We start from the raw sequence: 56,736 nt of genomic DNA on the forward strand, positions 1-56,736 counted from the left end.
GGCATGGAGGTGCGCCAGCAGGACCGCGGCGGCTGCAGTTTCGTCAACCTGCTGCGCGCCAGCCCGGCCGACTGCCAGGACTTCATTGAAGACACGCTGTCGACCATCGAACGCGAGGCGCGCCCGGGTGACATCGTGCTGCTGGCGGCCTTGCGCATGCCGGAGCTGCGCGGCTTCGACTGGCAGCGGCAGGATGCACAGCAGATCTATCAACAGCTGCTGGCCGAGCGCACGCCGGCGCATGCACAGGCTGCACGCGACGAAGCCGATCGCGTGCTGGGGCGCTTGCAGAAGCTGAGCGTACACGTGGTGATCGACGCGCCGCTGCCGCTGTTCAAGGCCGGTGCGTACCGCTGTTCGGACTGGTTCAACCGCCGCAATCCGGCGTGTGCCGGCGGTCTGAGCATGCCGCGTGCGGATCTGGAAATGCTGCGCGTGCCGCAGATGGAGCTGCTGGATGACCTGGCGGCACGTTACCCGTCACTGACCGTGTGAGATCCGCTGCCGCTGCTGTGCGGGCCGCAGACCTGTTCGGCGGTGGAAGAGGGCGAACCGCTGTTCTTCGACAACGATCACCTGAGCGGGCATGGCAACCGCGTGCTGCTGCCCAGTTTCCGGCAGACCCTGATCGATATTGCAGGCGACAAGCCCTTGTAGAGCCGAACCCACGCTCGGCTTTCGCGCGCAGCGCGGGCTTCATCGCGGTCTGGACGAGGAGCAGCCGAGCACCGGCTCGGCTCTACGGGAGCGCGGAGGTGAACGACACGCCGTTGTAGAGCCGAGCCCGCGCTCGGCTTTCGCGCGCAGCGCGGGCTTCATCGCGGTCTGGACCAAGAGCAGCCGAGCACCGGCTCGGCTATACGGGAGCGCGGAGGTGAACGACGCGCCGTTGTAGAGCCGAGCCCACGCTCGGCTTGCGCGCGCAGCGCGGGCTTCATCGCGGTCTGGACGAAGAGCAGCCGAGCACCGGCTCGGCTCTACGGGAGCGCGGAGGTGAACGACACGCCGTTGTAGAGCCGAGCCCACGCTCGGCTTTCGCGCGCAGCGCGGGAGTTTCGCGAACGGAATGGAGAGCAGCCGAGCATGGGCTCGGCTCTACAGGAGTGTGCGCGGTCTATGCCGGCGGCAGTACCTTGCCCGGGTTGAGGATACCGTCCGGGTCAAGCGCGGCTTTGATCGCGCGCATCGTCGCCAGCGTAGCCGGTGTAAACGCCTGCGGCATGAAATCGCGCTTGGCCAGGCCGATGCCGTGTTCGCCCGACAACGTGCCGCCCAGTGCCAGTGTCAGCTCGAAGATCTTCGGCAGCGCGGCATGCGCGCGCGCGTTTTCGTCGGCATCCTCCGGGTGATAGAGGATGTTGACGTGCAGGTTGCCGTTGCCGGCGTGGCCGAAGGTGACGATGGTGAGCGCGTAGTCACGTGCCAGGGCCTGCACGCCGGCCACCAGTTCCGGAATGCGCGACACCGGAACCACCACGTCTTCATTGATCTTGCCCGGCGCGACGCTGCGCAGCGCAGGCGACAGCGCCCTGCGCGCCGCCCACAGCTGGTCGCGTGCACGGCCTTCCATCGCCACGTCCAGCTCGATCATGCCGTCGCCTTCGGCGGCGCTGGCCAATGCCTGCAACAGATAGGGCAGCGTGTCGTGGTCACCATCGGCCTCGACCAGCAGCATCGCGCCTGCCTCCGGCACATCGGCACCATTCATCCGCAGCAGCTCCAGGCTGCGCGCATCCATGAATTCCAGGCGGGTGGGTACCACCGGCTGCGACATCAACCGCGACACGCCGGCCGCCGCAGCATCGGCATCGCGGTACAGCACGCGCAGGCCGGCCTGGCTGACCGGCAGCGGGGTCAGTTTCAGCGTGGCTTCCACGATCAGTGCCAGCGTGCCTTCGCTGCCCACCAGCAGATGGGTGAGGTCGTAGCCGGTGGCGTCCTTGGTGTAGGCACCACCGCAGCGGATCACCTCACCGGTGCCGGTCACCGCCACCAGGCCCAGTACGTTGTCGCGGCTGGTGCCGTACTTCACCGCGCGCGGGCCGCCCGCATTGCAGGCCAGGTTGCCGCCGATGCTGCAGATCTCGGCGCTGGACGGGTCCGGCGCCCAGAACAGGCCGTGCGGCGCCAGCGCCTGCTGCAGCGTGCCGTTCAACACGCCCGGCTGCACGACCGCGCAGCGATCACCGGCGCGGATCTCGACGATGCGGTCCATGCGGGTGAACGAGAGTACGATGCTGCCCGGCTGCGGGACCGCTGCACCGGTAGTGCCGGTGCCGGCGCCGCGCGCGACCAGCGCCACGCCATGCGCGCGACAGGCACGCACCAGCGCCTGCACCTGCTCGATGTCCGCCGGAAACGCCACTGCAGCCGGCCGCTGATGGCGCCATGAGTTGTCCTGCGCATTCGCCTCCAGCGCGCCGTCATCCATGCGCCAGCCCTCCGCGCCCAGCAGGGTGGACAGTTCGGTAACCAAATCGGTGGGTAGGAAAGGACTCATGACAGGTCTCGTGGGGCCGCAGGAGCGGGTTGGATCAGTTTCCAGGCGACAACGGCGCCAGCCAGCGGCAGCCACACCCAACGCAGTTCGGAGAGCAGGGTAGCCAGGCCGCGCGCGCTGAAGAACTGTGGCGCGAACGGTGACACCCGGATCGGTCGCCACGGCGCGAAGAAGCGGTGTTCATTCCACGGCCAGGCCAGCGCGACGCCGAGGCCACCGGAGGTCATCGCATCGAGCAGTGGATGGCTGGCGGCACAGACGAAGACGAACACAGCGGCTTGTACGGTAGATGCCAACCTTGGTTGGCACACACCCGGCGACCAAGGTCGGCGACTACCCAAGAACGCCAACGCCGCGGCCAATGCTGCCAGCACGCCGGCAAACAGCAGTGAGTGGCTGGCGCCGCGATGGCCGAAGGCATCGGCATAGGGAATGTGCAGCGCAAAGGCCAGTACATCGGCATCGGGCAACATCGCTGCGATCACGCCTGCCGCCAGCAGGCGCGGTGGGATGCGGCCACGATCAGCGGCGCACCACAGCGCCAGCGGCACAGCGGCATGGGTGATGATCGACGGCATCAGTCACGCACCATGGTCGTACCGGCCGCTGGCCGGCTGCAGGCCCGACGGGTAGTGCCGGCCGCTGGCCGGCAAAGAGTAGCCATCAGCAGTCATCCAATCGGAACGCATCCCGCAGCCAGTGCAGCTGCGGCGGTTCGCCGGTGGCTTCCACCACATCGAAGCGGCAGGGTGCATTGGCCAGCGCCGGGTGGTCCTGCAGGTACAGCTGCGCGGCATGGGCCAGGCGCCGGCATTTGCGCGCATCGACTGAAGCGGCGCCGCCACCGAAATCGGATCGCGCGCGGTAGCGCACTTCCACGAACACCACGGTGCCGGCATCGTCCATCACCAGGTCCAATTCACCGCCGCGATAGCGCACATTGCGCGCACGCGGCTGCAGTCCGGCCTGTTGCAGGTGCTGCTCGGCGGCGGCTTCCACCGCCGAGCCACGTTGGCTGCGCTCAGCGACCACCGACGATCGGCATCGGCCGGCCGCCATTGAAGGTCGACCAGGCCGGCTGGCGCAGGATGTTGCCGTTGCTGTCCAGGAACAGGGTGCCGGTGGCACCGTCCAGGCCGCCTTCGTTGGACAGTTTGTCCAGGTAGGCGGTGATCTTCCAGGCGTCGGCACCGAAGGCGAACAGGCGGCCGGCCGCACCGCGTGCGCTCGGCAGGGTGCTGGCCACCTGGCTGGCCGACGGCAGGCCGGACACGCTGCGCACGTTCCAGGCTTCGTTCGGATAGACGATGCCGTCCAGCGCCACGTCTTCTTCCACCTTGCCGCTGCCAACGGTCAGCTGCGAGGTGCCGACGCGGGTCGCGCCGCCTGCACCGGCCAGCGCCAGCTGCGGCGCCAGCAGGCGCGCCTGCGGCGCGCGCACGGCGAGGAACACGGCATCGACCTGGCCGGCGTTACGCACCTGCGCGCCGACATCGCCGACGGCATCGGTGACGCCGATCGTGGCCACCACCTGGCCACCGCGCTGCGCGAAGCGCTGGGCGAAGGCGGCGGCGGCACGGCGGCCGGTGTCGTCAGCGCTGTTGATCACCAGCGCCTTGCTGCGCTCGCGGCCACGCAGGTACTCGGCGGCGACGATGCCGTCGTCTTCCGGTGCCAGCGAAAAGCCCGCACTGCCGGCCGGCGGTGCGTCCTTGCCGCGGTTCAGGGCCAGCACCGGCACCTGCAGCTGCTGGCGGCCGTACACGGCGTCCACTTCGTCGCGGCCCAGCGGACCGACCACGAAGTCGGCACCGGAGGCGACGGCCTTGTCATAGGCGGCCAGGGCACCGGCCGGGGTGCCGGCGGTGTCGAAGAAGTTGATGTCCGGGCGGCGGCGGCTTTCACCGTAATAAGCGCTCAACAGGCCATCGCGCACCGGCTGTGCGGCGGTGGCCAGGCGGCCGCTGAGCGGCAGCAGCACGGCCAGCTTGGCCGGCGGGCGGTAACCGTCGCTCATTGCCGGCGGCCGCTTGCTGGTGTCGAACTGGGCCGCGCCATCGCGGTCGAACGGGCGCGGCAGCGGCAGGCCGCGCGCGATCAGTGCACGGCCGGCGAAGTTGTAGAGCGGGTCGTTGGCCGGCAGGGCGGCGGCACGGCTGCGCAGGGTGGCATCGTCGAGGGTACCGAGCAGGCCGGCAATGGCGGCCTGGTTCTCGCTGCGCGCGCTGCCGGTCAGGCTGGAATGGGCGCGGGCGCGCTCGGTGGCGGCACCGAAGGCATCGCCGGTGCCCTGCAGCGCACTGGCACGGGCCAGGTACCAGCGCGTGCGCAGGGCCGGCAGCACGTTGTCGCCGTGGTCCTTCAGCAGGGCCAGCGCCTGCGCCGGCTGCTTGTCGGCCAGGGCCAGCTCGGCACTGGTCAGCTGGTAGCGCTGCAGGCTGGCGCCGGACAGCTGGCGTGCGGTGAGCTGGCCGAGCAGGCTGCGCGCGCGGGCACTGTCACCGGCGAGGTGCCAGGCCCAGGCCGCATCGGCCAGTGCGTTGCTGCGGGCACCGCCGCGCAGGGTGGAGGCCAGGCCTTCCAGCTGCAGCGCGGCATCGCGCGGCTTGCCCTGTTCGATCAGCGCCAGCGCCTGGCTCTGGGCCGGCGAATCGGGCGTGCTGGTCAGGCTGGTGGTGGCACAACCGGCCAACAGCATCAGCGACAACGACAGGGCGGAGATCCGTGCGGCGGGCTTGTTCATGATCGGGTCCATGCGATGAGGGCAGCGGCCTTGGCCGGGTACACGCTACGATTCTACCCTTGCCCCGTGAGTACCGCTGAAATGAGTGTCCCAACCCTGTACGTCGTCGCCACCCCGATCGGCAACCTGGCCGATCTGAGCCCGCGCGCGCAGGAGGTGCTGCGTTCGGTGGCGGCCATCTGTGCCGAGGACACCCGCCGCAGCGGCCAGCTGCTGTCCCATTTTGGCATCCAGCAACCGCTGGTGGCCCTGCACGAACACAATGAAGAGGCCCTGGCGCAGCGCCTGGTCTCGCGTCTGCAGGCCGGCGAGTCGCTGGCGCTGGTCAGCGATGCGGGTACCCCGCTGGTCAGTGACCCCGGTTTCCGCCTGGTGCGTGCCGCGCGCGCGGCGGGTATCAAGGTCAGCCCGGTGCCCGGCGCCTGCGCCGCCATCGCTGCCCTGAGCGTGGCCGGCCTGCCCAGCGACCGTTTCAGCTTCGAGGGCTTCCTGCCGGCCAAGGCCAGCGGCCGCCGCGACCGCCTGCAGGCGCTGGCTGGCGAAGTGCGCACGATGGTGTTCTACGAATCCTCGCACCGCATCGCCGAGTCGCTGGCCGACATGGCGGCGATCTTCGGCGGCGAGCGCCCGGCGGTGCTGGCCCGCGAGCTGACCAAGCTGTTCGAGACCGTGCTCGATGGTGACCTGGCGGGGCTGCTGGCCCAGGTCGAGGCGGACGACAACCAGCGCAAGGGGGAGTTCGTGGTGATGGTGCAGGGTGCTGGTGACGACGAGGAAGCGCAGCTGGCGCATGGTCGCCGTGTCTACGCGAAGCTGAGCGAGCACCTGCCGCCGTCGACCGCTGCCAAGCTGGCTGCTGAGTTGACCGGCGCACCGCGCAAGGCGCTGTACGGGAGTTGATGGATCGTGCGGACCAAGGTCCGCACCCACCAGAGCGGAATCCGCACCACCAGAGCGGTGCGGGTTTCGTCGGCCCTGTCCAGTGAATCGGTAGAGCCACGCCACGCGTGGATGAACCGGATGCCGCGATCGGCACGGCAGGACGGGCGTGCGTAGGCTAGAATGTGCGCTGGCGGAGCCGGCCAGACAGTCGCGTCATCCCTTCGGGGGTGCCGAGGAAAGTCCGGGCTCCATAGGGCAAGGTGCCAGGTAACGCCTGGGCGGCGCAAGCCGACGGAAAGTGCAACAGAAAGATACCGCCTACGTCTTCTTCGGAAGGCCGGTAAGGGTGAAATGGTGCGGTAAGAGCGCACCGCGAGTCTGGCAACAGACCGGCACGGCAAACCCCACCTGGAGCAAGACCAAATAGGGATCCTTTGGCGCGGCCCGCGTTGGATCCGGGTAGGTTGCTTGAGCGTTGCGGTGACGTAACGCCTAGAGGAATGACTGTCCACGACAGAACCCGGCTTATCGGCCGGCTCCGCCTCTTTCTTCCATAGGCATGGACCGCGCATCGGTAGTGCCGGCCTCTGGCCGGCAGCTTCACGATGCCCGCAGCGGCGGACAGAGTGCCGCCGGCCAGCGGCACTACCTCGACGTCGCGCGGTCCTCAGCCCGGCGTACGGTACTGCCCGGCGGAAATGAACTGCGAGAAGCGCTCGCACCACACCACGACGGTGGTGTAGTCGTCCACGTCCACGTTCGCGGGCACCTCGACCAGGAAGCGGTTGAAGGTCTTCACTTCGCCGATGCGCTGGGCCTGCGCCTTGATCTTCAGGAAGTCGGCCTTGTTGTCGACGAAGTCGCGCACAAGGTACACCTTGTAATCCGGGCCCGGTCCCATCTTCCCGTCGAAGGCGACCTGGGTGGCGCTGACGCTGACCTTGCCTTCGGCCCAGTGAACCGCATCGCTGCCTTTGAGGTCGCGGCGGAAGGTGGTGCGGTAGGTGGCGTCCTTCATCGCGGCCTGTACCTGGGTGGTCGGCGGGTCATCGGGGGCGATCAGGATCGGCAGGAAGTAGACGCCCAGGCCGAAGCCCAGGCCGAGGGTGAGCAGGTGGGTGGCGAGCAGGATGAGGATGCGGCGCATGGGGCCTCCTTGTGGTTGCGGTCGATCGCGCGGCGTGCTGCCGGGCGCGACCACCCTGGGAGGTTGCGGGCGGCATTTATAGACACAGTGGCAGACGCAAAAAGGGCACAGTGGGATGGCCGCGGTGGCGCAGGCCCTGTGGTGCGGGCGAGAAGGCGCTGCGCCGGGAAGCTGAATGACGCCGTTGGCAGTCCTGGAGCGGGTAGTGCCGGCCGCTGGCCCGCAGCTGTGTGGCCTGCCTGAAGATCCGGAGGTTGCCGGCCAGCGGCCGGCACTACCCTGCTGGAAAGAGATGCCGGCCAGGGGCCGTCATGACCGGGTCAGAAAATGACGTGGCTTTGTCCGCTGGGGACGCCCTGCGGGCCGAAGCGGCGTTCGTGGATCTCGCCGTGGCCGTCGGCGTCGATCAGCAGCACGGTGCTGGCGCGGGTGCCGTAGTCGTCGCCGCGGATGAAGGCCGGGCTCAGCCAGCGCTCGCGTTCCAGGCCGATGCCGGTGTCGGGCAGGTCGCTGTCGGCGGGGCGGTGTTCATCGGCCAGGGCATTCCAGAGCGGGGTCAGGTCCGGGGTCAGATCCCTCTCGCGTTGCGAAAGGGATCTGCCCCCGTCTTTCTGCAGCCAGGCTTCAAGGGCCGCCATCAGCCGCCGGGTCTTCGGCCAGGGGGCGTCCAGCGCGCCGTTGGACATGCCGTGTACGCCCGGGCCAAGCGTCTGCCGTTCGGCGGGATGGTTGCCCAGGTACTCCAGGCTGTCGCTATCGGCCAGCAGGAGATTGAACGGGGCGTAGGCGCCAGCCACGGTCGCCAAGCGGTCGATATGCACGGCCGCCGGGTCGCGGCCGCGCAGGAAGTCGGCCACCAGCGCGCCCCGCGATGGGCCGGTCTGGGCCGCCAGCGGGTCGCGGACGTTGGTGACCACCGCCATCCGGCCCGAGGCGCCAACCCCGGCCCAGCCTCCGCCGGAGCGCAGATCGCGACCGCCGATGACAGACGTCTCATCCTGCCAGGGGGCCAGCGCCGCCGTCGGGCGGGCGTGGAACTCATCACGGTTGCCGGCCATCACCAGCCGCCAGCGCGGGTGGTGCATCCAGCCAAGAGCGAGCAGGCACATGGCTTCATTGTGCACGGTTTGCGCAGTCTGGCGCCGTTTCCGGCCCGCTCCGGATGAATGCGCGGCTGATGTTTCACGCCCTGTCCACGCCCCTGAACTTCCGTTCAATCTCAAAAATTGAGACGGATCAGCAACTTGTGGATAAGCCTTGAACAATTCTCTAAAGGTTGTTGCAAGCCATTGATGCGGCTGGCGATTTCCCTGCTGAAAAGTTGTTGACAACCCTCCGCCCGCTGCTAAGGTGGGCATCAGAGGGAAATCCGGGTGTTTTGTGGGTTTTCGTGGTTCAATGTTTCACCGGGCGAAGGACAAGGTGCAGGCGTCGTGTTCCAGGGCGAGACGGCCATCACAGTTGACGACAAGGGGCGCATGGCGGTTCCCACCGCTTACCGCGACCTCGTCGCGCGCGCCAGCAACAACCGTCTCGTGCTGACCTACAACCCGTTCGAAGCCGGCTGCCTGTGGCTGTACGCAGAGTCGGAATGGGAGCGGGTCCGCGACGATGTGATGTCCAAGCCCAACACCCAGCGCGTCGTGCGCCTGTTGCAGCAGAAGCTGGTCGGCTCGGCCGCCCATCTGGAACTGGACGGCAACGGTCGCATCAGCATCCCCGCCAGCCACCGCGGTGCGGTGGGCATTGAGAAGAAGGCGGTATTGCTCGGCATGGGCGACAAGTTCGAATTGTGGAGCGAGCAGGCGCATCGGGCCCTGATCCAGCAGACGTTGTCTGACGAGGATCTGGGTGATGGGTTGCTCGACCTGAAGTTGTGAGCCGGGGTGCCCGGATGCGCCCAGAAGCGCAGGCCGGTCACCTTCCGGTGTCGCAGTCGCCGGCGGTGCACCTGCCGGTCCTGTACACCCAGGTCCTTGAAGGCCTGAGGGTGATCGAAAACGGACGTTATCTGGATGGCACGTTCGGTCGTGGCGGTCATGCACGTGGCGTGCTCACCCAGCTCGGTCCCGAGGGGCGCCTGCTGGTCATGGACAAGGATCCGGAAGCCATCGCCGTTGCCGAGCGCGATTTCGCGCCGGACCCGCGCGTGTCCATCTTCCGTGGCAGCTTCGCCCAGCTGCTGCAGTGGGATGCGACGGCCGAAGGCCTGGACGGCGTGCTGTTCGACCTGGGCGTGTCGTCGCCGCAGCTGGACGTGGCCGAACGTGGCTTCAGCTTCGGCAAGGACGGCCCGCTGGACATGCGCATGGACCCGGACAGCGGTGAAAGCGCCGCGCAGTGGATCAACCGCGTGGAAGAGCGCGAGATCGCTGATGTGCTGTGGACCTACGGCGAAGAGCGGCAGAGCCGGCGCATCGCCCGCGCCATCGTGGCCCGCCGCGAGAAGCAGCCGTTCACCCGCACCGCCGAACTGGCCGAGCTGATCGCCTCGGTGATGCCGCGTGGGAAAGACAAGATCCACCCGGCCACGCGCACCTTCCAGGCCATCCGCATCCACATCAACCGCGAGCTGGCCGATCTGGAAGCCGGTCTCGATGCGGCCGTGGAACGGCTCAAGCCCGGCGGCCGCCTGGCGGTGATCAGCTTCCACTCGCTGGAAGACCGCATCGTCAAGCAGTACATGAACCGCCTGGCCAAGGCGCCGCCGGCCAACCGCCGCCTGCCCGAGGCCGTTGCATTCGTGCCGACGCTGGACCTGATCGGCGGCGCCATCAAGGCCACCGACGAAGAGCTGGCCGCCAACCCGCGCGCCCGCAGCGCTGTGCTGCGCGTGGCCCAGAAGCGGGAGGCCGACGCATGAGCCGGCTGCTGCTGATCATCCTGCTGGCCTGCACCGTGGCCTCGGCGATCGGCGTCGTGTTCGTGCGTCACCGTCATCGGCAGACGTTCATCGAGCTGTCGCGCGCCGAGCGCAAGCGCGATGACATCAACCTGGAATTCGGTCGCCTGCAGCTGGAGCAGGCCACGCTGGCCGAAGCCAACCGTGTCGATCGCATCGCCCGCGAAAAGCTCGGCATGAAGTTCCCCGAGGCCGCCGACATCGTGGTGGTGCGCCCATGAGCAAGGCCGGTCGCAACCGTCCACGTAATGCCTTCAACCTGCGCCAGCGCCTGCGCTGGGTCGCGTTGGCGCTTGGCCTGTGCTCGGTGTCGCTGGTCGGCCGCGCGGCCTACGTGCAGATCATCAACAGCGACTTCTACCAGCGCCAGGGCGAGGCCCGCTACCTGCGCGAGCTGCCGATCAAGACCTCGCGCGGCATGATCACCGACCGCAACGGCGAGCCGCTGGCGGTGTCCACGCCGGTTGCCTCGATCTGGGTCAACCCGCAGGACCTGCTGCGTTCGCCCGAGCGCATCCCCGAGCTGGCCCAGGCGGTCGGCATGTCGGTGGATGAGCTGAGCAGCCGCCTGTCGCAGAAGTCGGACAAGGAATTCATGTACCTGCGCCGCCGGATCAACCCGGACGAGGCAGAGAAGGTGGTGGCGCTGAAGATTCCGGGCGTGGCCGCACAGCGCGAGTTCCGCCGCTTCTACCCGCAGGGTGAGGCGATGGCGCACGTGCTGGGCTTCACCAACATCGACGACCGCGGCCAGGAAGGCCTGGAGCTGGCGTTCGACGAATGGCTGCGCGGCAAGCCGGGTGCCAAGCGGGTGATCCGCAACCGCAAGGGCGAGACCGTCGAAAGCGATCTGCTGCGCGCCGCCGAGCCGGGCAAGGACCTGACCCTCAGCATCGACCGCCGCATCCAGTACCTGGCCTTCAAGGAACTGCGCAACGCGCTGGTGGCCAACAAGGCGGCCGGCGGTTCGATGGTGATCATGGACGTGACCACCGGCGAGATCCTGGCCATGGTCAATCTGCCGACCTACAACCCGAATTCGTTGACCGGCGCGATCCCTGATACGCGCCGCAACCGCGCGGTGACCGACCTGGTCGAGCCGGGTTCGACGATGAAGCCGCTGACCATCGCCACCGCGCTGCAGGCCGGTGCGGTGACCAAGGACACCATCATCGACACCAACCCGGGCTACATGACGCTGGGTCGCTTCACCATCCGCGACGTGCCACGCAACAACGGCGTGCTGAACGTGACCGGCGTGATCACCCGCAGTTCGAACGTGGGTGCAGCCAAGGTTGCGGCGAAGATGCCGGACCAGACCTTCTATGACGGCGTGCGCCGCTTCGGCTATGGTTCGGCGCCGCACAGCGGTTTCCCGGGTGAATCGGCCGGTGTGGTGATGCGTCCGGCGCGCTGGTCGGGGACCACCAAGACCACCATGTCCTACGGCTACGGCCTGTCGGTCACGCCACTGCAGATTGCCACCGCGTACTCGGCGCTGGCCAACGGCGGGCGCCTGATCGCGCCGACTTTCGTCAAGGGCCAGCGCAACGAAGGCCAGCAGATCATCGACGAGAACGTCGCCAGGCAGGTGGTGGCGATGATGGAAACGGTGGTCACCCAGGGCGGCGCCAAGCAGGCGGCGGTGCTGGGCTACCGCGTGGCCGGCAAGACCGGCACCGCACGCAAGGCCGGTCCGGGCGGTTACGAGCGCGGCCATTACAACGCGCTGTTTGCCGGCGTGGTGCCGGCCACCAACCCGCGCTTCGCCACCGTCATCGTCATCAACGATCCGCAGGCCGGCAAGTTCTACGGTGGCCTGGTGTCGGCGCCGGTCTATCACAACGTGATGGAAGGCACCCTGCGCTTGATGGACGTGCCGCTGGATGACCTGCAGTCGTGGCTGGCCGCACAGCAGTCGGGCAAGGTCGGCCATTCGGCCTCGATCCTGCCCGCACCGCCGGCCGAGACCGCGCTGCCGGTCGATGCCGCCGCTGAATTCGATGCCGCGCTGCCGAGCGCGCAAGCCCAGACGCCGCCCGCTACGGGAGGCACGCAATGAGTCCTTCGATGTTGCTTTCGCAGTTGCTTCCGGACGTGGCCCTGGCGGGCCATGATCCCGTTCTGACCGGCCTGGTGCTGGACAGCCGCGCCGTGCGCCCCGGCAATGCCTTCGTCGCCATCGCCGGTTTCGGCGCGCATGGCCTGGGCTTTGTCGAGCAGGCCCGTGCGGCCGGTGCCAGCGCCATCCTGTTCGAGCCACCGGCACCGGCCGATCTGCCGGCGCCGGCCGATGCGATCGCCGTGCCGGGCCTGCGGGCGCGCATGGGGGCGATGGCCGACCAGTTCCACGGCGCGCCGTCGCGGGCAATGGCGATGGTCGGGGTGACCGGCACCAACGGCAAGACCTCCACCGTGCAGCTGCTGGCCCAGGCCTGGCACCTGCTCGGAACGCCCAGTGGCAGTATCGGCACGCTGGGCGCCGGACTTTATGGTGCGGTCGAGCCGACCGGCTTCACCACGCCGCTGGTGCTGCAGATGCATGCGTTGCTGGCCCAGCTGCGCGACGCCGGTGCGCGCGCAGTGGCGATGGAAGTCAGTTCGCACGCGCTGGACCAGGGGCGCGTGGACGCCGTGCACTACGACGTGGCGGTGTTCACCAACCTCACCCGCGACCATCTGGACTACCACGGTGACATGGCCAGCTACGGCGCGGCCAAGGCGCGGCTGTTCCATCGCCCGGGCCTGAAGGCGGCGGTGGTGAACCTGGACGACGCCTTCGGTCGCCAGCTGTTCGCCGGCCTGCCTGCCGGCGTGCAACCGATCGGCCTGAGCTCGCGCGGTGCCACTGACGCCAGCGTGCGCGCCGAAGCGCTGCAGCTGGATGGGCGCGGTATTGCCTTCGAGCTGGTCATCGACGGCCAGCGTGCCGCGGTGCAGTCGCCGCTGCTGGGCCGCTTCAACGTGGACAACCTGCTGGCCGTGGCCGGCACCCTGCACGCGCAGGGCCAGCCGCTGCCGCGCATCGCCGAGGTGCTGTCGGCGCTGCAGCCGATCCGTGGCCGCATGAACCGCCTCGGCGGCGAAGACGGCCTGCCGACCGTGGTGGTCGACTACGCGCATACCCCGGACGCGCTGGAACAGGCGCTGGACAGCCTGCACGGCCATCTGCAGGGCACGCTGTTCTGCGTGTTCGGCTGTGGTGGCGAGCGCGATACCGGCAAGCGTCCGCAGATGGCGGCGATTGCCGAGCGCTTGGCCAACCAGGTCATCGTCACCGACGACAACCCGCGTGGCGAAGACGGCGACGTGATCGTGGCCGACATCCTGGCCGGCTTCCAGCACGCTGATGCCGTGACCGTGCAGCGCAGCCGCGCGCGTGCGATCGGCCTGGCGGTGAAGCGTGCCGGCGCCGGCGACATCATCCTGATTGCCGGCAAGGGCCATGAGCCGTACCAGGAAGTGAATGGCGTGCGCCATGACTTCGACGACACCGAAGTGGCTGCCGCTGCACTGGCGGCCAAGGCCGGTGTCCTGCAGGCACAGGCCGGGGAGGGCGCCGCATGAAGCGCACCCTGCTTTCGCTGATCGCACACTGGGCCGGTGGCGAGATCCACGGCGACGACGTGGCCATCGATGCGGTCAGCAATGACACCCGCAACCTGGGCCCGGGCAGCCTGTATGTGGCGCTGCGCGGCGAGCGTTTCGACGGCCATGACTTCGCGGCCGACGCGCAGGCGCGCGGTGCCAGTGCGCTGCTGGTCGAGCGCCTGCTGCCGGTCGAACTGCCGCAGGTGCTGGTGGCCGACAGCGAACTGGCGCTGGCGAAGATCGCTACCGGCATGCAGCGTGACCGTAGCACCGAGGTGTTCGCGATCACCGGCAGCAATGGCAAGACCAGCGTGAAGAACCTGCTGCTGTCGATCCTGCAGCAGGTGGCCCAGCACGCGCACAAGGTGGTCTACGCCAACCCGGGCAACCGCAACAACGAGATCGGCCTGCCGCTGGCGGTGATCGATGCCCCGGAAGACGCCGACTACGCCGTCTACGAGATGGGCGCCGGCAAGCCGGGCGACATCGCCTACCTGACCGACATCGCCCGCCCGCGTTATGCGCTGGTCAACAACATCGCCCCGGCGCACCTGGAACGTATGGGCAGCCTGCTCGGGGTGGCGGTGACCAAGGGCGCGATCTACGCCGCGCTGCCGGCCGATGGCGTGGCGGTGATCAACGCCGACGATGCCTACGGCCGCTGGTTCGAACAGCACGTCGTCGGCACTCCGGCGCGTTGCCGCGTGCTGCGCTATGGCCTGGAACACTCGGCGGACGTGACCGCGCGCGACATCCGCGCCGGTGCGCAGGGCAGCCAGTTCACCCTGGTCGCGCCGACCGGCGAGGCCCGCGTGGTGCTGGGCCTGCCGGGTCGCCACAACGTCAGCAATGCGCTGGCCGCCGCCAGCCTGGCGCTGGCGGCCGGTGTCGATCTGGCGCTGATTGCGGCCGGACTGGCCGAGGCGCAGCCGGTACCGGGACGCCAGATCGCCCATCAGCTGCGCAACGGCGCGGTGCTGGTGGACGACAGCTACAACGCCAATCCCGGCTCGCTGGCTGCGGCCATCGATGCCCTGGCCGCTGCCCCGGAAGAGGGCTGGCTGGTGCTGGGTGACATGCGCGAGCTGGGCCCGGACGGCGAGGCGCTGCATGCGCAGGCCGGCATCCGGGCACGCGCCGCCGGCCTGAAGCGGCTGTATGCACTGGGTCCGCTCAGTGCCGCCGCTGCGGCCGCCTTCGGTGAAGGCGGACGCCATTTCGCTACCCATGGTGCGCTGTCACAGGCGCTGCAGGACGAGTTGCACGCTGGTGTGCGCTGCCTGGTCAAGGGTTCCCGTGGCAGTGCCATGGACCTGATCGTCAAAGCGCTGCTGGCGCAAGGAGAGGAATCCCCGCATGTTGTATGAACTGGCTCGATGGTTGCAGCAGTTGGAGAGCCTGTTCGGGCTGTTCAACTACCAGACGTTCCGCGCCATCCTTGCCGCGCTGACGGCCCTGTTCCTGTCGCTGTGGCTCGGCCCGGCGATGATCCGCAAGCTCGCCCAGTTCAAGGGCGGCCAGCCGATCCGCCAGGACGGTCCGCAGACCCATTTCTCCAAGGCCGGCACGCCGACCATGGGCGGTTCGCTGATCCTGCTCACCATCACCCTGTCGGTGCTGATGTGGGCGGACCTGCGCAACCGCTACGTGTGGCTGGTACTGGCGGTGATGCTGTGCTTCGGCGCCATCGGCTGGTATGACGACTGGATCAAGATCGTCCGTCGCGACCCGAACGGCCTGAAGTCGCGCTGGAAGTACCTGCTGCAGTCGATCTTCGGCCTGGCTGCGGGCCTGTTCCTGTTCTACACGGCCGACGTGCCGGCAGCGCTGACCTTCTACATCCCGATGTTCAAGTCGGTCGCGCTGCCGCTGGCCGGCATCGGCTTCGTGGCCATCGCCTACTTCTGGATCGTCGGCTTCTCCAACGCGGTGAACCTGACCGACGGCCTGGACGGCCTGGCGATCATGCCGACCGTGCTGGTGGCCTGCGCACTGGGCGTATTCGCCTACGCCTCGGGCAACGTGGTGTTCGCCAACTACCTGCAGATCCCGCAGATCCCGGGCGCCGGCGAACTGGTCATCATCTGCGCGGCCATCGCCGGTGCCGGCCTGGGTTTCCTGTGGTTCAACACCTATCCGGCCATGGTCTTCATGGGCGACATTGGTGCGCTGGCGCTGGGCGCGGTGCTGGGCACGATCGCGGTGATCACCCGCCAGGAACTGGTGCTGGTGATCATGGGTGGCGTGTTCGTCATCGAAACGCTGTCGGTGATGATCCAGGTCGCTTCGTTCAAGCTGACCGGCAAGCGCGTGTTCCGCATGGCGCCGATCCACCACCATTTCGAACTGAAGGGCTGGCCGGAGCCGCGCGTGATCGTGCGCTTCTGGATCATCTCCGTCGTGCTCGTCCTGATCGGCCTGGCCACGTTGAAGGTGCGCTGAGATGAACGACCTGTCCCGCCAGGCAACACGCCTTGAAGCCATCGAAGGCAGCTACGACAAGTGGCTGCTGGGCGCGATCATCGCGCTCACCGGCGTGGGCGTGGTGATGGTGGCGTCCAGCTCGATCGCCTTGATGAGCAGCCCGTTCTACTACCTCAACCGCCACCTGATCTTCCTGGCGGTGGGTATCGTGCTGGCGGTCATCGCCGCCCGCACCGAGCTGAAATCCATCGAGCAGTACAACCAGATGCTGCTGCTGGGCTGCTTCGTGCTGCTGCTGGCGGTGTTCGCGCCGGGCCTGGGCAGCACGGTCAACGGCGCACGCCGCTGGATCAACCTGGGCATCTCCAAGTTCCAGACAGTCGAGGCGGTGAAGGTGCTGTACATCGTCTGGCTGTCCAGCTACCTGGTGCGCTTCCGCGACGAGGTCAATGCAACCTGGCCGGCGATGCTCAAGCCGCTGGGCGTGGCCGGTGCGCTGGTGGTGCTGCTGCTGCTGCAGCCGGACTTCGGTTCTTCGACCCTGCTGCTGGCGATCACCGCCGGCATGCTGGTGCTGGGCGGGGTGAACATGCCGCGCATGTCGATGCCGGTGGTCATCGGCCTGGTCGGCATGAGCGCACTGGCGATCATCGAGCCGTACCGCATGCGCCGCATCACCTCGTTCCTGGACCCGTGGGCCGACCAGCAGGGCGACGGCTACCAGCTGTCCAACGCGCTGATGGCGGTGGGCCGTGGCGAGTGGACCGGCGTCGGCCTGGGCAATTCGGTGCAGAAGCTGTACTACCTGCCCGAAGCGCACACCGACTTCATCTTCTCGGTCACCGCCGAGGAATTCGGTTTCCTGGGTACCTGCGTGATCGTGGCGCTGTATGCGCTGCTGGTCGGCCGCACCTTCTGGCTGGGCATGCGCTGCGTGGAAATGAAGCGCCACTTCTCCGGTTACATCGCCTTCGGCATTGGCCTGTGGATCAGCATGCAGACCTTCGTTTCCATCGGCGTGAACCTGGGCATCCTGCCGACCAAGGGCCTGACCCTGCCGCTGATCTCCTCCGGCGGCTCGTCGGTGCTGATGACCTGCGTGGCGATGGGCCTGCTGCTGCGCGTGTCCTACGAGCTCAAGCGCGCCGAGCGTCGCCAGGCCGTGCGCATCGGTGGCGCCGAAGAAGCCACTGCCGAGCCGATGGACGCCGCCGCCACGCCGGCGGCCGCCAGCGTGCCGGTGAGCGCCGAGCCGACGGCTGCCGCGGCGGCGAACGCCGCGCGCGGCACCAGCCGCCTGCAGTCGCGCATCGAACCGACCTTCGGGAGGCTGTCATGAATGCAGCCGACGAGAAGGGGCGCCCGGTGATGATCCTGGCCGGTGGCACCGGCGGTCACATCTTCCCCGGCCTGGCCGTGGCCCGCGTGCTGCGCGAGCGCGGCGTGCCGGTCACCTGGATGGGCGCCGAAGGCGCGATGGAAACCCGCCTGGTGCCGCAGCACGACATCGCCATCGACACGCTGGCGATCACCGGCCTGCGCGGCAAGGGCAAGCTGGCGCTGCTGGCGGCGCCATGGCGGCTGATGCGCGCGCTGCGCGCGGCCGGCATGATCATCCGCAAGCGCCAGCCGCGTGCCGTGGTGGCCTTCGGTGGCTTCGCCTCCGGCCCTGGTGGCATGGCCACGCGCCTGCACCGGATGCCGCTGATCGTGCATGAGCAGAACCGTGCACCGGGCCTGACCAACCGCGTCCTGTCGCGCTATGCGCGCCGGCTGCTGACCGGCTTCCCGGGCACCTTCGCCCAGCGCGAGGAATTCGTCGGCAACCCGGTGCGTGCGGAAATCGCCGCCATTGCGCCGCCGGACCAGCGCTTCGCCGACCGTCACGGCCCGCTGCGCGTGCTGGTGGTCGGGGGCAGCCAGGGCGCGCGTGCACTCAACACCGGCGTGCCGCAGGCGATCGCCGCGCTGGGCGCCGGCGTGCCGGTGCAGGTGCGCCACCAGAGCGGCGAGAAGATGCATGCCGAAGCGGTCGAGGCATATGCCAAGGCCGGCGTGCAGGCGGAAATCACCCCGTTCATCGCCGACATGGCCGAGGCTTTCGCCTGGGCTGACCTGGTTGTCTGCCGCGCCGGCGCGTCGACCCTGGCCGAGCTGTGCGCGGTCGGTGTCGGCAGCGTGCTGGTGCCATTCCCCGCTGCCGTCGACGATCACCAGACCCGCAACGCGGAGTACCTGGTCGAGCGCGGCGCGGCGGTGTTGCTGAAGCAGGACGGAACGCTGGCCGACGGCATTGCCGCACTGCTGCGCGATCTGTCCGAAAATCCCGCCCGCCGCATGCAGATGGCGCAAGCCGCGCGTGCCCTGGCCAAGGTCGATGCCGCCGAGCGCATCGCCGATATCATTCTCGAGGAAGCTGTATGAAGAAGGCATGCCACCGCGCCTGCCCTGCGCGAGGCCGCGCATGATCCGTCGCCTGCACGACACCAACGACCTGGTGCGCGCGTTCCCGCGCGTGCATTTCGTCGGCATCGGCGGCACCGGCATGAGCGGTATCGCCGAAGTGATGCTGACGCTGGGCTATGAAGTGTCCGGTTCGGACAACGCCGACAACGTGGCAACCCGCCGCCTGGCCAGCCTGGGGGCGCGCATCATGCGCGGCCACTCTGCAGCCAACGTGCTGGGCACCGACTGCGTGGTGGTCTCCAGTGCCATCCGCGAAGACAACCCGGAACTGATGGAAGCGCGCAGCCAGCGCATTCCGATCATGCCGCGCGCGGCGATGCTGGCCGAGCTGATGCGCTTCCGCCGCGGTATCGCCGTGGCCGGTACCCATGGCAAGACCACCACCACCAGCCTGACCGCGGCGGTGCTGAGCGAAGGTGGCCTGGACCCGACCTTCGTGATCGGTGGCCAGCTGCTGGCTGCCGGTGCCAACGCCAAGCTGGGCGGTGGGCAGTGGCTGGTGGCCGAGGCCGACGAAAGCGATGGCAGCTTCCTGCGCCTGAACCCGCTGATGTCGATCATCACGAACATTGATGCGGATCATCTGGAAAACTACGGCAACGACTTTGCCCGCGTGCAGGCGGCGTTCGCCGAATTCCTGCAGCGCCTGCCGTTCTACGGCCTGGCGGTGCTGTGCATCGACGATCCGGAAGTGGCCGCGCTGGCCGCCAAGACCCCGCGCCACGTGATGAGCTACGGCATGAGCCCGCAGGCCGACGTGCGCGCCGAGAACGTGGTGCAGGAAGGCTCGCGCATGCGCTTCACCCTGCGCCTGCCGCAGGGCACCAGCCAGGAAGTGGTGCTGGCGCTGCCGGGCAGGCACAACGTACTCAACGCGCTGGCTGCCGCCGCGGTGGGCTGGCAGCTGGGCGTGGCACCGGACGCGATCGCGCGCGCGCTGGAAGGCTTCGCCGGTGTCGGTCGCCGCTTCAATGATCTGGGCGAAGTGACCACCGCCAGCGGTGCCAAGGTGCGCATCATCGACGACTACGGCCATCACCCGAGCGAGCTGGAGGCGGTATTCGCCGCCGCCCGCGGCGGCTGGGCTGACAAGCGCCTGGTGGTGGCCTTCCAGCCGCACCGCTACAGCCGTACCCGCGACCAGTTCGACAAGTTCGCCGCGGTGCTGTCCAGCGTCGACGCGCTGGTGCTGAGCGAGGTCTATCCGGCCGGTGAGGAACCCATTGCCGGTGCCGACTCGCATGCGCTGGCCCGCGCCATCCGCGCACGCGGCCGCAGCGAGCCGGTGGTGGTGGGCAAGGCCGCCGAGCTGGCCAGCGTGCTGCCGGATGTACTGCAGGACGGTGACCTGCTGCTGATGATGGGGGCCGGCGACATCGGTGCCGTGGCTACCCACATCGCCGTGGAAGGCTTCCAGGGGGAGGGCCAGGCGTGAGCGCGCTGACCTTCCCGCCGCTGCGCGTGACCGACCCGGCCGAGTTCGGCCGCGTCGCCGTGCTGCTCGGCGGCAGTTCCAGTGAACGCGAGGTGTCGCTGGATTCGGGCCGCAACGTGCTCGAAGCCCTGCAGTCGCGCGGCGTCGATGCCTTCGCCGTCGATGGCATTCCGGCGCTGGCCAGCGCGCTCGCCGCCGGTGGCATCGACCGCGTGTTCAACATTCTCCATGGCCACAACGGTGGCGGTGAGGACGGCGTCGTGCAGGGCCTGATGGACGCCTTCGGCGTGCCGTACACCGGCTCGGACGTGCTGGGCTCGGCGCTGAGCATGGACAAGATCCGCACCAAGCAGGTGTGGCTGTCGCTGGGCCTGCCGACCCCGCAGTACCGCAAGGTCGACGCGTCGAACGTGCATGCGCTGGCCGCCGAGCTGGGCCTGCCGGTGGTGGTGAAGCCGGCCAACGAAGGCTCCAGCGTGGGCATCAGCCGGGTCACCGACGAGGCGGGCCTGGATGAGGCCGTGGCCCTGGCCGCGCGCTACGACGGCCAGCTGCTGATGGAACAGATGGTGGTGGGCGATGAGCTGACCGTGGCCATCCTTGGCGACGTCGCCCTGCCGTCGATCCGCATCGTGCCCAAGGGCCAGTGGTACGACTACAACGCCAAGTACATCGCCGAGGACACCCAGTACCTGTGCCCGGGCCTGGACGGTGGCGACGAAGACGAGATCCGCCGCATCGCGCTGGCCGCATTCCGCGCCGCCGGCTGCCGTGGCTGGGGCCGCGTGGACGTGATGCGTGACCGGGCAAGCGGCCGTTTCTTCCTGCTGGAAGTGAACACTGCGCCGGGCATGACCAGCCATTCGCTGGTGCCCAAGGCGGCCGGCCAGGCCGGCATCGGTTTCGAGGAACTGGTGTGGCGCGTGCTGGAACAGACCCTGGAGGCCGCGCACGCATGAACGCGCTGCTGCGCATCTTCGTCTGGCTGTTGGCACTGTCGGTGGTTGCACTGCCGGTGGTGGCCGTGGTCAATGGCTGGGTCGGCGCCGAGCGCTGGCCGCTGGCGAAGCTGCGCGTGCATGGTGAGTTCAAGCGGGTGCCGGCCGAACAGCTGCAGCAGGTGCTGCTGCCGTACGCGCGCGCCGGCTTCTTCGCGGTCAAGCTGCAGGATGCGCAGGACGCGCTGGAAAAGCTGCCGTGGGTGGAAAGCGCGCAGGTACGCAAGCAGTGGCCGGATGTGCTGGAAGTGACCCTGGTCGAGCACAAGCCGTTCGCACGCTGGGGCAACGACCGCCTGGTCTCCGAGCAGGGCAAGCTGTTCCCCACGCCGAAGAAACTGTCCGACCTGGAACTGCCGGAGCTGGATGGCCCGGACAGCCAGACCCAGGAAGTGATGAAGCTGTACAGCGACTCGCGTGCATTGTTTGCACCGGCCGGCGTCGACGTGCGCCGGGTGACGATGGATGCACGCGGCAGCTGGTCGCTGGTGCTGAGCAACGGCACCGAAGTGGTGGTCGGTCGTGACGACGCGCGCTCGCGCATGCAGCGCTTCGTCAAGGTGCTGCCGCAGCTCAACCGCCAGGATGCGCCGATCGAGCGCGCCGACCTCCGTTACACCAATGGTTTCACGCTGAGCTGGGGTACCCCGGCCACGCCGGCGAAAACGCCGGCGACCCCGGCCAGAAGCACGCAGGAAAGGACATGAATCGCAAGGGTGACAAATCGCTGATCGTTGGCCTGGACATCGGCACCTCCAAGGTGGTGGCGCTGGTGGGCGAGTATTCGCCGGGCAACCCGATCGAAGTGATCGGCATCGGCTCGCACGAATCGCGCGGGTTGAAGCGTGGCGTGGTGGTGGACATCGAATCGACCGTGCAGTCGATCCAGCGCGCGGTGGAAGAAGCCGAGCTGATGGCCGGCTGCGAGATCCGTTCGGTGTACGCCTCGATCTCCGGCAACCACGTGCAGTGCAAGAACTCGCCGGGCATCGTGCCGATCCGCGACGGTGAAGTGACCTGGGGCGACCTGGATCGCGTGCTCGATGCGGCCAAGGCGGTGGCGATCCCGGCCGACCAGAAGATCCTGCACGCGATTCCGCGCGAGTACGTGCTGGACGATTCGCAGGAAGGCATCCGCAACCCGGTCGGCATGACCGGCGTGCGCCTGGAAGTGCATGCGCACCTGGTGGTGTGCGCGCAGTCGGCCGCGGCCAACATCAGCAAGTGCGTGCAGCGCTGCGGCCTGCAGGTGGACGACCTGGTGCTGTCCTCGCTGGCCTCCAGCGTGGCGGTGTTGACCGCCGACGAGCGCGAGCTGGGCGTGGTGCTGGTCGACATGGGTGCCGGTACCACCGACATCGCGGTGTTCGTGCAGGGCGCGATCTGCCACACCGCCTCGCTGCCGATCGCCGGCGACCACGTGACCAACGATATCGCGCACATGCTGCGCACGCCGACCCCGGAAGCCGAGCAGATCAAGGTGCGCTATGCCTGCGCCCTGGCCCAGCTGGCCACGGCCGAGGAGAGCATCCAGGTGCCGTCGGTCGGCGACCGCCCGCCGCGCCGCATGCCGCGCCATTCGCTGGCGCAGGCCGTGCAGGGTCGCTACGAGGAAATCTTCGAGATGGTGCAGGCCGAACTGCGCCGCTCCGGTTTCGAGGAACTGGTGCGCGCCGGCATGGTGCTGACCGGTGGCGCTTCGAAGATGGAGGGCGTGGTCGAACTGGCCGAGGAAATGCTGCAGATGCCGGTGCGCGTGGGCATCCCGCAGCACGTCACCGGCCTGGGCGAAGTGGTCGGCAACCCGGTGCACGCCACCGGCGTGGGCCTGCTGCTGATGGGCAGCCAGATCGAGCACCCGCGGCGGCCGTCGTTGCCGACCGGGCGCGCTGGAAGCATGTTCAAGAAACTCAAGACCTGGTTCCGCGGCGAGTTCTGACGCGGAACCCGTAACTCCGGGCCCGGCCCGGCGCAACACCCGCAGTACCCGCATCACAACGCAACAACGCACTACACAACCCACACAGCCGCAACGGCAACATGACACGCGAAGGCAGGAGGCCCGACCGTCCATGCCACCGACAAGCGGATACAACGAGGACACGGACATGGCGCATTTTGAACTGATCGAAAAGATGGCACCCAATGCGGTGATCAAGGTGGTTGGCGTGGGCGGCGGCGGCGGCAATGCCGTGGCGCACATGGTCAACTCGGCGGTGGACGGCGTGGAGTTCATCACCGCCAACACCGACTCGCAGGCCATCAAGAATTGTGGTGCCAAGCTGCAGCTGCAGCTGGGTACCAACGTGACCAAGGGCCTGGGCGCAGGCGCGAACCCGGAAGTCGGCCGCCAGGCCGCGCTGGAAGACCGTGAGCGCATCATGGACGCGCTGCAGGGCGCGGACATGGTGTTCATCACCGCCGGCATGGGCGGCGGCACCGGCACCGGCGCTGCACCGGTGGTGGCGCAGCTGGCCAAGGAAATGGGCATCCTGACCGTGGCCGTGGTCACCAAGCCGTTCCCGTTCGAAGGCCGTCGCCGCATGCAGGTGGCGCTGAAGGGCATCGAGGAACTGAGCCAGCACTGCGACTCGCTGATCACGATCCCGAACGAGAAGCTGATCACCGTGCTGGGTCGCAACGCGACCATGATCCAGGCCTTCCGCGCCGCCAACGACGTGCTGCAGGGCGCCGTGCAGGGCATCGCCGACCTGATCGTGCGTCCGGGCCTGATCAACGTCGACTTCGCCGACGTGCGCACCGTCATGTCCGAAATGGGCCTGGCGATGATGGGTACCGGCACCGCACGGGGCGATGACCGCGCCCAGGCCGCTGCCGAATCGGCGATCCAGAACCCGCTGCTGGACGATGTGAACCTGGCCGGTGCCAACGGCATCCTGGTCAACATCACCGCCGGCGCCGACTTCACCATGGCCGAGTTCGACGAGATCGGCCGCACCATCGACGGCTTCGCTTCGGAAGACGCCACCGTCGTGGTCGGCACCGTGCTGGACCCGGACATGCAGGACGAAGTGCGCGTGACCGTGGTGGCCACCGGCCTGAACCGCGTCTCGGCCAGCAAGACCCAGCGTCCGGGCGAGCGTGCACCGATCAAGCTGGTCCGCAACGCCACCACCGGCCAGCCGGAGTTCGGCGAGTTCGACAACGGTGGCGACGCCGTGTCCAAGGCCGTGGGCGGCATGGGCCTGGGCCTGCGCCGTGCCAGCAGCGATACCGCGGCGGCGTCCGCCACGTCGGCCCCGGCGGCTTCGGCCCCGGCAGCGGCGGAACTGCCGAACGACTACCTGGACATCCCGGCCTTCCTGCGCCGCCAGGCGGACTAAGCGGGGCGGCCCGGGGTTGTCCTCCCCGGGTTGCGCCACCATGTCCTGAAAATGCGGGCGCCGGGCCAGGATGGGCCCGGCCGCCCTGCTTCACGCGCTTTCCCAGCGGCGTGCCGGTGTGTCCTGCCGGTGGCTGTCACTGGCGTTTCAGCCAGGGTAGGGGAGTGCGCGTGTTAATCTAATGTGTCACTTCCGGTCCATCCCCATGATCCAGCAACGCACCCTCAAGAACACGATCCGCGCCACCGGCGTTGGCCTGCACAGTGGTGACAAGGTCTACATGACCCTGCGCCCGGCACCGGTCAACCATGGCATCGTGTTCCGCCGCGTGGACCTGGACCCGGTGGTGGAAGTGCCGGCCAAGGCCGAACTGGTCACCGAAGTGACCCTGTGCACCGGCCTGACCTGCAACGACGCCAAGATCCAGACCGTCGAACACCTGATGTCGGCGCTGGCCGGCCTGGGTGTGGACAACATCATCGTCGAGCTGTCCTCGGCCGAGCTGCCGATCATGGACGGTTCGGCGGGCCCGTTCGTGTTCCTGCTGCAGTCGGCCGGCATCGTGGAACAGGATGCGCCCAAGCGCTTCATCCGCGTGCTGAAGACCGTGGAAGTGACCGAGGGCGACAAGGTGGCCCGCTTCACCCCGTACGAGGGTTACAAGCTGGGCTTCACCATCCAGTTCGACCACCCGATGATTCCGGCCAAGCAGTCGCGCCAGGAAATCGAGTTCTCGACGCTGGCCTACACCAAGGAAATCTCCCGCGCGCGCACCTTTGGTTTCATGCGCGACCTGGAGTACATGCGCGAGCGCAACCTGGGCCTGGGCGGTTCGATGGACAACGCCATCGTGCTGGACGAGTTCCGCGTGCTCAACGAAGACGGCCTGCGCTACGCCGACGAATTCGTGCGCCACAAGATCCTTGACGCCATCGGCGACCTCTATCTGGCCGGTGGCCAGGTGTTGGGTGCCTACGAGGGCTTCAAGTCCGGCCACGCGCTCAACAACAAGCTGGTACGGGCCCTGATGGCCGACGCCAGCGCCTGGGAATGGGTCAGCTTCGACTCGCCGGCCACTCCGGATCCGGTGGAATACGCTACCCCGGCGTACGCCTGATTCCGTAGGTTATTGAATTTAAAGATAAAAACGCCGCCTTCCCGGGCGGCGTTCTTGTTTCCGGCGTCGGCGACGCATTCAGCGTGCTTGAAAGACGTCAAGGCTGGTTCAAGGTCACGGTTTTGTGAACCTGTTGGATCAGAAGCCTGAATTTAACGCAGTTTTAACAGCAATCTAACGACAGGCCCCCGGATGGCCGCTAGGATGCGACCCGGCCCCCGAAATGTTTCACGCCGTGGTGACACGCGCGACGGGGAGCGGAGCCGGATGCTCCGTTGCCATCAGGACCGTTTCTTCGGCTTCGAAGGAACGTCCTGCAGGCAAGCCAAGGCGTCGCGTAGCCCTTTGTGCGTGGCGGCTGAAACTGCGTGGGGTCCATTCCGGTTGTCGAGCGCTGGGGAGCGCGTGGGAGTGGGAGACGCAGTCTTGATGGTCACCCTGGTGGCCTTCAGCCCGATGGAACGGGCCGCGTCGAGCAGCTGGGCTTCGGCAAGCCGCAACTTGGCATGCCAGACCGGGGACTCGACGAGAAAAACGAGGTGTTCCCCGTCCACATTGGCCAGCCGGCAACGGCTGCGCAGAGGTGGCGGCAACTGGGGGCGCAACTGACGGTCCAGCGCGTCGAGCCACAAGGCACGCCGCAGCGGGTTGCCGCTTTTGTCCGCCATTACCGCATCCAGCGCCGGTTTCGGTGCCGACGCGGGGCGAACGCTGGATTTCGGCTCAGACATGAAAACTCACTGATGGCATTCAAAAAGATCGTAATCAAAACGCGTGAAGGACAGGCCAAGTCGTCGCCGATCGCGCGTTTGCGGTTCTATTTCGAGGACCGCCCCCGTGCCCTGCTGGGCAGCGTGCTCGGGGTAGGCTGCATTATCGGCCTTGCTGGCGGCATTGGCGCCAGCGCGCTGAATGATTCCCGGCTGCAGGCCAAGGTCGAGCGCCAGGATGCGGAACTGGCCAAGGTCAAGCGTGATGCGCAGACCCAGGTCAACGCGCTGGCGGCTCGCCTCGGCGAGCTGCAGGCCCAGGCGACCCGCCTCAACGCCCTCGGCGAACGGCTGACCCAGATGGGCAAGCTGGAGGACGGCGAGTTCGACTTCAACGAGACCCCCGGCCTCGGTGACGGTGACGCAGGCGGCCCGACCAGCGACATCCCGGTCAAGGACGTCAACGCCGACTTACAGGTGCTGGAGCAGCGCTTCGCTGCTTCAGGCCGCCAGTTGTCGGTGATGGAATCGCTGATGTTCGACCACCAGCTGCAGCAGAACGCCGTGCCGTCGCGCATGCCGATCCGCAACAGCTACGTGACGTCCGGTTTCGGCACCCGTGCCGACCCGTTCGGCCGCGGTGCCGCCACCCACAAGGGCATGGACTTCCACGCAAAGGTCGGTGACCCGGTGATGGCCGTGGCCGAGGGCGTGGTCAGCTTCGCCGGCGTGAAGGGCGGCTACGGCAATGTCGTCGATGTCGACCACGGCAATGGCTATGTCACCCGCTACGCGCACAATTCGCGCCTGGTGGTGAAGGCCGGTGACCTGGTCCGTGCCGGCCAGGAAGTGGCCAAGGCCGGTTCCACCGGTCGTTCGACCGGCGCCCACGTGCACTTCGAGGTGTGGGAGAACGGCAACGTGGTCAACCCGCGCAAGTTCCTCGGCGACGGCGGCAACACGCCGGTCGGCCGGGTCAGCCGCGGCTGATCCCGGGTCGGATCCCTTCCGCGCCGCGGGAGGGCTCTGACCCGATGCGGTTGATCTGGTAGTGCCGGCCGCTGGCCGGCAACCTCATGATCTTCGGCAGCATCGCGGATCACCGGCCAGCGGCTGGCACTACCCCCTCGGGGTTGAAACCTCAGCCGCCCGTCCCAAGCTACAATGGGTGTTGCCATCGACAGGGCGCCAGGCGCCCTGTTTCGTTTGCGGCGGACGGATCCCCAGGGGGAGGCCGGGCGTCGTGTCCATCCAACCCGGTTCCTTCAATGATCAACAGCCTGCTTACCCGCGTATTTGGCAGTCGTAACGAACGACAGCTGCGCCAGCTCAACCGCATCGTCGCCAAGATCAATGCGCTGGAGCCGGAGATCGAGAAGCTGTCCGACGAGCAGCTTCAGGCCAAGACGCCGGAGTTCAAGCAGCGCATCGCTGACGGTGAAGCCCTGGACAAGGTGCTGCCGGAAGCGTTCGCGGTCTGCCGCGAAGCCGGTCGCCGCGTGCTGGGCATGCGCCACTACGACGTGCAGCTGATCGGCGGCATGGTGCTTCACCTGGGCAAGATCGCAGAAATGCGCACCGGTGAAGGCAAGACCCTGGTGGCGACCCTGCCGGTGTACCTCAACGCGCTGGAAGGCAAGGGCGTGCACGTAGTCACCGTGAACGACTACCTGGCCCGCCGCGACGCCGCGCAGATGGGCAAGCTGTACAACTGGCTGGGCCTGAGCGTGGGCGTGGTGTACCCGGGCATGCCGCACAGCGACAAGCGCGAAGCCTACGCCGCGGACATCACCTACGGCACCAACAACGAATTCGGTTTCGACTACCTGCGCGACAACATGGCGCTGTCCAAGGCCGACCGCTACCAGCGCGGCCTGCACTACGCCATCGTCGACGAAGTCGACTCCATCCTGATCGACGAAGCGCGTACCCCGCTGATCATCTCCGGTCCGGCCGACGATTCCCCGGAGCTGTACATCCGTGTCAACCGCGTCGTGCCGCACCTGGTCAAGCAGGAAGCGGAAGACGGCGAAGGCGATTTCTGGGTCGACGAGAAGGGCAAGCAGGTGCACCTGTCCGAAGCAGGCATGGAGCACGCCGAGCAGCTGCTGGTCGAGGCCGGCATCCTCGACGGCGAGACCGAAGGCCTGTACGCGGCGCAGAACCTGACCGTGGTCCACCACCTCAACGCCGCCCTGCGCGCGCACGCGATCTACCAGCGTGACGTGGACTACATCGTGCGCGACGGCGAAGTGGTCATCGTCGACGAGTTCACCGGCCGTACCCTGGCCGGCCGCCGCTGGTCCGACGGCCTGCACCAGGCGGTGGAAGCGAAGGAAGGCGTGCCGGTGCAGCGCGAGAACCAGACGCTGGCGAGCATCACCTTCCAGAACCTGTTCCGCATGTACAAGAAGCTGTCCGGCATGACCGGTACGGCCGATACCGAAGCGTTCGAGTTCCAGAGCATCTATGGCCTGGAAGTGGTGGTGATCCCGACCAACCGCCCGACCATCCGCAAGGACAGCCCGGACCAGGTGTTCCTCAACCGCAAGGGCAAGTTCAATGCGGTGCTGGCCGACATCGAAGAGTGCGCCAAGCGCGGCCAGCCGGTGCTGGTCGGTACCACTTCGATCGAAACCTCGGAAATGCTGTCCGAGCACCTGAGCAAGGCCGGCGTGAAGCACGAAGTGCTCAACGCCAAGCAGCATGACCGCGAAGCGACCATCGTCGCCAACGCCGGCCGCCCGGCGGCGGTGACCATCGCCACCAACATGGCCGGCCGTGGTACCGACATCGTGCTGGGCGGCTCGCTGGAAGCCGAGATCCACGCCCTGGGCGAGGACGCGACCGACGAGCAGAAGGCGGCGGTCAAGGCCGAATGGCAGAAGCGCCACGATGCAGTGAAGGCGGCCGGCGGCCTGCACATCGTCGGTACCGAACGCCACGAATCGCGTCGTATCGACAACCAGCTGCGTGGCCGTTCGGGCCGCCAGGGTGACCCGGGTTCGTCCCGTTTCTACCTGTCGCTGGAAGACAACCTGATGCGCATCTTCGCCTCCGACTGGGTGCAGAAGGCCATGCGCATGATGGGCATGAAGGAAGACGACGTCATCGAGGACCGCCTGGTCAGCCGCCAGATCGAAAAGGCGCAGCGCAAGGTCGAGGCCCACAACTTCGACATCCGCAAGAACCTGCTGGACTTCGACGACGTCAACAACGACCAGCGCAAGGTGATCTACGCCCAGCGCGACGAGCTGCTGGACGCCGAGTCGGTGAAGGCCAACGTCGACGGCATCCGTGACGACGTGATCTTCGACACCGTGGCGCGCTTCGTGCCGCCGAACTCGATCGACGAGCAGTGGGACCTGCGTGGCCTGGAAGCGACCCTGCAGTCGGACTTCGGCCTGCAGATGTCGCTGACCGACCTGGTCAAGCAGCATGAGGAACTGGACGCCGAGGCCATCGCCAGCAAGGTCCAGGAGCGCGTCAACCAGCACTTCGCCGAGAAGGAAGCCAGCCTGGGCGAAGAGACCATGCGCGCGCTGGAGAAGCACGTGATGCTGACCGTGCTGGACCAGAGCTGGAAGGAGCACCTGGCGCGCATGGATTACCTGCGCCAGGGCATCTACCTGCGTGGTTACGCGCAGAAGCAGCCCAAGCAGGAATACAAGAAGGAAGCCTTCGAGCTGTTCTCGGACATGCTGGAGAACGTCAAGCGCGAAGTGGTGACCCTGCTGGCCCGCGTGCGTATCCGCAGCGACGAGGAAGTGCAGGCCCTGGAGGCCGCCGAGCGCCAGCAGGCGCAGGCGCGCCTGAGCCAGTCGCAGTTCCAGCACCAGGATGCGGGCGGCTACAGTGCCGACGAGGAAGCCGCGCAGGTGGAAGCCGCCCAGCAGGGTGTGGCCACGCTGCAGCGCGACGAGCCGAAGATCGGCCGCAATGATCCGTGCCCGTGCGGCAGTGGCAAGAAGTACAAGCACTGCCACGGCCAGCTGAGCTGACCCCGGAGGGCCCCGCGCAAGCGGGGCCTTCTGCTTTGCAGCCGGCGTCCGGCCCGGATCCGTGATTGCGCTGGTCGCCCTGTTCTGGGCATGCTGCCCCCATGCATTCCCCCACCCGATCGATCCACGTCGTGGCCGCCGTCATCACCGACGCCCGGGGCCGCGTGCTGCTCAACCGCCGTACCGAGAACCGCGACATGGCCGGCCTGTGGGAATTCCCCGGCGGCAAGCGCGAATCCGGCGAGACCTCCGAACAGGCGCTGGCGCGTGAACTGCGCGAAGAGCTGGGCATCGAGGCCGATGTCGGGCCCTGGCTGATGGATGTGCCGCAGCGCTATCCGGACAAGCACCTGACCCTGGAAGTGCGCCATGTGCGCAGCTGGAAGGGCACCCCGCGCGGCCGCGAAGGCCAGGCGATCACCTGGGTGGCGCAGGACAAGCTGGGCCGCTATTCGATGCCGCCGGCCGACCTGCCGGTGGTGGCCGCACTGCGCCAACCGGACCGCTACCTGATCACCCCGGCGCCGGCTGACGGCATCGGAGGCGTGCAGCAGTGGCACGAGCAACTGCAGCGGGCAGTAGCCGCGGGGCAGCAGCGCATCCAGCTGCGCCTGCCACCGGAACACCCGCAACGGCAGGCCATGATCGAACAGGCCGTGCGCGCGCATCGTCGCGGCGTGCAATGGCTGCTCAACCGCGATGTGGCGCTGGCACGCGCACTGGGCGTGGGTGTGCACCTGGGCAGCGAGCAGCTGCAGGACCTGCAGGAACGGCCGTTGCCGGAAGGGCAGCTTGTCGCCGCGTCCTGCCACGACCTGGAGCAGCTGCAGGCGGCGCAGCGGCTGGGCTGCGACTTCGCGGTGCTTGGCCCGGTGCAGGCCACGGCCAGCCATCCCGATGCGGAGCCGCTGGGCTGGGAGGCCTTCGCCGCGCTGCGCGCGCAGGTGTCGCTGCCGATCTACGCGTTGGGTGGGATGGCCGCCGGCCATATCGCCGAAGCCCGCCGCCATGGTGGGCAGGGTATCGCTGCGATCGGCGGGTTGTGGCCGGCGTGAGCCCTCCCGGTCACAACGTGATCCAGAAACACCCATACTGCCGCCGCAACCCCAGCACCGTCGAAGCGCGCGACACGCTGCCGGGCAGCGTCTGTTCCAGGCGCAGGCCGACCGGATGCCGCACGGCCGACGGCTCCGGGTCGGATCCCTGCGCCGCAGCGCTCTGATCCTCATCCTGCGATTGCGGCAGCGCCTGCGAGGGATACACCGGTACCACGTCTACCAGCGGCCGACGGACCAATGATTCCAGCTGGCCGAGGATGCGCTGCGCACCGGCATCGGAGACTGCGCCCCACAGGTACAGCGACGACAACCGGTTCACATCGTTGCTGAAGATGCCGATGCGCAGTGCGTCCACCAGCTCGCTCAGGCGCCGTGGGCAGCGCGCCCCCAGGGTGTCGCGCGGCAGGGTGCTGCCGGTGGGCGCGGGCGGTGGCAGTCGCGATCGGGCGCCGACACTGTCGCAGGGGCGGTCGGTGTACACGCTCTGCCCCCGCGCATCAGTGCAGCGGTTCAAGCGTGGGGACTGCGCATGGACCACGCTCGACGCCGAGCACAATGACAGCAGCAACAGCAGGAAGGAAAGCCGGTTCATCGACGCAGGGTAGCGCCGATCGCGGTGGCATGGCGTGCTTTCAGCCGTGCAGCAGCTTCAGCACCGACGTGGTCGGCCTGGCCAGGTTCAAGGTGTAGAAGTGCAGGCCCGGTGCGCCGCCCTCGACCAGCCGCTGGCACAGCTTGGCCACCACTTCCGTACCGAATGCCCGCACCGATTCGGCGTCATCGCCATAGGCCTGCATCTTGCGGCTGATCCAGCGCGGGATTTCCGCACCGCACTGCTCGGAGAAGCGGCGTAGCTGGCTGAAGTTGGCGATCGGCATGATGCCGGGCGTGATCGGTACCTGCACGCCGAGCCGGCGCACGGCATCGACAAAGTGGAAGTACGCATCCGGGTTGTAGAAATACTGGGTGATCGCCGCGTCGGCGCCGGCATCGATCTTGGCCTTGAAGTGCTTGAGGTCGGCCAGTGCATCGGAGGCCTGTGGGTGGGTCTCCGGGTAGGCGCCCACTTCGATGCGGAACGCATCGCCGTGTTCGGCGCGGATGAACTCGATCAGCTCGGCGGCATAGCGCATGTCGCCGGGGAAGCCCATACCGGAGGGCAGGTCGCCACGCAGCGCGACCAGGCGATGGCAACCGATGGCGCGGTACAGCTTGAGCAGTTCGCGGATCTCCTGGCGGGTGCCGCCGACGCAGGACAGATGCGGCGCCGCCTCGAAGCCATGGTGCTGGTTGAGATGGCGCACGGTCTCGGAGGTATAGCTCAGGGTCGAGCCACCGGCGCCGAAGGTACAGGACACGTACTCGGGGCTGTAGTCCTTCAGCCTGGCCGCGGCGCGGTCCAGCTGGCTGCGCTGTTCGTCGGTCTTGGGCGGATAGAACTCGAAGCTGATGGCGGTCATGGCTTGGTCGGCGGCGGCAGGTGCGGGTCAGTATATCGCTTCATCAAGATGGATGTTCAATGATTCTGTGTGCGGGCGCCGCGAGCGTACGGCCGTGCAGGCGCTGCCAGCGGTTACTCTGTGCGGCGGATTCCCAGATCGCGCCGCACCATGTCCATCGTCCTTACCGATTTCGCCCGTCCCCGCCTGTTCCCGCGCATGCCGCGCGGCAACACCATCCAGGACTGCACTGCCGAACAGTTCGAGGCGTACCTCAATGCCCATGAACCGATGAAGGTCCTGCAAGGTTATGCCCCCTTCTGCAAACTGTTCGTCTATGAGAACTGGACCAGCACCCGGTGCCTGACGGTGCCGATCACCGAGGCCAACCGCCATCTGCTGCGCAGTGGTTACGAGGCGCGCAACCGGGAAGAACTGCCGGTACTGGTGCGCTGGTTCGAAGGCGTGGAAGCGCCGCGCGCCAACTATCTGGTCGTCATCCTGTACAGCGCGGAGCAGCTTGCGAAGGAAGGCTCGCCGATCGGAGCTGAGTGGGGCATCGTCGGCTGCATCTACACCGCTGAGCCGGACGAAGTGCCGATGGCCCCGATCACGATGATGCGCAATGCGCTGGGCGTGGAAGAGGGCGGTTCCGGCGTGCCGCTGGACCGCGAGGCGTACCGGCGTGCGGTGGAATTCTGGGAGAACAACGCCAATTGGCGGCCGTAAGGGAAGGACAGGCCAGTACAGCCACGCCATGCGTGGCTGCTTCATCGTTCGACGGTTTTCCACTCCCACCAGGGGTAGTGATACTCGCGGTCGATCGCCTGCCAGTGTTGGCCGCAGTGGGTGCAGGCGACGCGATGGCAGTCGCCCCAGCCATCCTCCGCTGCGTCGAGCGACAGCAGCTGCATCTGCCCGTGTTCGATCAGCCGACGGGGGTCGAAGAACGGATAGCCGGGGTTGAGCGCACACAGGCAGCCGGTGCCCGCGCGCCAGAAGCGCAGCCGCTGCAGCGCCGCCTTCAGGTGCGCCTGGTTGCTGACCAGCATGCCGCCCAGCGCTATGCCTGCGCTGTGCTGCTCGATCAACGTCACGTGCGGTGCCAGCGCATCCAGCGGCGCCGCATCGAACAGTCGGGCGAGCGTACGCGCGGCGTCGGTGATGCGCCCGCCGTCGCCTGACAGCAGGTCCTGCAGCAGCGCCTGGGCGTGGGCATCGTTGAGCATGGGCGTCGCAGTCCAGGGCCAGCGCATCAGCGTGCCTTGCCGATGGCGGCGAAGTGTCCGCCGGTGAGCTGCAGCAGATCGCCCGGTGCCAGTTCCACTTCCAGGCCACGACGGCCGGCGCTGACATGCAGTGTGTGCAGGGATTCCGCACTGGAATCAAGAAAGGTGCGCAGGCGCTTTTTCTGGCCCAGCGGGCTGATGCCACCGACCAGATAACCGGTCGCACGCTGTGCGGCGTCAGCGGCGGCCATCTCGCATTTCCTGCAGCGGGCGGCTTCCGCCAGCGCCTTCAGGTCCAGCTGGCCGGCGACCGGCACGATGGCCACCAGCAGTTCGTGGGTGTCGGTGCTGGCCAGCAGGGTCTTGAACACCTGTGCCGGGTCCAGGCCGAGCTTTTCCACGGCTTCGCCACCATAGCAGGCGGCATGGGCATCGTGCACGTAGCTGCGCACGCTGTGGGCGATGTTCTCGCGCTTGAGCAGATTGATGGCGGGGGTCATGCGCGCATCGTAGCGCGCAGGGAACAACCTGCCTTGACCGAGGCTGCTGGAGGGCCCCTGCGATAATGCGCGCTGTACACCGTCTGGAATCTCATCATGCGCGCACCGCCCCTGCTTCATGGCCTGACCCTGGATAGCGAACCGTGCGCGGGCCCGTACCCACCGCAGGGCTTCTGGCCGATCGCCGAAGGTGCACTGGGCAACGGTGATCAGTTCGGTCTGTACTGGCCACTGGGTCGGGAGGCTGAGCCGCCCGTGGTCTGCGAAATGTTCCATGACGAGGGGCGCATGGTCTTCCGCCATTCCTCGTTGGATGTCTTCGCGCAGTGGCTGGATGCCGGTGGCGCGGAACAGGACGACGATGACGGCTGCGAGCCGCGTGAGCACGCGGTACCGGATGCGGGATCGCCGTTGCCCTTGATCGAGCGCGCGCAGCGGCATGTACAGGCCGCCGAACCGGCCCAGGCAATTGCGTTGCTGGAGGACGCCTGCAGCCGCTTTCCGGAACTGCCGCGCGCGTGGGCCCTGCTGGCAGGGCAGCAGATGCGCCTGGGCCAGCACGCGGCGGCCGTGGCGGCGGCACGTGCGGCGATCCTGGCCAACTGGGCTTTCGGCATTCCCGAGCCCGGCGTGCTGCGCATGCTGCGGACCACCGATGCGGCCGGCGATCCTGTGCTGGCGATGGCGCAGCAGATGGGGTTCGCCTTCGGCGGCGCCAAGACCAACCCGGACTATGCGCTGATGCAGGCGTGCATCGATCAGTGCTGGGATGCGGGAGATACGTTGGCGGCACTGCGCGTGAGCCAGAACCGCTGCTACGTGTTGAGCAGCGAGACTGTTTCCTTCCAGCAGCGCGAAGGCTTCGATCTGGAGGCCTGGCGGCGCGACTTCGCCGCACGGTGCCAGCGTGCGCTGCACGACGACCGGCAGCGCATGTAGCTCCGGGCCATGGGGCCGGAGCCCTTTCCCTTGGAAAGGGATCCAGCCCCGCGACGCGGGATCAGCGCGACATCGATTGCTGCGTCTGTATCTGTTCCTGGGTCTGCCGCTGTGACAGCTCGTTGTCCAGCGCCTGGCTCTGCCGCGTGCTGTCCTGCAGGTTCTGGTTCACCGCCTGCGACAGGTCGACGTAGGTGCGGTGCATGGCGGGATCGCCGAGCTGGCCCTGCACCGCGAACACGCCCTGGTTGTCCGGCCGCGCCAGCACGGTATCGACCTGGCTCATGCCGGCTACCTTGGATTCGTAGGCTACCTGGCCTGCGGCGTTCTCGAGCTGGCTGCGGTCATTGAACAGCGGCGACAGGCCGCCCTGGCGACGCTGTTCTTCCAGTGCTTCCAGCTTGTCCACGACCTGCTGGTAGCGTGGGTGGTCGGCGTGGCCCGGGGTGGCCATGGTCGGCTCGGCCGCCTGTGCACGCTGCTGGGTGGCCGCCTCCAGCGCCCCCAGGGTTGCGCCGCCGGCCTTGCCGTCAACGGTGAGCTGGTGGTCACGCTGGAACTGCTTGACCGCTTCCACGGTGCCGGGGCCGAAATCGCCATCGGCCACCAGCGGCTTGCCGTCCTTGCCCAGATAGCCCAGGTCGGACAGCTTCTGCTGCATGGCCTGCACCTCATCGCCCTTGCTGCCGTTGACCAGCACGCCGTTGCCCGCAGGCGTGCCCGGTGACCCGTGCGAGGGAGCATGGGTGGGGGTGATGCCGATCTGGACCATGGCCCGGTCGAAGCGCTCATCGCGGCTGGCTACGGCGGCCTGCGACTGGATGCCGTACTTGGTGGCATCGACGAAGTTCTGCACGTCGCCGCGCGTCGGCGGATTGCCGGCCTGGACGGTGCCGCCCTGCAGCTTTTCCGCATTGCCGGCCAGATAGCTGATGAACTGCGGGCCCATGCTGCCGAACTGGTTGTCATAGTCCGCCATGGCCAGCTGCAACTCCGGGTTGGCGGCGATGGCATCGGCCGCGGCCGGATTGATTGCACGCACCTTGGCGATGGCCTGATCGACACGCTCGATGGCGCTGTCCAGCTTGGCGTTGGTGAGCTCATCCATCCTGGCCTGCGGAATGGCCTGCAACTTGGCGTCGAGCGCCGCCAGCTGCTGGGTGCTTAATCCTCCCTGCTGGGACAACAGTGCGATGTCACCATCGGTGAAGCCGTTGTCGCGCAGGAAGCGCCTGGCCTGCGGATTGCCGCCCACATCGAACTGCACCAGCCCGAACGAGTAGGTGCTTGCGCCTTTCTGTGCGTATGAGAAGTGGTCCAGGTGGCGGGTGTTGCCGCCCAGCTCGGTGTTGAGGAACAGCGTGGACAGCTGTTCGCGCGTAATGGTGGAATCCGTTGCCATGGTCATCGTCCTTCAATGAGGGTAAAGCGCCGGGCGTGCCCGGCGATTGTCAGCCCGCGCAGTGCTGCTGGGTGAAGCCGAGCAGCTGGCGGATGGCCTGGGTGCCGTAAGCAGCCGGCGCCGGTTCGAGGGCGAACTGGCCAACCATCTGGTTGCTGCACAGCTGCACGTTGCGCCTGCCGGCGGAGGTTTCCTGGGTGCAGTTGGCTGCGAGCAGGGCGTTGGGGCCGCCGCCCATGTTCGTGGCAGCCGTGCAGCCCAGCAGGCGGCCTTCCTGGCCGTTCTCACCCAGCAGCGTGTTGAAGTTCGCCAGCTGGCTGTTGGGATCGCGCAGCACCAGCAGGTCCACGCATTGCTGCTGGCCGTCAGGGGCTTCGCATGCATCCTGGTCGATCAGGCCGTCACGCGTGGCGGACAACACCTTGAGGCGATCGGTGTACACCTGCTGCAGGCACTGTGCATCGGTGCACAGGTCGCGGGTGTGCTCCTGCCAGCGCTGCTGTTCGGCGTGCAGCTTGCTCTGCCCTGCTGCATCGAGTGTGGCCTGTGCGGCAGTGACCGCCTTGCCCACGTCCGCATCCAGGCTGGTCAGGGTCGGGTCCCTGCAGACCAGGGTCTGTGCCGGCGACGCTGCATCGGCGCAGCCAGCGCTCGTGTCGGCGACCGTGGCGGGCGCGTCGGCGGCCTTGCCTGCGGGGCTGGCCTGTCCGCTGGCCGCAGCCGGAGCCGTAGCGCCGGCTTCGCCGGCAGGTGGGGTGCAGGCGGCCATCAGGGCCACCCAGCACAGGGTCATCAGGGGCTTCATGGCCCGGTTCAGTCGTTCACGGTTGCGCGGCATGTCCTGTCCTTTGGTGTCTGCGTCCCGGCGCATGGCCTGCCGTTGGCAGCCCACGCGGGCGTAAAGCCTAGCAAGCGGCTTCTTAGTGCTCCGTGACAGGGTGCGCGGATCGGTTGCCGGGTGCCGCAACGCAGAACGGGCGCCCGAAGGCGCCCGTCCTGTCTGCATACGTTGCCGGGGTCAGAGCCCTTTCATGCGGAAAGGGATCCGGCCCCGCCTGCACCGGTAGTGCCGGCCGCTGGCCGGCACCGCGCACGGCATCAGTAGCGGTAGTGGTCCGGCTTGAACGGGCCTTCCACCGGCACGCCGATGTAGTCCGCCTGGTCCTGGGTCAGGGTGGTCAGCTTCACGCCGATCTTTTCCAGGTGCAGGCGGGCCACTTCCTCGTCCAGCTTCTTGGGCAGCAGGTAGACCTTCTTCTCGTAGCTGTCCTTGTTCGCCCACAGGTCGATCTGGGCCAAAGTCTGGTTGGCGAAGCTGTTGGACATCACGAAGCTCGGGTGGCCGGTGGCGCAGCCCAGGTTCACCAGGCGGCCTTCGGCCAGCAGGAAGATCGCGTTGCCGTTCGGGAAGATGTACTTGTCCACCTGCGGCTTGATGTTGACGTGCTTGATGCCCGGGTACGACACCAGTGCGTCGACCTGGATCTCGTTGTCGAAGTGGCCGATGTTGCAGACGATGGCCTGGTCCTTCATCGCGCTCAGGTGCTCGATGCGGATGATGTCGCGGTTGCCGGTGGTGGTGACATACAGGTCGGCACGGCCCAGGGTCGACTCGATGGTGTTGACTTCATAGCCTTCCATCGCCGCCTGCAGCGCGCAGATCGGGTCGATCTCGGTGACGATCACGCGCGCGCCGTAGGCACGCAGCGAGGCCGCGCAGCCCTTGCCGACGTCGCCGTAGCCGCAGACCACGGCCACCTTGCCGGCCAGCATCACGTCCATCGCGCGCTTCAGGCCGTCGGCCAGCGACTCGCGGCAGCCGTACAGGTTGTCGAACTTGCTCTTGGTGACCGAGTCGTTGACGTTGATCGCCGGGATCAGCAGGGTGCCGGCCTGGGCCAGCTGGTACAGGCGGTGCACGCCGGTGGTGGTCTCTTCGGAGACGCCCTTCCAGTCCTTCACCACGCGGCCCCAGTAACCCGGGCGCTCCTTGGCCACGCGCTTGAGCAGGTTCTTGATGACCTGTTCTTCGTGCGAGGCAGAGGGGGTGTTGACCCAGTCGCTGCCGTTTTCCAGTTCGTAGCCCTTGTGGATCAGCAGGGTCACGTCACCGCCGTCGTCGACCACCAGTTCCGGGCCGGTCAGGGTGCCGTCGGCCAGGGTGAAGGTCAGCGCGTCCAGGGTGCAGTCCCAGTACTCTTCCAGGGTCTCGCCCTTCCAGGCAAACACCGGGGTGCCGGTGGCGGCGATGGCGGCAGCCGCGTGGTCCTGGGTCGAGAAGATGTTGCACGAGGCCCAGCGCACATCGGCGCCGATGTCCTTCAGGGTCTCGATCAGCACCGCGGTCTGGATGGTCATGTGCAGCGAGCCGGTCACGCGCACGCCCTTCAGCGGCAGCTCGGCCTGGTACTTGCGGCGGATCGACATCAGGCCCGGCATTTCGTGCTCGGCGATGTCCAGTTCCTTGCGGCCCCAGTCGGCCAGCGTGATATCGCGGATCTTGTAATCACCTTCGGTGGAGAAGGTCTTGGCAACAGCGTTCATTCGTGTGCTCCGGTTGTGGGCGAGCGGGTGCTCGCATCTAGCCGGGCGCCGTTGTTACAAAGCCACCTTACCGAGCCTGGCCGGGCCTCGTCGGATCCGGTCGCAGCGCCCCTCGGCAGGGGAGAACCCCCATTATATCGCGGCCCCGGCGTGACATCGGCATGACCCAACCATCGGCAGATGGGGCTGCGTGCATGGCCTGTTAAGGTCGGTGTTTTCACGCATCAAACAGGTGGAACGATGAGCATGCACGCGCGCCGTACGCGGCGGTGGACCGGCCTGGTCCTGTCGATGGGACTGCTGGCGGTGGCCCCGCTGGCCTGGGCGGCAGCGCCGCAGCCCGTTGCCGCGCAGGCGCAGGGCGTCAACGGCTACGAACTGCCGTCGGCCGCGCTGCAGGCAGTGGTCGATGCCCCGCGCGCGCCGTCGCTGTTTTTGTCGCCGCGCCGCGACGTGGCCGCGATGATGCAGATGCCGTCGCTGCCGTCGATCCAGGTGGTGGCGCAGCCGGAACTGAAGCTGGCCGGCCTGCGCATCAACCCGCGCACGTTCTCCGACAGCCGCTTCAGCTTCGGCGAGAAGCTGTGGCTGATGAACGTGGCCGACGGCAAGGAGCGGCCGATCACCGGCCTGCCGGCCACGCTGTCGATCGCCAGCGTGATGTGGTCGCCGGACCAGAAGTGGCTGGCCTTCAACCAGGTCGACGCTGCCAGTGGCGCCAATGAACTGTGGCTGGTGGATGTGGCCGGTGGCAGTGCCCGTCGCCTGGTTGCCGGCCTGAACACGGTGATCGGCAGCGGCTACCAGTGGCTGCCGGACAGCCGCGGGCTGGTGGTGTTCACCCGCCCGGCCAACCTGGGGCCAGCCCCGGCCGCCGACGGCGTCCCGACCGGCCCGGCCGTGCAGCAGACCAGCCAGGGCGGCGGCGTGGTGTCGATCCGCACCTACCAGGACCTGCTGAAGAACGAGGCCGACGCCCGCCAGTTCGATTACTACGCTACTACCCAGCCGATGGAAGTCGGCCTGGATGGCAGTACCCGCGCGATCGGTGCAGCCGGCATCTTCATGGGCTTCTCGGTGTCGCCCGACGGCCGCTTCGTGCTGCGCCAGCCGGTGCAGCGCCCGTACTCCTACGTGGTGCCGGTGAGTAGTTTCCCGCGCCGCATCGAAGTGATCGACCGTGCCAGCGGCAAGCTGGTGCATACCGTGGCGGTGCGCCCGCTGGTGGAAGGCCTGCCGACCGGCAACGATGCCGAAGTGACCGGCGTGCGCGACATCAGCTGGCGCGGTGATGCCGACGCCACCCTGGTCTGGGCCGAAGCGCAGGACGGCGGCGACCCGAACCGGGAAGCCAGGGTGCGCGATGCGGTGCTGATGCAGGCCGCGCCGTTCGACAAGCCGCCGGTGACCCTGGCCCAGCTTGGCAGCCGCCTGAGCGGCATCAACTGGAGCCGTGGCGACCTGGCCCTGCTGACCGAGTCGTGGTGGAAGACACGCAAGACCAAGACCTGGCTGATCGCCCCGGATGATGCCGGTGCCGAGCCGCGCCTGCTGTGGGATCGTGACGCGCAGGACCGTTATGCCGATCCGGGGCGGCCGCTGCTGGCCAGCGATGAACGTGGTCGCTCGCTGCTGCAGACCAGCCCCGATGGTGGCAGCCTGTACCTGGCCGGTGCCGGTGCTTCGCCGGAAGGTGACCGTCCGTTCGTGGACCGTTTCGACATCGCCACGGGCAAGGCGACGCGCCTGTTCCATTCGCAGGCGCCGAGCTATTCGCTGCCGGTGGCATTGCTGGACAACCAGGGCAGCTCGCTGCTGCTGAGCCGTGAGAGCCCGGATGAGCCGGCCAACTTCTACGTGCAGTCGCTGGCCGATGCCAGCGCCGCACCGCGCGCGCTGACCCACTTCGCTCATCCGCTGCCGCAGCTGAAGGGCGTGCAGAAGGAGCAGATCCGCTACAAGCGCAAGGATGGCGTCGATCTGACCGCGACCCTGCTGCTGCCGCCGGGCTACGACCCCAAGCGCGACGGCCCGCGCCCGCTGCTGATGTGGGCCTACCCGGGCGAGTTCAAGAGCGCGGCCGCGGCCAGCCAGGTGACCGATTCGCCGTACCGCTTCAACGCGGTCAGCTACTGGGGCCCGCAGGCGTTCCTGGCCAAAGGGTACGTAGTGCTGGCCAGCCCGTCGATGCCGATCATCGGCGAGGGTGACAAGGAGCCCAACGACACCTACATCGAACAGCTGGTGGCCAACGCGCAGGCAGCCGTGGATGAAGTGGTGCGGCGTGGCGTGACCGATCGCGACCACATCGCCATCGGTGGCCATTCCTACGGTGCGTTCATGACCGCCAACCTGCTGGCGCATACGCGCCTGTTCAAGGCCGGCATCGCGCGCAGCGGCGCCTACAACCGCACGCTGACCCCGTTCGGCTTCCAGGCCGAGGAGCGCAACTACTGGCAGGCGCAGGACGTCTACCAGAAGATGGCGCCGTTCAACTACGCCGACAGGATCAAGGATCCGATCCTGTTCATCCACGGCGTGGACGACAACAACTCCGGTACGTTCCCGATCCAGAGCGAGCGCATGTTCGCCGCGGTGAAGGGCCTGGGTGGCACCGCACGGCTGGTGATGCTGCCGAACGAATCGCATGCCTACCGCGCACGCGAATCGATCATGACCATGCTGGCCGAGAGCGAGCGCTGGCTGGAGCAGACCATTGGCCCGGCCGGGCAGGGCACGGCGAAGAAGAAGCGCTGACCGGACCGGGTAGTGCCGGCCGCTGGCCGGCAACCTCATGGACCCACGCAGCCTGAGGTTGCCGGCCAGTGGCCGGCACTACCAGATGAAACCATTTTTGCATCGCAGCACGCTGCCCGTTCTGGTTTAGGCTTGGGGTCTGGATCCGTTGACCGAGGCCTGTGCGTCGCCGATGAACGAGTACCGCAGCAGCATCGAGTTTGCTTCCCCCGATCTTCCGCTTCGCGATGACGTGCGCCGGCTCGGCGCACTGGTCGGCGACCTGCTGGTCGAGCAGGTATCGGCGGCCTTCCTCGACGATGTCGAAGACGTGCGAACCCGCGCCATCGCCCGTCGCGAGAACCAGGCGCCGCTGTCGGAGCTGGCCGAAGGGCTGGCCGGGCGCACGCCGCAGCAGGCCGAGACCATGGTGCGGGCCTTCAGCACCTACTTCCAGGTGGTCAACATTGCCGAGCGCGTGCATCGCATCCGCCGCCGCCGTGACTACCAGCGTGCCGGTACCGCAGGGGCGCAGCCCGATGGCCTGCAGGATGCGCTGCAGCACCTGAAGGCGCAGGGCGTGACGCTGGACGAACTGGCGCAGTGGCTGCCGCGCATCGACATCGAGCCGGTGTTCACCGCGCATCCGACCGAAGCCGTGCGCCGTGCGCTGCTGGAGAAGGAGCAGCTGATGGTGGCCAGCCTGGTCGACAACCTCGACGGCCAGCGCACGCCGGGGGAAGCGGCCGCCGATGCTGCGCGCTTCCGCATGGCGCTGACCGCGTCGTGGCAGACCACTGATTCCTCGCCGGTGCGGCCCACCGTCGATGACGAGCGCGAGCACGTCGGCTTCTATCTGGTGCAGGTGCTGTACCGGGTGATTCCGGTGCTGTACGAGTCGCTGCAGCAGGCGCTGCGCGACACCTATGGCGAAGAACTGCCGCTGCCGCGCCTGCTGCGCTTCGGCACGTGGGTCGGCGGGGACATGGACGGCAACCCGAACGTGGATGCCCACACCATCCGCACGACGCTGGACGCGCAGCGGCAGGCCGTGCTGGGTCGCTACCAGAAGGAACTGCTGCAGCTGGCCAGCCTGCTCAGCCAGTCCACCGAGCGGGTGGGCGTGAGCGAGGCGCTGCAGGCGCGGGTGGCGTACTACCAGCAGCTGCTGCCGCAGGTACAGTCGCGCCCGCGCCATGCCGACATGCCCTACCGCCTGCTCAACGATCGCATGCGCGCGCGCCTGCAGGCCACGCTGGATGACGGCGAGGGCGCTTACGCCGGCCCGGACGAACTGATCGACGACCTGCAGCTGATCCTCGACAGCCTGCGCGCGAACCGCGGCGAACATGCCGGTGGCTTTGCGGTGCAACGCCTGCTGTGGCGGGTGAAGACGTTTGGCTTCCACCTGGCACGGTTGGACGTACGCCAGGAGTCGAGCGTGCATGCACGCGCGCTGGCCACGGTGCTGGGCGGCGACGCGGCCTGGGACGGTCTGGATGCGTTGGGTCGCGCGCGCCTGCTGGCACCGCATGCCAGTGGTGAGGTGCCGTTGCCGAAGGGCGACGACGAAGGCAACCGGCGGCTGGACGCCGTGTTCGCTGCACTGGCCGATGCGCGCGCGCGCCACGGCGGCGACGCGCTGGGCAGCTACATCATCTCGATGGCACACGACCGCAGCGACGTGCTGGCGGTGCTGGCGCTGGCGCGTCGTGGTGGCCTGGTGGAAGAGGGCGGTTCGGTGCCGCTGGATATTGCGCCATTGTTCGAAACCGTGGACGACCTCAAGCGTGGCACCGCCACCCTGCGTGACCTGCTGGCCGACCCGATCTATCGCGCGCACCTGCAGGCACGCGACGACGTGCAGATGGTGATGCTGGGTTATTCGGACAGCAGCAAGGACGGCGGCATCGCCGCTTCGCGCTGGGGCCTGCAGCGTGCACAGGTGGAACTGCTGGAGGTGGCGGCAGAGGCGGGCATCCGATTGACCTTCTTCCATGGCCGGGGCGGTTCGATCAGCCGCGGTGGCGGCAAGACCACGCATGCGGTCGATGCGTCGCCGCGCGGCAGCATCGATGGCCGCCTGCGGGTGACCGAGCAGGGCGAGGTAATCCATCGAAAGTACGGCATCCGGGCGCTGGCACTGCGTTCACTGGAGCAGGCCACCGGCGCGGTGCTGCGCGCCAGCCTGCGCCCGCGCGCCGCCGAGCCGCGCGAGGACGGCTGGCGGCCGGTGATGGATGCGGTGGCTGCGGCCAGCAGCGAGGTGTATCGCGCGTTCGTCGGCCAGCCCGGTTTCATGGACTACTTCCGCACCGCTACGCCGATCGACGTGATCGAGCGGATGACGCTGGGCTCGCGGCCGTCGCGCCGGCTCGGCCAGGACGCCGCACTGGGCAACCTGCGTGCGATTCCCTGGGTGTTCGCCTGGAGCCAGGCGCGTGCGGTGATTCCCGGCTGGTACGGCGTGGGCAGTGGCCTGCAGGCCGCGGTCGATGCCGGCCACGAACAGGCCCTGCGCGATATGGCGCGGGACTGGCCGTTCTTCCGTACGTTCCTGGACGACATCGCGATGGTGCTGTCCAAGGGCGATATCACCATCGCCGAGCAGTTCTCGCGGTTGTCGGGCGACCTGCACGGCCGGTTCTTCCCGCAGGTGCAGCGCGAACTGGAGCTCACCCGGCGCTGGCTGCTGGCGTTGATGGACCAGAAGACGCTGCTGGACCACGACGCACGGCTGGCGCTGTCGATCCGCCTGCGCAATCCCTACGTCGATCCGATCAGCGTGCTGCAGGTGGATCTGCTGCAGCGCTGGCGGGCCAGCGGGCGCGAGGATGACGATCTGCTGCGCGCACTGGTGGCGTGCGTGAACGGCGTTTCGCAGGGTGTGCAGAACACCGGTTGATCCGCATCCGCCGGGCATGGCCCGGCGAATTCGAAAGGGTAGTGCCGGCCGCTGGCCGGCAACCTCATGATGTCCGGCAGCACGCGCGAGGTTGCCGGCCAGCGACCGGCACTACCTCATTCCTCCGGCGACGGCGGGTTCGATGCCAGCAGTTCCAGGTGGCGCTGTTCCATTTCCTGGCGCAGCTGGCGGCGGATCTGTGCTGCGGCCTGGCGGCGCTTTTCGTCGGACGTTGCCGGCTGCAAGGGCGGGACAGGCGTCGGCCGGCCTTCTTCATCCACTGCGACCATCGTGAAGAAGCAGCTGTTGGCGTGACGCACGCTGCGCTTGAGGATGTCCTCGGCCACCACCTTGATGCCGATCTCCATCGATGAGGTGCCGGTGTAGTTCACCGAGGCCAGGAAGGTGACCAGCTCGCCCACCGCGATGGGCTGGCGGAACATCACCTGGTCCACCGACAGGGTGACCACGTAGCTGCCGGCATAGCGGCTGGCGCAGGCGTAGGCCACCTGGTCAAGCAGGCGCAGGATGGCGCCGCCATGGACCTTGCCGGAGAAATTGGCCATCTCCGGCGACATCAGCACGGTCATGGACAGCTGGTGGGTTTTCAGTTCGGTCGACATGCGGCGATTGTATCGGCAACCGGTGGTGCCGGACGCTGGCCGGCAACCACGCGGTTGTTTCCGGAGGCCATGAAAAAGCCGGCCAGCGGCCGGCTCTACCAGAAGCAGAAGGGCCGCGTGAGCGGCCCTTCGTGTTGCTTACTTCAGCTTCGCATCGGCGCGCAGGGCGGCGGCGCGGTCGGTCTTCTCCCAGGAGAAGGCCGTGGCGTTGACGGTCTCGCCTTCGCCGTTGAGGTAGCTGAACTCCTTCGGCTTGCGGCCGAAGTGGCCATAGGCCGCGGTCTGCTGGTACATCGGGTGGATCAGGTCCAGCATCTTGATGATGCCGTACGGGCGCAGGTCGAAGTGCTTGCGGATCAGCTTCTCGATCTTGTCGTCGCTGATCTTGCCGGTGCCGAAGGTGGTGACCGAGATCGAGGTCGGCTCAGCCACGCCGATGGCGTAGGAGACCTGCACTTCGCAACGGTCGGCCAGGCCGGCGGCAACCACGTTCTTGGCGACGTAGCGGGCGGCGTAGGCGGCCGAACGGTCGACCTTGGACGGGTCCTTGCCGGAGAACGCGCCACCACCGTGACGGGCCCAGCCGCCGTAGGTGTCGACGATGATCTTGCGGCCGGTCAGGCCGCAGTCGCCCACCGGGCCGCCGATCTCGAACTTGCCGGTCGGGTTGATGTGGAACTTGGTGCCCTTGTGCAGCCACTTGGCCGGCAGCACCGGCTTGATGATCTCTTCGCGGACGGCCTCGATGAGGTCCTTCTGCTTGATGCCCGGGGCGTGCTGGGTCGACAGGACCACGGCGTCGATGGCCGAGACCACGCCGTTTTCATAGCGCAGGGTGACCTGGCTCTTGGCGTCCGGGCGCAGCCACGACAGCGGCGAGTTCTTCTTCTTGCGGATCTTGGCCTGCTGCTCGACCAGGCGGTGCGACAGGTGGATCGCGGCCGGCATGTAGCTGTCGGTCTCGTTGGTGGCATAGCCGAACATCAGGCCCTGGTCGCCAGCGCCCATTTCTTCCGGCTTCTTGCGGTCCACGCCCTGGGCGATGTGCGGCGACTGCTTGCCGATCAGGTTCAGCACGCCGCAGGTGGCGCCGTCGAAGCCGACGTCGGAGCTGTCGTAGCCGATGTCCGTGATGACCTTGCGGGTCAGCGCTTCCAGGTCGATCCAGGCGCTGGTGGTGATTTCACCGGCCACGATGGCAACGCCGGTCTTGACCATGGTCTCGCAGGCCACGCGGGCGCGCTGGTCCTGGGTCAGGATCGCGTCCAGCACCGCATCGGAGATCTGGTCGGCAACCTTGTCCGGATGGCCTTCGGAGACCGACTCGGAGGTGAAGAGATAGCTGGACATCAGGCGTAATATCCCTTGATTCGGATGGAAAGATGGGCGCGCATGATACACGGGGTGCGCCGCCTGTGCATTGTGAACCCGTACCGGTTGCCGGTGGTTAAGCCCGCGTAGGCCCGGCAGCGGCCGTCATGACGGGATTGGGGGCCAGCCTCGAGGCCCAGTGTTCCACCAGCGTGACAACAGACGGGGGCTGGCCAACCCCGACCGCGCAGGCCGCGACCCGGCCGTCAAGGCGGGGGCCGGCCGTCATCGTTCTGCCCCGAAACCGCCATCTGGCTGCCGCCTGCCGGGCGCAGGCTGTCGGCCAATCCGGCCGCCGGGCATCCGTGGATCCGCCATGCAGGAACTCGAACAGCGTCTCCAGCAACGTTTCCCCGATTGGTTCCATGGCCGCCGTGGCCAGCTGGCACGGCCGCTGCTGCGCAGCGTCGGCCGCTGGTCGCGCCTGGACCAGATCGAGGCCTTCCTGCAGCGCAGTGCAGGATTGCGCGGATTCGGCTTCGTCGCCGCCGGCCTGGAGTTCATCGGCGGCCAGTACCAGGTGGATCCGGCCGCGCTGGCGAAGATCCCGGCCACCGGTCGCCTGCTGATCGTCGCCAACCACCCCTCCGGAGCGCTGGATGCACTGGCCCTGCTGGACGCGGTCGGCCGTATCCGCCGCGATGTGCGGATCGTGGCCAACGACCTGCTGGGCGCGATCGCGCCGCTGCAGGATCTGCTGTTGCCGGTGCGCATCCTGGGTGGCAAGGCGCAGCGCGGCAGCCTGCATGCGGTGGAGGAAGCATTGGCCGCCGAGCAGTGCGTGATCGTGTTCCCGGCCGGCGAGGTCTCGCGCCTGTCGCTGCGCGGCATCCGCGATGGCCGTTGGCAGCGGGGATTCGTCCGCTTTGCCCGCGCGGCCGGTGCGCCGGTGCTGCCGGTGCGGGTGGAAGCGCGCAACTCGGCGCTGTTCTACGGCGCCTCGACCCTGTTCAAGCCGGCCGGCACCGCGCTGCTGGCTCGCGAGATGTTCACCCGTCGTGGCCGCCCGCTGCGGCTGAGCATCGGCGAGCCGATGCAGCTGGGCAAGGGCGGTGACCCGGGCGCACAGCTGCTGGCGGTGCGCCGCGCGCTGTACGCGCTGGGCCGCAACGGCGCGGCCGGCAATGCCGCTGCGTGCGCAGGCCCTGAGCCGCTGGCCGCCCCGGTGCCACCTTCGCAGGTCGCCGCTGGAATCGCTGCCGCCACCCAGCTGGGCCAGACCGCCGACGGCAAGCAGATCCTGCTGGCCACCTGCACTGCCGATTCGCCACTGCTGCTGGAACTCGGCCGCCTGCGCGAACTGACCTTCCGCCAGGTGGGTGAGGGCACCGGCCGCAGCCGTGACCTCGACAACTACGACCCGCAGTACGAGCACATCGTGATCTGGGACGCCGCCGCGCAGCGCATCGCTGGCGCGTACCGGATCATGCGTGGTGCCCACGCGTTGGCCCGGCACGGCCTGTCCGGGCTCTACAGCGCGTCGCTGTTCCGCTATTCCGACGATGCCATCACCCACATCGCGGAGGGCCTGGAACTGGGCCGCAGCTTCGTGGTGCCCGATTACTGGGGCAGCCGCAGCCTGGACTACCTGTGGCAGGGCATTGGTGCCTACCTGCAGTGCCGGCCGGGGATCCGCTACCTGTTCGGCGCGGTGTCGATCAGCGCGGCCCTGCCACGCGACGCACGCGAGCAGCTGGTGGCGTACTACCAGCGCTACTACAGCGGTAGCGCGGGCCTGGCCGAATCGAACCGCCCCTTCCAGTACTTCGCTGCGCCGCCGAGTTTCGGCGAGCTGGATGCGGGTGCCGCATTCGATGTGCTCAAGGCCAACCTGGCCGCACTCGGCACCGGCGTGCCGACGCTGTACCGCCAGTACACCGATCTGTGCGAACCCGGCGGCGCGCGCTTCCTCGCCTTCGGTGTGGACCCGGACTTCAGCGATTCGATCGACGGCCTGATCGAGGTGGACCTGTGCGCGGTCCGGCCGAACAAGCGCAAACGCTACCTGCGCGGCGCGGGGACGCCGGCATGAGCATGCTGGCGAACCTGTCGCCGAACCGGCGCGCGGTGTTCGTCTCCGATGTGCACCTGGGCTCGCGCCATTGCCATGCCACCGAGCTGGCGCGATTCCTCTCGCAGCTGCGCTGCGAACGGCTGTACCTGGTGGGCGACATCATCGACCTGTGGTGGATGGCGCACCGCCGTGCGACCTGGCGGCAGTCGCACAGCGAGGTCATCCAGGCGCTGCACGCGCTGCGCCGTGCCGGCACCGAGATCATCTACATTCCCGGCAACCACGATGCCTCGCTGCGCCAGGTGTGCGGGCTGATGTTGCCGGCCATGCAGGTGCGCCGCCGTGCCATCCACGTGACCGCCGATGGCCGCCGGCTGCTGGTCGCGCATGGCGACGAGTATGACGGCGTGACCCATTTCGGTGGCCTGCAGGAAAAGTTCGGCGACTGGCTGTACTACCGCATCCTCACCGGCAACCAAGCCTTGAATGCAGTGCGGCGGCGGCTGGGCATGCGCTACTGGTCGCTGTCGGAGTTCCTGAAGAAGCGCAGTGGCGCCGCTGAACGCTACATCGAGCGTTTCGTGCAGGCCGGGCTGGACGACGTGCGCCGACGCGGCCTGGACGGCATCGTCTGCGGCCACATCCACCGCGCGGCGCTGATTGAACGCGATGGCCTGGTCTATGCCAATGACGGCGACTGGGTGGAGAGCCTGACGGCACTGGCCGAAGACCATGATGGTGCGCTGCGCCTGCTCGACCACAGCGGCCAGACCCTGCTGGAACTGCCCGGCGCGCGGTTGTCGCAGGCGGCATAGCCCGCGTCTGTCCCGCTGTAGAGCCGAGTCCACGCTCGGCTGCCGTTACGCGCAACGAAGAGCAGCCGAGCATGGGCTCGGCTCTACATACACCGCGCGCAAGCCGCTAGCATCGGCCCATGGATTCATTGACCCAGATCGTGCTCGGTGGCGCCGTCGCTGCTGCCATCGCTCCGCCCGGCCATCGCCGCGCGGCCCTGCTGGCCGGTGCCGCGCTCGGCACCCTGCCGGACCTCGACGCCCTGTGGCTTGGCTTCACTGCGGCCGACCCGGTGGCGAACATGATCGAGCACCGCAGCTTCAGCCATTCGTTGCTGGTGCTGCCCTGGGTGGCTGCACTGATCTGGTGGTTGTTCAAGCGCTTCGGCAACGGCCGGGTCGCGCAGTCACCGCTGCGCTGGTTCTGGGCGATCCAGCTGGCGCTGGTCACCCATCCCGTGCTGGATGCGTTCACCGTCTACGGCACCCAGCTGTGGTGGCCGCTGCGGCCACAGCCGACCATGGGTTCCAGTGTCTTCATCATTGATCCTGGCTACACGGTATGGCTGCTGCTGGGTTGCGTGCTGGCCTGGTTTGGCCGCGCCCGCCCCTGGGCTGGCAAGGTGCTGGGTGTGGCGTTGCTGGTCAGCAGTGCCTACCTGGGCTGGGGGCTGATCGCCAAGGCGCAGGTCGATCGGGCCGCGCAGCAGAGCCTGGCCGCGATGGGCCTGGGCGATGCGCCGCGCTTCTCGGTGCCGATGCCGTTCAACACCCTGCTGTGGCGGGTGGTGGCGATGACGCCCAGCGGCTACGTGGTGGGCGACCGCTCGCTGGTGGCCGACGACGGGCCGATGCGGTTCGAAGGCCATGCGTCCAACGTACAGGCCTTGCGCGAAGCGCAGGCCATCCCGGCGGTGCAGCAGCTGCAATGGTTCAACCGTGGCTTCATGCGTGCGCAGGTCGTGGACGGAAGGCTGGTGCTGAGCGACCTGCGTATGGGGCTGGAGCCGGACTACACCTTCAATTTCGTCGTCGCCGAGCAGGCCGACGGGCAGTGGCGGGCGATCGTTCCAGAGCAGGTGCGGGTGGACTACAGCAGTCCCGCCGCGCGTGCCGACGCCGGTCGCCGCCTGGCGGCGATGTGGCAGCGGATCTGGCAGGAGCCCGCAGCCTCCGCGACTGGTGCGGCGCACCCGTAGATCCACGCCATGCGTGGATGGCGGGACCATCGGCAGCGCCGCGTCGGCTCAATACACCGTCGCGCGGCCCTGCACGAACGAATAGAAGAACACCGCATTCGGGTCGTTCTGCACCAGGCGGAACTCGCGGCGCATGCCTTCCACGGTGTCCTCGTCCACCGAGCCGGCCTGCAGCAGCTGGTCGGCCGCCGACAGCAGCAGCTGCTCCCAGAACGCGATCATCGTCTTGCGACGCGCCGGTTCGCGGTTGTCCAGGTGGATGGTCTTGATCTCGGTGTGCACGTCGCGGAAGCCGCCGGCCAGCAGCAGGTTGCCCAGCTTTGCACCGACGAACGGGTCACCGCCGTGGTCGTACTGGAAGTCGTTGAAGGCCATCCAGTAGCGCCAGATGTGCGGCGAGTACGGGTCGAGCAGGAACGAGGCATTCATCACTTCGGTGATGTAGACCGGCGAACCCGGTGCCAGCACGCGGCGCACTTCGCTCAGCACACGGGCAGGGGAGGGGACGTGTTCCAGCACCCAGCACAGGAACGCCGAGTCGAAGCTGCGTGCCTCGAACGGCAGCTCGCCGGCGTCGGCCTGCTGCAGGGTGTAGCGGTCGCTGCACCACGGCGTGCGCGCCAGGTTCTCGCGCGCTGTGGCGAGCTGCGTTTCGCTCAGGTCCACGCCGGTCACGTGCAGCTCGGGGAAGCGGCGCAGCAGGATCTCGGTCTGCGCACCGACGCCGCTGCCGACTTCCAGCAGACGCCGCGCGCCGCTGTAGTCGATCTGGCCGAAGATGCTCGATTCCAGCAGCCGGGCCTGGGTCATCAGGCGCTGCTGTTCGGTGCCGGAAAACCCGTGCAGGTAGGTCGGAGAGGAGATCGGCGGGGTCATGACGGCGGGCTCTTGTAGCGTCGAGCTGGCTCGACTGTTCGGAAACGCGGGGCTGGCTGCTCAGGCCGCCGAAGACAGCGCCGGTTCCCCGGCGATCAGGCGGTCGAAGTACTCGGTGGTCAGCGCGATCTGGCTCTGTGGGTCTTCGGCGCGGTTGACCACCGCGCGGAACGCGGCATTCTCCGGCCGGTCCTTGGCATACCAGCCCAGGTGCTTGCGCGCGATGCGCACGCCCTGCGGTTCGCCGTAGAACGCGTGCAGCGCATGCAGGTGGCCGAGCAGGATGTCGCGCACTTCCGCCAGCGATGGCGGCGGCAGTTCCTCGCCGGTGGCCAGGTAGTGCGCCACTTCGCGGAAGATCCACGGCCGGCCCTGCGCGGAGCGGCCGATCATCACTGCATCCACCCCGGTCTGCTGCAGCACGTGGGCGGCCTTCTGCGGTGAATCGATGTCGCCATTGGCGATCACCGGGATGCGCAGCGCAGCCTTGATCTCGCCGATGGTGGCGTACTCGGCCTGGCCGGTGTAATGCTGGTCGCGGGTGCGGCCGTGCACGGCCAGTGCAGCGATACCGCTGTCCTCGGCGATGCGCGCGATTACCGGCCCATTGCGGTGGTCACAGTCCCAACCGGTGCGGATCTTCAGCGTGACCGGCACGTCCACCGCGTTGACCACGGCTTCGAGGATGCGCGCCACCAACTGCTCGTCGCGCATCAGCGCCGAGCCGGCCCAGGCGTTGCACACCTTCTTGGCCGGGCAGCCCATGTTGATGTCGATGATCTGCGCGCCGTGGTCGACGTTGTAGCGCGCGGCCTCGGCCAGCTGCTGCGGCTCGGTGCCGGCGATCTGTACGCTGATCGGTGCCGGTTCGCCCTCATGGTCCATGCGGTGGATCGACTTGCGCGTGTTCCAGAACCGCGGGTCGCTGATGGTCATTTCCGAGGCGGCCAGTCCCGCACCCAGCCGTTTGCACAGCAGGCGGAAGGGCTTGTCGGTGACGCCCGCCATGGGGGCCAGCACGACGTTGGGGGCAATGGTGTACGGGCCGATCTGCATGCGCCCATTGTAGGGCGCGGGCGGCGGTACGGTCGTGTCGGGTACGGTCCGGCTCAGGCCGATCGGCACCGACCTCATGCCGTACCGGCATCAGCAGATGCTTGACGGTTGCTTCCGCCGCCCCCAGGGGCGGGCCATGGTAGGCGGCTAGCCCAAGCTCTGCCAGGCCTGCCGGGTCCCCAGCGCGAAGGCCAGCCCCAGGCAGAGGCAGACCAGTGAACTGGCTACCCAGAAGCGCCGGCCGTTGTAGCCGGGCCGGAGCAGCGCCAGGCCGAAGCCCATCGCCGCGCGCAGCAGCAACAGCAGGGCGATGCCCGTCAGGACCAGACGACTGGCCGGCAGCGGCGAATGCCAGCCCGCGGCGGCCAGTGCGTACAGCGCCCAGGCCACCAGCACGGCAGTAATGCCGGCGGTCATCAGCGGCGGCCACCAATGCCCGGCCTGTGCCAGCCGGACCATACGCTGGCCAGCACCGAAGTACCTGTACCAAGGGGCGCCGAAGGCGATGCAGCCGATATGCAGCAGGGCTGCAATGGCACTGCCGGCGGCCGCGAACAGCAACCAGGGGAATCCGTCCATGTCCTGCCCGTGCAAGGAAGCTGCGCGGATGGTGGGCGAGGGGCAGGATGTGGGCAATGCGACAGGCGGTCGCAGGGGCCGGGCAATGGGCAAAAGAAAGGCCCAGGTGCCTGTGCACCCGGGCCTCGTCATCCACGCGTGGCGTGGAATTACTTGGCTTCGGCGTCGGCCGGGGTGAAGCGCGGCATCGCCGCTGCAGCGCCTTCCTTCTCGGTCGAACGACCGGCGAACTGGTTGGCGAAGCGCACGTGGCGGGCGAACGGGGCGTCGGCCACCTGCGCCAGCGACGCGGCCAGCGCACCGTTGAAGGCGTCACCGGCACCGGTGGTGTCGATCGCCTGCACCTGTTCGGCACCCACGCGGTAGTACGGCTGGGTATCGCCGCGCAGGTTCTCGTCGGCATGCGACACGAACACGCCCACCGAACCCAGGGTCACCACCACGGTACCGTTGCCGACCAGCTTGCGGCACAGCGCGTGCAGGCTGGCGCCATCCAGTGCGGCGACATCGTTGGCATCCACGCGCTCACCGACATGGCGGCCGAGCAGCGCGGCGAACTCGGTCTCGTTCGGGGTGATCACATCGGCCAGCTTGAGCAGGCCAATGGTCGAGGGCGCGTCGGCCGGTGCGGTGTTGAGCACGGTCGTGACACCGGCCTCGCGGGCCGTGGCCAGCGCCGCTTCGATGGTCTGCACCGGCGATTCCAGCTGTACCAGCACCACCTTGGCGCTGGTCAGCAGGGCCTGCTGCTGTTGCAGGAAATCAGTGCTCAGCGCGGCGTTGGCGCCCGGGCCGATCACGATGGTGTTGCGGCCACGCGCGTCCACGTAGATGCCCGCAGTGCCGGTCGGCTCGCTGCTGGCTTCGGCGATCAGCCCGAAGCCGTCCTGCGCAGCCAGCTCGCGCGCGGTGGCGCCACCAGCGTCATCGCCCAGCGCGCACACGAAGTGCGTGTCGGCGCCGGCGCGGCAGGCCGCGACCGCCTGGTTGAAGCCCTTGCCACCGGGGCCGGTGCTGTAGCGGCCGGCAATGGTCGCACCCGGTGCCGGCAGCGACTCGCACCGCCACACGTGATCGACATTGAAGGAACCGACGACAACGACACTGCTGCTCATAGGAAATCTTTTCTCAACCAGGGGTTCAACTGAAGTGCGTCAGCACGCCGGCGATGGTCGCCGTCATGAAGGTGGCAATGGTACCGCCCAACACCGCGCGCAGGCCGAACTTGGCCAGATCGTGGCGACGTTCCGGCGCCAGGCCGCCGATGCCGCCGATCTGGATCGCGATCGAGCTGAAGTTGGCAAAGCCGCACAGCGCGTAGGTGGCGATCAGGCGACCTTCGTCGGACAGGCTCACGCCCGCCACCTGGCCGTTCACGATCTGCGACAGCTCGGTGTAGGCCACGAACTCGTTGATCACGACCTTCTGGCCGATCAGCGAACCGACGGTGGTGGCATCAGCCCACGGGGTACCGATCACCCAGGCGATCGGGGCCAGCACGTAACCGAAGATGGTCGACAGGTTGGTCGGCTTGCCGATGGCAGCGGCCAGGCCGGTCACATCGCCGATCCAGGTCAGCGGGGCGTTCAGCAGTGCGATCAGGGCGATGAAGGCCAGCAGCATCGCGCCGATGTTCAGCGCCAGCTTCAGGCCGTCACCGGCACCGGCAGCGGCCGCGTCGATGATGTTGCTGGAGGTCTTCTCGACTTCCATCTTCACCGTGCCGCGGGTCAGCGGGGTGCCGGTTTCCGGAATCAGCAGCTTGGCCACGACCAGGGTGGCCGGTGCGGCCATGATGCTCGCCGCCAGCAGGTGCTTGGCATAGAAGGCCTGCTGCACCGGGTCGCCACCGCCGAGCATGCCCACGTAGGCCGCCAGCACGCCGCCGGCGATGTGCGCCATGCCGCCGATCATCATGGTCAGCAGCTCGGACTGGGTCATCCTGGCGATGTACGGGCGCACGGTCAGCGGCGCCTCGGTCTGGCCGATGAAGACGCTGGCGCAGACGCTGGTGGTTTCCGCGCCGGACACGCGCATCACCTTGGTGATCGACCAGGCCATCACCCGAACGATCGCCTGCATGACGTTGAGGTGGTACATCACCCCCATCAGCGCCGAGAAGAAGATGATGGTCGGCAGCACCTGGAAGGCGAAGATGAAGCCGTAGTTCTTGGTGTCCATCAACGAGCCGAAGATGAAGCCCGAGCCTTCGTTGACGAAGCTGAGAACCTTGACGAAGCCCTTGCCCAGCGCATCGAACACGTCGCGGCCGCCCGGCACCAGGATCACCAGCGCCGCGAACGCGATCTGCAGGGTGATACCGGTGGCAACCAGCTTCCAGTCAACCGCACGCTTGTTGTTGGAAAACAACCAGGTGATGCCGATCAGCACCGCCAACCCGAACAGGCCGAAGCCGATCCTGCCCAAACCTTCGACCATGTGAGTGACTCCCCTGGGGCGTCGCGAAAAACGGGAAGCCTAGTGCAGGGCAGGGGCCGGGGCAAGAAAAAGCAGCGTGCGCGCGCCCATCGGTACCGATCAGGCCAGCAACGGCAAGGGCTTGCGGCCGGCGGCGGCAGGTAGAATGGGGCTCGATCCCGGCCCGGATGCGGGCCCGCAGCAGGAGATTCGCATGCAATACCGTCGCCTGGGCTCCACCGGCCTGCCGATTTCCGCCCTGTCCTTCGGCGCCTGGGTGACCTTCGGTGACCAGATCCCGCGCGACGAGGCCCGCAACCTGGTGGCTGCCGCCTGGGACCACGGCGTCAACTTCTTCGACAACGCCGAGGGCTATGCCAACGGCCGCGCCGAACAGGTGATGGGCGATGTGATCGCCGACCTGCGCCTGCCGCGCGACGGCATCTGTGTCTCCAGCAAGGTGTTCTTCGGCAGCGCCAGGGACCCACGGCCGACCCAGCGCGGCTTGTCGCGCAAGCACGTGACCGACGCCTGCCACGCCGCGCTCAAGCGCCTGCGGGTGGACTACCTGGACCTTTATTACTGCCACCGCCCGGATCCGGATGCACCGATTGCCGAGACCGTGCACGCCATGGACACCCTCGTGCGCCAGGGAAAGATCCTCTACTGGGGGACCTCGGAGTGGTCGGCGGCGCAGATCCAGCAGGCGCTGGACGTCGCCGAGGCGCACAACCTTCAGGGCCCATCGATGGAGCAGCCGCAGTACAACCTGCTGCACCGCGAACGCGTCGAGA

The 56,736-nt window shown here is 67.8% G+C and carries 47 protein-coding genes, 1 other RNA gene, 2 pseudogenes and 1 riboswitch (2 of these 51 running past the window's edge); of the genes and pseudogenes, 29 read left to right on the top strand and 21 right to left on the bottom strand.

The features are described from left to right. Positions 1–657: pseudogene (locus AC5P66_RS16620) on the top strand (acyltransferase family protein); it begins 1,311 nt to the left of the window's first position. 457 nt (positions 658–1,114) lie between these two features. On the opposite strand, the gene AC5P66_RS16625 reads toward AC5P66_RS16620, so the two are convergent. The 4 genes from AC5P66_RS16625 to AC5P66_RS16640 form a co-directional block, all read right to left on the bottom strand. Continuing rightward, on the bottom strand, positions 1,115–2,500 hold the full coding sequence (locus tag AC5P66_RS16625; RefSeq protein ID WP_099495700.1) for an FAD-binding oxidoreductase: 1,386 nt from the start codon (positions 2,498–2,500) through the stop codon (positions 1,115–1,117). Then, positions 2,497–3,078, bottom strand: coding sequence for a metal-dependent hydrolase (locus AC5P66_RS16630; protein WP_099495699.1), 582 nt, complete (start codon positions 3,076–3,078; stop codon positions 2,497–2,499). The genes AC5P66_RS16625 and AC5P66_RS16630 overlap by 4 nt, the downstream gene beginning before the upstream one ends. Before the next feature lie 85 nt (positions 3,079–3,163). Next, positions 3,164–3,532: a YraN family protein gene (locus AC5P66_RS16635; RefSeq protein WP_049439300.1), complete on the bottom strand. Its 369-nt coding sequence runs from the start codon at positions 3,530–3,532 to the stop codon at positions 3,164–3,166. Next, positions 3,522–5,243: a penicillin-binding protein activator gene (locus AC5P66_RS16640; RefSeq protein ID WP_049413108.1), complete on the bottom strand. Its 1,722-nt coding sequence runs from the start codon at positions 5,241–5,243 to the stop codon at positions 3,522–3,524. The genes AC5P66_RS16635 and AC5P66_RS16640 overlap by 11 nt, the downstream gene beginning before the upstream one ends. A gap of 81 nt (positions 5,244–5,324) precedes the next feature. On the opposite strand from AC5P66_RS16640, the gene rsmI reads away from it, so the two are divergent. Together rsmI and rnpB are read left to right on the top strand one after the other, a co-directional pair. Then, positions 5,325–6,143 (top strand): 16S rRNA (cytidine(1402)-2'-O)-methyltransferase, encoded by an 819-nt coding sequence (rsmI, locus tag AC5P66_RS16645; protein WP_065178763.1) that lies wholly within the window; start codon positions 5,325–5,327, stop codon positions 6,141–6,143. A gap of 174 nt (positions 6,144–6,317) precedes the next feature. Further along, positions 6,318–6,669, top strand: an RNA gene (gene rnpB / locus AC5P66_RS16650) — RNase P RNA component class A. Positions 6,670–6,792: 123 nt separating this feature from the next. Here rnpB and AC5P66_RS16655 read toward each other — a convergent pair. After that, complete coding sequence (locus AC5P66_RS16655) at positions 6,793–7,272, bottom strand: DM13 domain-containing protein (protein ID WP_099488421.1); 480 nt, start codon at positions 7,270–7,272, stop codon at positions 6,793–6,795. Positions 7,273–7,592: 320 nt separating this feature from the next. Beyond that, complete coding sequence (locus AC5P66_RS16660; RefSeq protein ID WP_049413116.1) at positions 7,593–8,381, bottom strand: NRDE family protein; 789 nt, start codon at positions 8,379–8,381, stop codon at positions 7,593–7,595. Positions 8,382–8,705: 324 nt separating this feature from the next. On the opposite strand from AC5P66_RS16660, the gene mraZ reads away from it, so the two are divergent. From mraZ to lpxC, 15 genes and pseudogenes are all read left to right on the top strand, one after another. Beyond that, on the top strand, positions 8,706–9,152 hold the full coding sequence (mraZ, locus tag AC5P66_RS16665; protein ID WP_004143635.1) for a division/cell wall cluster transcriptional repressor MraZ: 447 nt from the start codon (positions 8,706–8,708) through the stop codon (positions 9,150–9,152). Positions 9,153–9,166: 14 nt separating this feature from the next. Beyond that, entirely contained in the window at positions 9,167–10,135 is a 969-nt protein-coding gene (gene rsmH, locus AC5P66_RS16670; RefSeq protein ID WP_099495698.1) for a 16S rRNA (cytosine(1402)-N(4))-methyltransferase RsmH, read from the top strand. Next, the gene (ftsL, locus tag AC5P66_RS16675) at positions 10,132–10,395 is read left to right on the top strand and encodes a cell division protein FtsL (protein WP_005415286.1); all 264 of its coding nucleotides are present in this window, start codon (positions 10,132–10,134) and stop codon (positions 10,393–10,395) included. Before rsmH ends, ftsL begins: the two co-directional genes overlap by 4 nt. Next, entirely contained in the window at positions 10,392–12,236 is a 1,845-nt protein-coding gene (locus tag AC5P66_RS16680) for a peptidoglycan D,D-transpeptidase FtsI family protein (RefSeq protein WP_099495697.1), read from the top strand. The genes ftsL and AC5P66_RS16680 overlap by 4 nt, the downstream gene beginning before the upstream one ends. After that, positions 12,233–13,741 carry a UDP-N-acetylmuramoyl-L-alanyl-D-glutamate--2,6-diaminopimelate ligase gene (locus tag AC5P66_RS16685; protein WP_099495696.1) on the top strand — a complete coding sequence of 503 codons (1,509 nt, stop codon included), beginning with the start codon at positions 12,233–12,235 and terminating at the stop codon, positions 13,739–13,741. The genes AC5P66_RS16680 and AC5P66_RS16685 overlap by 4 nt, the downstream gene beginning before the upstream one ends. Next, positions 13,738–15,132, top strand: a complete 1,395-nt coding sequence (locus tag AC5P66_RS16690; RefSeq protein WP_495216514.1) for a UDP-N-acetylmuramoyl-tripeptide--D-alanyl-D-alanine ligase — start codon at positions 13,738–13,740, stop codon at positions 15,130–15,132. Before AC5P66_RS16685 ends, AC5P66_RS16690 begins: the two co-directional genes overlap by 4 nt. Then, positions 15,122–16,207: a phospho-N-acetylmuramoyl-pentapeptide-transferase gene (mraY, locus tag AC5P66_RS16695; protein WP_005415291.1), complete on the top strand. Its 1,086-nt coding sequence runs from the start codon at positions 15,122–15,124 to the stop codon at positions 16,205–16,207. Before AC5P66_RS16690 ends, mraY begins: the two co-directional genes overlap by 11 nt. A 1-nt stretch (position 16,208) precedes the next feature. Further along, complete coding sequence (ftsW, locus tag AC5P66_RS16700; RefSeq protein ID WP_049413122.1) at positions 16,209–17,528, top strand: putative lipid II flippase FtsW; 1,320 nt, start codon at positions 16,209–16,211, stop codon at positions 17,526–17,528. Further along, entirely contained in the window at positions 17,525–18,613 is a 1,089-nt protein-coding gene (murG, locus tag AC5P66_RS16705) for an undecaprenyldiphospho-muramoylpentapeptide beta-N-acetylglucosaminyltransferase (protein ID WP_099495694.1), read from the top strand. The genes ftsW and murG overlap by 4 nt, the downstream gene beginning before the upstream one ends. Positions 18,614–18,653: 40 nt before the next feature. Beyond that, positions 18,654–20,090 (top strand): UDP-N-acetylmuramate--L-alanine ligase, encoded by a 1,437-nt coding sequence (gene murC / locus AC5P66_RS16710; RefSeq protein ID WP_049439314.1) that lies wholly within the window; start codon positions 18,654–18,656, stop codon positions 20,088–20,090. Then, positions 20,087–21,049 carry a D-alanine--D-alanine ligase gene (locus tag AC5P66_RS16715; protein WP_049413127.1) on the top strand — a complete coding sequence of 321 codons (963 nt, stop codon included), beginning with the start codon at positions 20,087–20,089 and terminating at the stop codon, positions 21,047–21,049. The genes murC and AC5P66_RS16715 overlap by 4 nt, the downstream gene beginning before the upstream one ends. Continuing rightward, positions 21,046–21,723, top strand: a pseudogene (locus tag AC5P66_RS16720) (cell division protein FtsQ/DivIB); the annotation flags it as partial. The gene AC5P66_RS16715 and the pseudogene AC5P66_RS16720, both read left to right, overlap by 4 nt. 68 nt (positions 21,724–21,791) lie before the next feature. Continuing rightward, on the top strand, positions 21,792–23,027 hold the full coding sequence (gene ftsA / locus AC5P66_RS16725; RefSeq protein ID WP_005408083.1) for a cell division protein FtsA: 1,236 nt from the start codon (positions 21,792–21,794) through the stop codon (positions 23,025–23,027). 169 nt (positions 23,028–23,196) lie between these two features. Continuing rightward, positions 23,197–24,432, top strand: a complete 1,236-nt coding sequence (ftsZ, locus tag AC5P66_RS16730) for a cell division protein FtsZ (protein WP_049413130.1) — start codon at positions 23,197–23,199, stop codon at positions 24,430–24,432. A gap of 205 nt (positions 24,433–24,637) precedes the next feature. Beyond that, the gene (lpxC, locus tag AC5P66_RS16735) at positions 24,638–25,549 is read left to right on the top strand and encodes a UDP-3-O-acyl-N-acetylglucosamine deacetylase (RefSeq protein ID WP_008267619.1); all 912 of its coding nucleotides are present in this window, start codon (positions 24,638–24,640) and stop codon (positions 25,547–25,549) included. A 281-nt stretch (positions 25,550–25,830) separates the two neighbouring features. On the opposite strand, the gene AC5P66_RS16740 is transcribed toward lpxC, so the two are convergent. Then, positions 25,831–26,280, bottom strand: coding sequence for a DciA family protein (locus tag AC5P66_RS16740; RefSeq protein WP_049413132.1), 450 nt, complete (start codon positions 26,278–26,280; stop codon positions 25,831–25,833). A 12-nt stretch (positions 26,281–26,292) separates the two neighbouring features. Between AC5P66_RS16740 and AC5P66_RS16745 the strand changes: the two genes are divergently transcribed. From AC5P66_RS16745 to AC5P66_RS16755, 3 genes are all read left to right on the top strand, one after another. Beyond that, positions 26,293–27,249: a M23 family metallopeptidase gene (locus AC5P66_RS16745; protein WP_033834438.1), complete on the top strand. Its 957-nt coding sequence runs from the start codon at positions 26,293–26,295 to the stop codon at positions 27,247–27,249. Positions 27,250–27,527: 278 nt separating this feature from the next. Further along, positions 27,528–30,260, top strand: a complete 2,733-nt coding sequence (gene secA, locus AC5P66_RS16750; RefSeq protein ID WP_099495693.1) for a preprotein translocase subunit SecA — start codon at positions 27,528–27,530, stop codon at positions 30,258–30,260. Positions 30,261–30,361: 101 nt separating this feature from the next. Next, positions 30,362–31,315, top strand: a complete 954-nt coding sequence (locus AC5P66_RS16755; RefSeq protein WP_099495692.1) for a Nudix family hydrolase — start codon at positions 30,362–30,364, stop codon at positions 31,313–31,315. Positions 31,316–31,325: 10 nt separating this feature from the next. Here the strand turns inward: AC5P66_RS16755 and AC5P66_RS16760 are convergent, their stop codons facing one another. Both AC5P66_RS16760 and metF read right to left on the bottom strand, forming a co-directional pair. After that, the gene (locus AC5P66_RS16760) at positions 31,326–31,910 is read right to left on the bottom strand and encodes a DUF4124 domain-containing protein (protein ID WP_099495691.1); all 585 of its coding nucleotides are present in this window, start codon (positions 31,908–31,910) and stop codon (positions 31,326–31,328) included. 40 nt (positions 31,911–31,950) lie between these two features. Then, a complete protein-coding gene (gene metF / locus AC5P66_RS16765; protein WP_099495690.1) occupies positions 31,951–32,778 on the bottom strand; it encodes a methylenetetrahydrofolate reductase [NAD(P)H] in 828 nt (275 codons plus the stop codon). A 150-nt stretch (positions 32,779–32,928) separates the two neighbouring features. Here metF and AC5P66_RS16770 point away from each other — a divergent pair, with 150 nt between their 5' ends. Next, positions 32,929–33,486, top strand: coding sequence for a DUF3228 family protein (locus AC5P66_RS16770; protein ID WP_099495689.1), 558 nt, complete (start codon positions 32,929–32,931; stop codon positions 33,484–33,486). A 41-nt stretch (positions 33,487–33,527) separates the two neighbouring features. Here the strand turns inward: AC5P66_RS16770 and AC5P66_RS16775 are convergent, their stop codons facing one another. Both AC5P66_RS16775 and ybaK read right to left on the bottom strand, forming a co-directional pair. Further along, positions 33,528–34,013, bottom strand: coding sequence for a hypothetical protein (locus tag AC5P66_RS16775; RefSeq protein ID WP_099495688.1), 486 nt, complete (start codon positions 34,011–34,013; stop codon positions 33,528–33,530). After that, complete coding sequence (ybaK, locus tag AC5P66_RS16780; protein WP_099495687.1) at positions 34,013–34,486, bottom strand: Cys-tRNA(Pro) deacylase; 474 nt, start codon at positions 34,484–34,486, stop codon at positions 34,013–34,015. Before ybaK ends, AC5P66_RS16775 begins: the two co-directional genes overlap by 1 nt. Before the next feature lie 96 nt (positions 34,487–34,582). On the opposite strand from ybaK, the gene AC5P66_RS16785 reads away from it, so the two are divergent. Then, a complete protein-coding gene (locus AC5P66_RS16785; protein ID WP_099495686.1) occupies positions 34,583–35,425 on the top strand; it encodes a tetratricopeptide repeat protein in 843 nt (280 codons plus the stop codon). Positions 35,426–35,486: 61 nt separating this feature from the next. On the opposite strand, the gene AC5P66_RS16790 is transcribed toward AC5P66_RS16785, so the two are convergent. The 3 genes from AC5P66_RS16790 to ahcY form a co-directional block, all read right to left on the bottom strand. Continuing rightward, entirely contained in the window at positions 35,487–36,827 is a 1,341-nt protein-coding gene (locus AC5P66_RS16790) for a peptidoglycan-binding domain-containing protein (protein ID WP_241896262.1), read from the bottom strand. A gap of 49 nt (positions 36,828–36,876) precedes the next feature. After that, complete coding sequence (locus tag AC5P66_RS16795; RefSeq protein ID WP_099495684.1) at positions 36,877–37,665, bottom strand: lysozyme inhibitor LprI family protein; 789 nt, start codon at positions 37,663–37,665, stop codon at positions 36,877–36,879. 260 nt (positions 37,666–37,925) lie between these two features. After that, positions 37,926–39,371: an adenosylhomocysteinase gene (ahcY, locus tag AC5P66_RS16800; RefSeq protein ID WP_049414067.1), complete on the bottom strand. Its 1,446-nt coding sequence runs from the start codon at positions 39,369–39,371 to the stop codon at positions 37,926–37,928. A 36-nt stretch (positions 39,372–39,407) separates the two neighbouring features. Then, positions 39,408–39,491, bottom strand: a riboswitch (S-adenosyl-L-homocysteine riboswitch). A 120-nt stretch (positions 39,492–39,611) separates the two neighbouring features. Between ahcY and AC5P66_RS16805 the strand changes: the two genes are divergently transcribed. Together AC5P66_RS16805 and ppc are read left to right on the top strand one after the other, a co-directional pair. Beyond that, the gene (locus tag AC5P66_RS16805) at positions 39,612–42,128 is read left to right on the top strand and encodes a S9 family peptidase (RefSeq protein WP_099495683.1); all 2,517 of its coding nucleotides are present in this window, start codon (positions 39,612–39,614) and stop codon (positions 42,126–42,128) included. Between the two features lie 172 nt (positions 42,129–42,300). Beyond that, complete coding sequence (ppc, locus tag AC5P66_RS16810) at positions 42,301–45,012, top strand: phosphoenolpyruvate carboxylase (RefSeq protein ID WP_099495682.1); 2,712 nt, start codon at positions 42,301–42,303, stop codon at positions 45,010–45,012. 116 nt (positions 45,013–45,128) lie between these two features. Here the strand turns inward: ppc and AC5P66_RS16815 are convergent, their stop codons facing one another. Together AC5P66_RS16815 and metK are read right to left on the bottom strand one after the other, a co-directional pair. Next, a complete protein-coding gene (locus tag AC5P66_RS16815) occupies positions 45,129–45,635 on the bottom strand; it encodes an acyl-CoA thioesterase (RefSeq protein ID WP_005415314.1) in 507 nt (168 codons plus the stop codon). A 138-nt stretch (positions 45,636–45,773) separates the two neighbouring features. Beyond that, the gene (gene metK, locus AC5P66_RS16820) at positions 45,774–46,985 is read right to left on the bottom strand and encodes a methionine adenosyltransferase (RefSeq protein WP_005408103.1); all 1,212 of its coding nucleotides are present in this window, start codon (positions 46,983–46,985) and stop codon (positions 45,774–45,776) included. A gap of 337 nt (positions 46,986–47,322) precedes the next feature. Here metK and olsF point away from each other — a divergent pair, with 337 nt between their 5' ends. The 3 genes from olsF to AC5P66_RS16835 all read left to right on the top strand — a co-directional run bounded on the left by olsF (position 47,323) and on the right by AC5P66_RS16835 (position 51,013). Next, positions 47,323–49,038, top strand: coding sequence for a bifunctional ornithine lipid synthase OlsF (gene olsF, locus AC5P66_RS16825; RefSeq protein WP_049414059.1), 1,716 nt, complete (start codon positions 47,323–47,325; stop codon positions 49,036–49,038). Continuing rightward, positions 49,035–49,835, top strand: coding sequence for a UDP-2,3-diacylglucosamine diphosphatase (locus tag AC5P66_RS16830; protein ID WP_049414057.1), 801 nt, complete (start codon positions 49,035–49,037; stop codon positions 49,833–49,835). The genes olsF and AC5P66_RS16830 overlap by 4 nt, the downstream gene beginning before the upstream one ends. Before the next feature lie 119 nt (positions 49,836–49,954). Next, positions 49,955–51,013: a metal-dependent hydrolase gene (locus AC5P66_RS16835; RefSeq protein WP_049414055.1), complete on the top strand. Its 1,059-nt coding sequence runs from the start codon at positions 49,955–49,957 to the stop codon at positions 51,011–51,013. A gap of 48 nt (positions 51,014–51,061) precedes the next feature. Here AC5P66_RS16835 and AC5P66_RS16840 read toward each other — a convergent pair whose 3' ends face one another. The 5 genes from AC5P66_RS16840 to AC5P66_RS16860 form a co-directional block, all read right to left on the bottom strand. Then, on the bottom strand, positions 51,062–51,889 hold the full coding sequence (locus AC5P66_RS16840) for a methyltransferase domain-containing protein (RefSeq protein WP_049414053.1): 828 nt from the start codon (positions 51,887–51,889) through the stop codon (positions 51,062–51,064). A 60-nt stretch (positions 51,890–51,949) separates the two neighbouring features. Then, positions 51,950–52,945, bottom strand: coding sequence for a tRNA dihydrouridine synthase DusB (gene dusB, locus AC5P66_RS16845; protein ID WP_049414075.1), 996 nt, complete (start codon positions 52,943–52,945; stop codon positions 51,950–51,952). A 147-nt stretch (positions 52,946–53,092) separates the two neighbouring features. Next, positions 53,093–53,524, bottom strand: coding sequence for a hypothetical protein (locus AC5P66_RS16850; protein ID WP_049414051.1), 432 nt, complete (start codon positions 53,522–53,524; stop codon positions 53,093–53,095). Between the two features lie 149 nt (positions 53,525–53,673). Continuing rightward, positions 53,674–54,639, bottom strand: a complete 966-nt coding sequence (locus AC5P66_RS16855; RefSeq protein WP_049414049.1) for a ribokinase — start codon at positions 54,637–54,639, stop codon at positions 53,674–53,676. A 25-nt stretch (positions 54,640–54,664) separates the two neighbouring features. Beyond that, complete coding sequence (locus AC5P66_RS16860) at positions 54,665–55,963, bottom strand: NupC/NupG family nucleoside CNT transporter (RefSeq protein ID WP_072167869.1); 1,299 nt, start codon at positions 55,961–55,963, stop codon at positions 54,665–54,667. A gap of 193 nt (positions 55,964–56,156) precedes the next feature. On the opposite strand from AC5P66_RS16860, the gene AC5P66_RS16865 reads away from it, so the two are divergent. Then, a protein-coding gene (locus AC5P66_RS16865; protein WP_099495701.1) for an aldo/keto reductase crosses the window boundary here: on the top strand, positions 56,157–56,736 show its 5' portion. Its footprint extends 392 nt past the window's final position; only the first 580 of its 972 coding nucleotides appear in the window; it begins with the start codon at positions 56,157–56,159; the stop codon falls past the right edge of the window.

Source organism: Stenotrophomonas sp. YJH_SMC_122, assembly GCF_059369535.1.

Coding starts and splice junctions, on each gene's coding strand:
- AC5P66_RS16625 (WP_099495700.1), bottom strand. CDS start 2,500: ATGAGTCCTTTCCTACCCACCGATTTGGTTACCGAACTGTCCACCCTG.
- AC5P66_RS16630 (WP_099495699.1), bottom strand. CDS start 3,078: ATGCCGTCGATCATCACCCATGCCGCTGTGCCGCTGGCGCTGTGGTGC.
- AC5P66_RS16640 (WP_049413108.1), bottom strand. CDS start 5,243: ATGAACAAGCCCGCCGCACGGATCTCCGCCCTGTCGTTGTCGCTGATG.
- rsmI (WP_065178763.1), top strand. CDS start 5,325: ATGAGTGTCCCAACCCTGTACGTCGTCGCCACCCCGATCGGCAACCTG.
- AC5P66_RS16655 (WP_099488421.1), bottom strand. CDS start 7,272: ATGCGCCGCATCCTCATCCTGCTCGCCACCCACCTGCTCACCCTCGGC.
- AC5P66_RS16660 (WP_049413116.1), bottom strand. CDS start 8,381: ATGTGCCTGCTCGCTCTTGGCTGGATGCACCACCCGCGCTGGCGGCTG.
- rsmH (WP_099495698.1), top strand. CDS start 9,167: ATGCGCCCAGAAGCGCAGGCCGGTCACCTTCCGGTGTCGCAGTCGCCG.
- ftsL (WP_005415286.1), top strand. CDS start 10,132: ATGAGCCGGCTGCTGCTGATCATCCTGCTGGCCTGCACCGTGGCCTCG.
- AC5P66_RS16680 (WP_099495697.1), top strand. CDS start 10,392: ATGAGCAAGGCCGGTCGCAACCGTCCACGTAATGCCTTCAACCTGCGC.
- AC5P66_RS16685 (WP_099495696.1), top strand. CDS start 12,233: ATGAGTCCTTCGATGTTGCTTTCGCAGTTGCTTCCGGACGTGGCCCTG.
- AC5P66_RS16690 (WP_495216514.1), top strand. CDS start 13,738: ATGAAGCGCACCCTGCTTTCGCTGATCGCACACTGGGCCGGTGGCGAG.
- mraY (WP_005415291.1), top strand. CDS start 15,122: ATGTTGTATGAACTGGCTCGATGGTTGCAGCAGTTGGAGAGCCTGTTC.
- ftsW (WP_049413122.1), top strand. CDS start 16,209: ATGAACGACCTGTCCCGCCAGGCAACACGCCTTGAAGCCATCGAAGGC.
- murG (WP_099495694.1), top strand. CDS start 17,525: ATGAATGCAGCCGACGAGAAGGGGCGCCCGGTGATGATCCTGGCCGGT.
- murC (WP_049439314.1), top strand. CDS start 18,654: ATGATCCGTCGCCTGCACGACACCAACGACCTGGTGCGCGCGTTCCCG.
- ftsA (WP_005408083.1), top strand. CDS start 21,792: ATGAATCGCAAGGGTGACAAATCGCTGATCGTTGGCCTGGACATCGGC.
- ftsZ (WP_049413130.1), top strand. CDS start 23,197: ATGGCGCATTTTGAACTGATCGAAAAGATGGCACCCAATGCGGTGATC.
- lpxC (WP_008267619.1), top strand. CDS start 24,638: ATGATCCAGCAACGCACCCTCAAGAACACGATCCGCGCCACCGGCGTT.
- AC5P66_RS16740 (WP_049413132.1), bottom strand. CDS start 26,280: ATGTCTGAGCCGAAATCCAGCGTTCGCCCCGCGTCGGCACCGAAACCG.
- AC5P66_RS16745 (WP_033834438.1), top strand. CDS start 26,293: ATGGCATTCAAAAAGATCGTAATCAAAACGCGTGAAGGACAGGCCAAG.
- secA (WP_099495693.1), top strand. CDS start 27,528: ATGATCAACAGCCTGCTTACCCGCGTATTTGGCAGTCGTAACGAACGA.
- AC5P66_RS16755 (WP_099495692.1), top strand. CDS start 30,362: ATGCATTCCCCCACCCGATCGATCCACGTCGTGGCCGCCGTCATCACC.
- AC5P66_RS16760 (WP_099495691.1), bottom strand. CDS start 31,910: ATGAACCGGCTTTCCTTCCTGCTGTTGCTGCTGTCATTGTGCTCGGCG.
- metF (WP_099495690.1), bottom strand. CDS start 32,778: ATGACCGCCATCAGCTTCGAGTTCTATCCGCCCAAGACCGACGAACAG.
- AC5P66_RS16770 (WP_099495689.1), top strand. CDS start 32,929: ATGTCCATCGTCCTTACCGATTTCGCCCGTCCCCGCCTGTTCCCGCGC.
- AC5P66_RS16775 (WP_099495688.1), bottom strand. CDS start 34,013: ATGCGCTGGCCCTGGACTGCGACGCCCATGCTCAACGATGCCCACGCC.
- ybaK (WP_099495687.1), bottom strand. CDS start 34,486: ATGACCCCCGCCATCAATCTGCTCAAGCGCGAGAACATCGCCCACAGC.
- AC5P66_RS16785 (WP_099495686.1), top strand. CDS start 34,583: ATGCGCGCACCGCCCCTGCTTCATGGCCTGACCCTGGATAGCGAACCG.
- AC5P66_RS16790 (WP_241896262.1), bottom strand. CDS start 36,827: ATGGCAACGGATTCCACCATTACGCGCGAACAGCTGTCCACGCTGTTC.
- AC5P66_RS16795 (WP_099495684.1), bottom strand. CDS start 37,665: ATGCCGCGCAACCGTGAACGACTGAACCGGGCCATGAAGCCCCTGATG.
- ahcY (WP_049414067.1), bottom strand. CDS start 39,371: ATGAACGCTGTTGCCAAGACCTTCTCCACCGAAGGTGATTACAAGATC.
- AC5P66_RS16805 (WP_099495683.1), top strand. CDS start 39,612: ATGAGCATGCACGCGCGCCGTACGCGGCGGTGGACCGGCCTGGTCCTG.
- ppc (WP_099495682.1), top strand. CDS start 42,301: ATGAACGAGTACCGCAGCAGCATCGAGTTTGCTTCCCCCGATCTTCCG.
- AC5P66_RS16815 (WP_005415314.1), bottom strand. CDS start 45,635: ATGTCGACCGAACTGAAAACCCACCAGCTGTCCATGACCGTGCTGATG.
- metK (WP_005408103.1), bottom strand. CDS start 46,985: ATGTCCAGCTATCTCTTCACCTCCGAGTCGGTCTCCGAAGGCCATCCG.
- olsF (WP_049414059.1), top strand. CDS start 47,323: ATGCAGGAACTCGAACAGCGTCTCCAGCAACGTTTCCCCGATTGGTTC.
- AC5P66_RS16830 (WP_049414057.1), top strand. CDS start 49,035: ATGAGCATGCTGGCGAACCTGTCGCCGAACCGGCGCGCGGTGTTCGTC.
- AC5P66_RS16835 (WP_049414055.1), top strand. CDS start 49,955: ATGGATTCATTGACCCAGATCGTGCTCGGTGGCGCCGTCGCTGCTGCC.
- AC5P66_RS16840 (WP_049414053.1), bottom strand. CDS start 51,889: ATGACCCCGCCGATCTCCTCTCCGACCTACCTGCACGGGTTTTCCGGC.
- dusB (WP_049414075.1), bottom strand. CDS start 52,945: ATGCAGATCGGCCCGTACACCATTGCCCCCAACGTCGTGCTGGCCCCC.
- AC5P66_RS16850 (WP_049414051.1), bottom strand. CDS start 53,524: ATGGACGGATTCCCCTGGTTGCTGTTCGCGGCCGCCGGCAGTGCCATT.
- AC5P66_RS16855 (WP_049414049.1), bottom strand. CDS start 54,639: ATGAGCAGCAGTGTCGTTGTCGTCGGTTCCTTCAATGTCGATCACGTG.
- AC5P66_RS16860 (WP_072167869.1), bottom strand. CDS start 55,963: ATGGTCGAAGGTTTGGGCAGGATCGGCTTCGGCCTGTTCGGGTTGGCG.